Raw genomic sequence first — 50,128 nt, 5'->3', positions numbered from 1 at the left:
CCAAACCAGCTTGCGACTTACTAATGTTTCCAGGCGTTACCCCAGCACATGAGAGACTTACACTCTCTGGACTTTCTCTCAACAAGTTGTGAGAATTTCTTTATATTTACCATTCAAGGCACACACAGGACCTTAGCGTCAGTTTTTTTGAAGAAAAAAAACCGAACGCCAAGCTGCAAAACGTTAGAGTGCATTAAAACACACAATAACAAAGGGTATAATTAATGTTTAAAATTTGCCAACGCTTTTAGGCAGTTTTTACATTCAACATTATGTGTTTCTAACGAGCTATAACCGCCATCCCATTTCATTTCTTCCATTGTTCGGTTACATAATGTCGTTCCTCCGTCTTTAGATGCGTGAGAAACACCGCTTCTATATCCTGCCTTATACTTGTCAATCCAGTAAATAAATATTTCTTCCATCGCTATAAATTTTAAAAACTAATCATACCCTAAACGTTAGCGGTAATTAAATTAAACTATGAAAACTATCCTGATATTTCTTTTCTTTAATTTGACAACTCTTGCTTATGGAAAATATAGTTCAATACCTGACCTAGGAATGTTTGAAAAATTAGCTGAAAAATACGGTTGCGATGAAATACAAAAATCCAATTATGTAATTAAAAGAATAAAATACCCATTGACTTTCAAGACTGGACTTCAATCTGATAGTGAGGAAACAATGGACATTACCCTCTATAATATTAATGATTCAATAATTTTAAAAACATATTTACCACAAAAAAATAAAGAAAACGATTATATAAACATTATCTCTGATAAAAGATTTTCAAACATTTTTTTATTTCCAGATAGTACTTTAGGAATAGTAATTTACACTTATGATTCTGCTTTTAATGAAGGGGACTGCGGTGCCTGTTCAGAGCAACATTTCAAAATTTATCGGATTAGCCAGAATTCTTTAAATTTAGTTTTGGACTATTATTACTCGAATTATAATGGAAGTTTAGAATCTATTATGATTAATGGCATGACTGTTTATTCACCATGGACAACGGAAAAAAAATCTAAATCTTTTAACTTTTTAAAATGGGAATCAGAGACTATACCTGATGTTAAATTAACTTGGTTAGTTGTAGGAAATAAATTAAAATTAAATTTTTCTGATTTTCATTATAATTCGGCTAATATGACAATTGAGTTATTTAAGAAAAAAGACAATTATGTTTTTAAAGCGTATTAATAATTAAAGACAGAAAATAAACCGCTAACACAGCCTTTGACGGTCAGCCTGTGCAACCCTTCGATTTTTACATTTATGTATATCTAAATGTTTGTATCTTCGATAAAACATTTAGCAAATAGGCCGCCGCAAAGCCTCAAACGTTAGCGGGCATTAAAACGAACGATACTGCAAAAATGAAATTTTGATAAAATGAAAGGTTTTAAACTAAATCGTGATATATATTCTTCGATAGAATTTGAAGTTATTTTTGATAGTTTTTCCAATAGAGTTATATATTTATTTTTTCCATCTTGTTATTATTTTGACTCATAATTTTGCAACTAAATAAAGCTGTCATTATTATTATTAATGCATTTTTCATCATTTATCTTATTATAATAAACTTCCTTTGCCAATTACATAACAATTAGATTATGCTTAGTCCTTATCGTAAGAAACATTTTCTGAAATAAATTCTCCAGAATTTGCATCGATTTTTATAAACCTATATGAATTATTGGCTCCATCATGAATTGGATACCTAATAAAATAGTAAGGAGAATTATTTTCGTTATAATCTATCCCTATAGTTAACCGTTTATTTTTTTTATTTATATCTAAATGAAAATCATTTTTCATTTTGTCAATCAACTGAATTATTGAGAAAGGAAAAGAACCTTTAAGTTCCTTGTTTTTTATACTTTCTCCCTTGTCAGTATAATTGACATAATGTCCAATGGGAATACTTAGAAAGTATTGTTGTTCTCCAGTTAGAAGCAAACTATTCTTATCATATAGATAATGAGTTTTTAAATTTTCATCTATCTTAGACACGATTTTTATGTAATCATTGGGCGTTTTTATTAATAAAATATCGTATCCATTGTCTACATATTGATATTCATCTGAATTTATTTTGTTTTTCATAAATAATTCTACATCAAATTTATTTGTTCTCATATCTAATGTATTTGTATCTTTATGATTGTTTACTTGTGCTGTACTACTTATTGTTATACAACATATTACTATGGTAAATAATGATTTTTTCATTTATTTTAATTTTTTTAAAATAATGGGTATTTGCCAATTCCAAATAGTTTTTCTATTATCCCCACTATAACTCATATAATTATCTGTCGCTTTTCCTTTAACATAGCCGGGAAGATAGAAAAACAATTAGGTTTTATAATAAAGTCGATAAATTAATTGACACAAGTATATTGTAATCAGGCTTTACCGAGACGGGGCCAATTTCGAGATAAGAACGCTCGCTAACATAGCCTTTGACGGTCAGCCTATAAAAACCTTCGATTTTTACATTAATGTAAATCTAAAAGTTTGTATCTTCGATAAAACATTTAGCAAACAGGCCGCCGCAAAGGCGCAAACGCTAGTATTCAAAAAAAACCTAAATGATTAGAAACAATAAATATATACTACTTTCCTTGACTGTGTTTTTGTGTATTTCCTTTACAACTCTTAATTCACCCAAGGATTTCTTAGGGGTAGGTGAAAAAATAATTTTTAATAAAAAGGAGTATTCATTAGTTTGGAGTTCTAACCCTTCTAACAATTACTATAAACAAGAATATTTGCCAGATGGAAAAACACTGAAGGAGTATAATGATATGATAATTATCGAATCTTTAATTGGAGACTTAAGCGTTGAAGATGCAGTAAAATTTAAAATATCTGAACTAGACCAATTAAGGAATACAAATCCTGTTGTGAATTATAATGTTTATGACAGAGGGAATGAAAAAATAATTGATTTTGTCATTAGTGATGGGGCATATATTTTCGAGTGGAATCTATACAAATATAAAAATGAAAAAGGCAAAGCATTAGTATTATATGCCTATACATACAGAGATAGTTTAGTAAACAACGATGCTCTAAAACCTTTTTTCGGAAGAATAAGAGATAATCGAGATGAAATGATTAAGCAATTAGGAGAACTAAAACTTCCTAAAGTGAAAATAATGTAAATGCTAAGAACTTAGTATAAAAAAAAAATGCTGATTTTAGCCAATTTTAGTTAGGCCTCGCGGATTTTCTATTAGTGATTTAATTACTAACTTTAGTGCTTAAAACACGCAATTTTCCTTGTACAAAAACCTTACTCAGAATTGAAATCCACATTGATGTATATCGTAAAACCAATTATTTACACAGCATTGTACATCGTCTTTATCGAACTAATTGGTGTGTGGCTATTCATAGCTGATTATTTTGAGGCCGACTTTCTGATTTATGACTATTACGTTATCATCAACGGTTTATTAATGGCAATATCCTTAATCGGGTTTACCTTTTTGGTAAATGATGGTCGACTAAAAATACCTCAATCCACCGATGTAAAGTGGTATATTATTGCAATTTTTGCAGGTCTCTTATATGTTTTCATTCAAACCCCTCTGAATTGGGTGTATAACTTCATTTCTGGTGATAATTTTCACATCCTATTTGATTTTAATGGATGGGAGAATTTGAAAAATATCAACGTGATTTCAACCATATTACTGATTCCTATAGCCGAAGAACTCTTTTTTCGTGAATTTATACAAAAAAAACTTCAAAGCCAGACTACAAGTTTTGTTGCTATAGGGATTACTTCACTACTTTTTGCAGCATTACATTTACCATATATGGAGTGGTTTTCTAGTTATTCAACGGCAAGTATTCATCAAGCGTATATAGTTCTATTTGTAAGTTTAGTTTTAGGCTATCTCTATTTCAAATCAAAATCCATCGGGCCATCAATAGTTATGCATATACTCTTGAATTTTATGGTCGTAATAGTCTGAAAAGACTACTGCTAAAGGCCCTATTGACATTTATAAGGCTTGCATGAAAATCAGGGCCTGTGAATTATATCTAACGGTTCTACCACGAATTTAGTGGAATATCGCGTGCCATTGAGAATAAACCTTAAAGACTTTTCTAGTAATATACTTTTTTAAAATCCGCGATTATCCGAAAACACCATAGGTGAAAAAATCCGCGATCACCCGCGTTGCTAAAACGGTGACTGAGCATTCTAAGATATAACCTAAATATTTTGATGTAATTTTCATTCTTTTAAAAACGTTTTCCATTTGCCGCATTGCCTTCGACAAGCTCAGTCACCGCAGTCAACGGATTGCTATTCGGTGTCTTCGGTGACTGAGCTTGTCGAAGGCCCGTGTCATCCGCGTTCCATTACAGCGCAACCAAAAAGACCAATCAAAGCTCTTAGGTCTTCATTTTGCATAAAGCTTGTTATTTACAATAAACCATTAAAATCAGGGTAGAACCTATCTAACAAATAAGTTGAAAAAAGACAATTTAGAATATTAGAAAAATTTGTTAGCAAAACATTCTGCTTTAAAGTGTAATCTATACATATATCGCAACTTTTTTTATATTTATATACGGATTATGTATATATTTTGTATATTTGAATATGATGGTAACTAACATAGCTTCGGGCGAATCACATAGAATTGAAATCATTCCCGTTGTTGGAGAAGATTTTGGTTCCATCACAAAAGAAAGGTTTTGGTTCAATTGGAATGAAGAAAAGAATAATGAAATCTACAAAATCCAAATAAAAGGAAAAAAAGAAATATTAGGGCTTATGTCCTTCGAAATAATTAAAAGTGAATCTAGAATTTCAATAAGGCTTTTAGCAGTTTCAAAGGAAAATAGAGGTAAAAATAAAAAGTATGATAATATCGTCGGATGTTTAATTGCTTTCTCAGGAAAAGAATCGATTAAATTATTTGGAGAATGGGCTTGTATCTCGCTTATCCCAAAAACAAAATTAAAAGAGCATTACCAAACGAAATACTCAATGCTTAAAGCTGGTAAAAGTCTGTTTTTAGATGGTGAGGAATTAGTTGAATTAATTAGAAAATACGATTATGAATGATAAAACAGTAAATAAGGAATTGGATGATTTCAAATATTTGATTGATTCTCGTAATTTATCAAGTAAAGAAAAACTTTCAGAACGCGAGGCTATTATGCATGCGCGCGAATTAAGATTCAAGGATAGAAAAGAAAAGGATATAACTATTGCTAAATTATTGCAAATTAAGTATCAAATGGATGAGTACTTAGAAAATCCATTATGTAATAATCAGCCTTATTTTCCAAAGTTTCTAGAAAGTTATGTTGATTCTTTATACGATAAAAGGAAAAACTTCGCAATTGATATCGATATCGAACCAACGACTTTGAGTCACATTATAAATGGTCACAGGCAACCCAAAGACAGCTTTATTTACAGATTAATAGTGCATTCAGAAGCTGTTTTTGAGAATATAAGCAATTTTGATAAAGATTTATGGCCTAAAATTTTTTACCAAGATAAAGTTTGTGAGTTTCTTTCTTCATCTGAGGAATGGAAAAAAACCGAATCAAAGCATGTGAGAAATAAAGAATTTTTAAAGTAAGGCTACCTAAAAAAAAATAGCGGACAAGCTCATTTTATCATTAATGTTGGAACAATGAAGATAAATGATTAATTCATTAAAATTGAAAACATGAATTTTATAGACGTATTAATTCCATTGCTTGGGGGAATCTATTTATTAACTTTTGGAGACAGCTTAATAAAGAAAAACGGCTCTTCCCTTAAACGTAATAAGGGACTAATTAAATTTGCAGGTATCACATTAGTCGGGGTGTCTGTAATCTATTTAATTATTCAATTTTTTGGTGAGTAATAGATGGTAAGTATGGAGGTGATTGATATTGAAGAACCTATTTTAATCAATCCAAATAAATCCTATGTTTAGAAATATGAGGCATTTCATTATATGACTAAAAATGATACTGTAAAGGCATGTGAAAATTTAAATAAAGCTATAGAATATAGATATAGTAAAGTTTATGGAGATGAAGTAAATCAATTAATTATAAAGAACTGCAAATAATAGGGCTTCATACAGCATAGCCCTTGACGGTTAGCCATTAAAATCCTTCGATTTTCACATTAATGTATATCTAACTATTTGTATCTTCGATAAAATATTTAAAAAACAGGACCAACACAAAGCCCCGTCCATTAACCAAAACAATTGAACACTATGAAAAAAGCAATTTTACTCATCGCATTAGGGTTTTTCTCTTTGAAAGGGAATGCACAAGAACAATTGAGAAATTCAATTAGCGTTCCATTAATTAGACTAGAAGCAAACTCGCAGACGTTAAATGGTGACTTGAATCTAAAATTCATGACAGGAATTGAGTATCAAAGATTTATTAATAAATGGAGTTTTGGAGTAAAATACGAGCATGGATATAACAAGATTGAGGAAAATCCAACCAACTGTTATGATTGCTTTTATGGAACAGGGTTTATGAGAGAAGACAATGTTTATCTATCAGCTAACTATTCAATATTGGATTTTTTCAATTCGAAATTAAAGCTAAATACAGGTTTAGCAGTGTATTATTCAAACCTAAACTTTTCAGGAGACTATCAAGGTGGCTTTTCAGGTACTGGAAAAAGGGAAAACTCGACTTTTAATACTTTTGGTCTAGCTCCAAGTATTTCAATTATTTATTACCCAACAGAACGATTGTTTATTTCAGTTAATTCAAATATTAGATATGGTTGGAGTCAAGAATTTGACGCGAATTCAAATCAAGATCGTAAAACAAAAGAATATGTTTTGACAACTCCAGAATTAAAGGTTGGAGTGAGATTTTGAAAATGTAGTTCACTAGCAGTATAAAGACCCAAACGAAGCTCATTCAACAAAACGACAGCAGTTTCATAATCACTAAGAGAGTCAGAGAGGATTAACTGAGGACTGCGATAAAAAAATGAAAAAATTAAATCTTTACATTTTAGGTGGTTTCATTTCTGTAATAATTATCTTATTAACAAGGTGGATTGCTATCAACAGTAACATTTCTATTTTAAGTGAGATTTGTTTTTATTTTCATGCTATACCTTTCGTTATTGAATTTTCAGAAGGTATTACAATATTAGTAATTCTTTACTATTTCATCTTATGGGTAATCATGTCATTATTTCTGATTCTAATTATCAAATCCTATGAATCTGCTAAAAACAAAAAGATTATTTTGATCTCGACAATTTCTATATGTGCACTGATAATTTTATCTATATTCTGGATTGAATATAGCATAAATAAAGAAGTTTCTACCACGAATTTAATGAGTATATAAAAATTAGAATTGCATTTTTATTTAAAGAGAAGAAAAGCACTTCATGAAAGTTTATATTATTTAAAATCTGAATTTTTTAATAAATTATGATTTGACTTCGATCAACAACAAGATCCTCTAATCATCGAAAATTTCTTCACAATTTGTTGTGAAGAAATTCTTCGGAGGATCTCGTCAGTTGCAGGTATCATATTTATAGTATTGTGTGTAATCTATTTAATTATTCAATTGTCTGTTGAGTAACTATTTTCAATTTTAATATAGACAAAAAAGAAGTGTAAATAAAGTTCTCCTTGTGAATTGTGATCTCCTTATCCCTTCAATCCCCCTTAAATCCTACTCTGATAAGTGTACAATTCATAATATCTTCCTTCTTTTTCCAACAATTCCTTGTGTTTTCCTCTTTCAACGATATTACCATCTTCAATGACCAAGATTTGATCTGCTTGTTGAATTGTGCTTAATCTGTGTGCAATAACAAAAGTCGTTCTGTCTTTCATCAATTCATTTAAACTTTTCTGAATAAATGTTTCACTTTGCGTATCTAAGTTAGAAGTCGCTTCATCCAAAATAATGATTTTAGGATTCGCTAGTAATGCACGCGCAATTGAAATTCTTTGTCTTTGTCCACCAGATAATTTTACACCTCGTTCTCCAATTACAGTATCTAGACCTAGTTCAAATCTATCGGTAAATTCGTTCACATAAGCACCTACAACGGCTCTTTGTAACTCATCATCCGTGGCGTTAGGTCTTGGGAATAGAATGTTTTCTCTGATTGTTCCTTCATATAGAAAATCATCTTGCAACACAACTCCTAAATTTGAGCGGTAAGAAGATAAATTAACGGTTGACAAATCGATACCATCAATGGTCACTTTTCCGTCAGAAGGATTTAAAAAAGTAGCTACTAATCCAGCAATTGTAGATTTTCCAGAACCAGAAGATCCAACTAAAGCAGTAACTGAACCAGCAGGAGCTTCGAAATTTATAGAATGCAAAACTTCTTTTTCTTCTTCGTAACTAAAGCGAACATCCTTAAAAATAACGTCACCGACCAAGTTTTGCATGATGTGCGTTCGTTGTTCGTTGTCATCTTCTTCCTTCATTTTCATGAGCTCTTGTGTTCTGTCCAGACCCGCCATAGCATCTGTAAGTTGTGAACCGATATTGCTCATCTGTACAATTGGAGCGATCATAAATCCAAGAAATAAAGTAAACATGATGAAATCTCCAGCAGTCATATCTGCAAACATCATATAATAACCACTTAATCCAAGAATTCCAGCAGAAGCTAATCCCAATAAAAACGTTGAAGAGCTCGTTATAAATGAAGTAGTTGTTAAGCTTTTCTTTACATTTTGGAATAAACGCTCTACACCATTTTCAAAAACAACACTTTCTTGTTCTTCGGCATTAAATCCTTTGATCACGCGAACTCCGTTTAATGTTTCTGTTAATCGTCCCGTAACTTCTGCATTAATCTTTCCTCTAGCTCTAAAAATCGGTCTAATTTTCTTAAACGATTTTAACGCCACAATTCCGAAAATAGCAACAGGAACTATTGTGAATAAAGTCATCACCCAATTCATATTCAGAAGAATAACTAAAGACAGAATTGCGGTTAAGGAACCCCCAATAAGCTGAACCAAACCAGTTCCTACCAAGTTACGAACTCCTTCAACGTCATTCATAACACGAGAAACCAAAGCACCGGATTTATTATTATCAAAAAAACTTATAGGTAGTTTTAATAATTTACGTTGTACTTCAGCCCTCAAAATTGAAATTAAACGTTGTGCTTCTACGCTCAATAATAAGGTGAGTAAATAGGAGGTAACCGCTTGAACAAGAACTGCAGCAGAGACAATTCCAACCAAAATCATAAGATCTTGCATATTCTTGCTTGGCACGATATCATCCAAGAAAAACTTTGTTGAATAAGGCAAGACGATACCTGCTCCACTTTTGATCAGTATTAAAAATAAACCTAAGAAAATCAATTTCTTTCTTGGCCAAATATATTCCTTGAACGCCCATTTAAAAGAAACATTCTTGTTTTTCTCTTTTTTCTTGTCTTGACTTACCATTCCTTGCATGGCGCAAAGATAGGATTAACTTGAGTTAATTTACTATAGAAAATTGACTGTAATTGGATTTTATTGAAACCAATTAATAGACCTTTTAGTTTATTATATACCGCTAGACTTCAAGAACAAGATAATTCACTATTGCGGCTTCACGATGTTGGTTATTAAAAACAAAATTGTAAATTTGGCTATGAGGTTCAGTAAGATACAGTGTTTTTAGATTGTTGTATGGATTAATTACTAATTGTTACCATTTCTAAAAATATCAGACTATATATTTCATTCTGAACAGCTCCAAATATAAAATGCTTTTTCTAACTGTATTTACAATCATTGGTGATAAAGTGACAAAATAACACATAACCAAACAACAAATGATAATAAGCCATTTGAATTATTAAGTGAATTTTATTGAAATAATATTATGAAAAAAATTAACCGCTTAAATACACAACTGTTTAAAATTACATTACTTTTTATATTTTGTAGTAACTCATTTTTATATGGCCAGGATGAAATTTGGTATGATTCCTTTGAATCGAATGGTAAATATGGCATCGTTTCAAAATTAGAAGATTCACATTCAGTGATAGATACTATTATTCCTGCTTCTCACAATTATATAGAGAAAGTTTGGGGGTATACTGGCGGTGGCTTTTTAATAATTGATGAAAAAATTGATTTTTCACATTTTAAAGGGGTTACTTTTTTAGATTCTAATTTGAAACAAGTAAATTATTTCGATGAGATTTATGAAGTGGATTTTAAGAGTTCAATATTGAGAAATGGGGATAACCTTCAAATTTTCAATTTTTCAATTAATAAACCCATTTATGAAAACCTAGATTCTGCATTAATATTATCAATTTGTTTACTAACCAAAGACTCTTACTTTATGGGTGTTCCTTCAGAATGCAAGTCTACAGAAACTTATTTTTACATCGTTAAGAATGGTCAGCACACTATTTATACAAATGAAGGTTCAGTGTTGGTTGGTCCTAAAAACGTTCCAATAAAATGGAATAAAAAATGGAGTTTATTTCAATCAAATTCAGACTATTATTCAATTACCGGAGAAAAGTTCTCTACTGACACCAAAAGTATTTCTGGAAGAATAGATCATTCTAAGATTTCTAGTTATGGTCGAATACAAAGTGATTATCTAAAAGTAATTTCTAATAATGGAGAATGGGACTTATGGTCTAGTGAAGTTAGAAAGATAAAAAATAATGAGATTTTTTATTCTTTTGATAAGACACTTATTTTAGCTAATATTCCTAAAGATTATGTTTTTAGTAATGAGCAATATAGCGAATCAAAACTTGTCTTTGAAACTCCCTCAGGACTAGTCTTGATTGAAAAAGATGGAAATTGGAAGGGTGAAATAATATTTGAAGAGATTTTACCATTTTCTGAAGTTGAAGGTGCTTTGATTATTGGTAAAATTGACGGAAAATTTACAGCCTTTCATTTAAATGGGGAGATTGTTACTGACTTCAATTGGGATAATGTAATCTGTTTAAATATCAAAAATGCTCTTGACAATTATTACATTGTAAAGAAAATGGAATCTAATTTTTTATTAGATAGAGAAGGAAAAAAGGTAGTTGATTATCCAATAAGAGAAGTGTCGTTTCGAGATCAGGGATACACTAGTTACCTAATTATTGAAGACACTAATGGTCAATTTTCTTTTCAGGATATCGATGGCTCTTTTTCAAAATTAGGTGATAAAAATAGATTGCGGGAATATTCCACGATTTATGAAACGAGTAAAACAGAATATTTGTTGCAGTATAAGAGCATAATTGAACTGAAAGAGTATGAGGAAGATGTGTTGACTTATTATGAAAAGCACAATGGTGAATCAATTGAGTTCACCCATTACTACCAAGATGAAAAGATGAAAGAACATGGTTATAAAATTAAATTTCAAGATACCGAATCCCTTTATTCCGAGATGAATCATTATCTACCGATTGGAAAACATCTAAAATTTAATAAAAAAGCTGATACGATAAGTATTTATACCTATCCAGATACTCCCGAAATAGAGGTTTATAATAGATATGGTGAAATATTTCCTCTCCAATTAATAGACTTAACTTATGATAGTGAATCAAATAATTTAATAAAGAGAGAAGTAAGAGAAAGAATTAATCATCAGGACAACTTTGATGAAGAACCATACTTTATAGGATGGCAATATTATTATTATGGGACAGGAGAAAAAAAACGAGAGGTGTATTACGATTTTAAAAAAGGAAAACATCAAAATTTATATGCTGAAAATACTGGGCATCAAAATACTTTAACAATGCCAATAATCCAAAGATCATATTCATCTGAAGGCAAATTAAGTCATAAAAAAACAATAGATAAAAATAATATTTATGAAGTCCGATATTTTGAAAATGGAAAAATAGAATTTGAGGGCAATTCAAGCCTAAGTTACTTTAATAATAATGAAGAGTTCGAAAATTGGACTCAATATAACGAGAATGGAACTATTGAATCAGCAAGTTTAGATAATAAACGATAATGCTTGAGAACAAAAGGAGAACTGAGTAGTATTATCAAAATACTCAAGATTTTTTTAGAAAATAAATGTATATATTTGATAGCGCTAAAACAACACATTATGAAAAGGATCGATTTATCTAAAAGAATATCTCTAAATTTTAAGCCAAGATGTATTTTTAATTATATCATCAGCTTCAAGCTTTATTTTGCATTAACTGCCGTTTTCATTAGTGTGGCTTCAGTAAGTTTAGCTCAACTTCAATTGAATTTTGGAGGTAGTGGTTATGGTTACGCTTTAAATAAAGATGAACTTAATTATGATCCTTATGGTGAGTATGGAACTGAGTACCAAACTTCGCAGTATTTAAATTTAGGTGTTGGTTACATGCTCAACGAAAGAAACTATTTTGGAATAGAAGCTTCTGCACAACAATCCATTTTTGATGGATATTCAATTAACATGAGTGTTGGAATGGATCCTATGATTCCTCTTAGGCCAGAATATACAGCCTATAATTACAGCAGGAGATTTGGTTTACGATATACTCGAATCTTTTTACCTAATAAAAAAATTAGGCCAATTTTGAGTGTCTCTGTTCAACAATCGACAGAGTATAAATGGGTTGAAAAAGGAGATCAGATTACATATATTGAGACTGATAATGGAATAGAACTAAAAAGTGAACAATACAGTGAAGTGTACAAAATGAATTCCAATAACTTATACTTGGATTTTAGAATAGGAGCTGCTTATCATTTTAGTGATCACTTTTCACTTTCTTTAGCGTTAGAACTTTCTTCAGCTTCAACAATTGTTTGGAGAAACATGTCTAATCAAGGGGTTCAAAAGTATGAATTGGCGCTGCCGTTTACTGTACATTATCAATTTTAATTTGTTTCTGTTTTCTCACCATTTTTATTCTTATTCAAAGTTACTTTTGAGAGTTAGGAGAGATGGCTTGCTGTAATTTCAATGAACTTATGTTGCAAACCAATAATTGTTTCGGATTTACAACTATTTCTAATTCATAATTCTAAGACTTTATGTTTGTAACATTATTGACCATTCTCAACGTTTCTTGTTAAGAAAATAAAAAAGTAATTCAAGAATTCTTTTCTATTGTATATCTTTTCATTAAAAAAAAAATATGAGCGAGAAAAATTTGAATTTAAACGAATCAAGAAAGAAATTAAAGGAATTAGTTGAATCAATAGATTTTGCAATGTTTACTTCTAATTTAAGTAAACCACCATTTCACACTGTTCCTATGTCAACTAAAAAAGTAGATATTAATGGAAACTTATGGTTTTTAAGTGGTCGAACAAGTCAACACAACATCAACATTCAAATAGATGAAAAGGTATTATTAAACTATGCCAATAGTGGAGATTTTGAATTCTTAACTGTCTATGCAACTGCAAAAATCGTGAACGATAAAGCAATACTTGAAGATTTATACGGTAAGGCTGATGACGCATGGTTTGACGGAGTCGAAGACCCAAATCTTACTGCAATCTGCGTTGCACCAGAAGATGCACATTATTGGGAAGCAAAAAGTGGAAAATTAGTTTCCTTGTTAAAAATGGGAGTTGGTGCAATTACCGGAAAACAACCTGATATGGGAAAAGAAGGTGACTTAGCGTTGTAGTTTTTTGCTATGCATAATTGTATTAAGTTAGAGTAGTTGAGGTGGTTTATACTTCAATTACTCTAAACTTTCTAAAGTCCATAAACCATGCTATAGTTGCACTTCTGTGCATCTATTTCATTTGTGCCGATTTCATCTACATGTTTATCGCAGTTTCGCAGTGCAGCAGTGCTGCAGTTGGACTGCTGCACCTAAAAATCCTCTAAATCATCACCAAAAAACTGACCATTAAAATTCACCAAATACAATTTATCTGTTGCTCTGGTTAAAGCGGTGTATAACCACCTAAAATATGATTTGTCCAGCATTTCCTCTGTTAAAAACCCTTGATCGACAAAAACACATGCCCATTGTCCACCTTGAGATTTGTGACATGTAACGGCATAAGCATATTTCACTTGTAGCGCATTAAAATATTTGTCAACCATGATTAATTCATAGCGTTTTTTCTTATTGCGTTCAAATCCATATTCTCTTTCTACAGCAAAAAACAATTCCTTCATCTTGTTTCTTGGTAAGTTTGGACCTTCTTCATCCAAAACTTCCAGCATTATTTTTACTTCGAAAGTATCGGCCTCGGGATAATCAATCAGTTCAACAATGGCATCAGCAAAGTCAAATCCATAAATGGTTTCGCGATTCTTTATTCTAACCACTCTAATGGTTTCTCCATTGGCTATAAATCCTAGTGCTGAATTATCGCCCAACCAGAAATAGTTATTCCTTACGACCATTAATAAATCATTAGCAACGACTTTTTCTTCAAACCCAAAAATTCTAGATCTGATTTGTTGATTAAATAAATTGGCTCTTTTATTACTTCTCGTAATTACCAAAGTATCATTTACTCCATAATTTGAAATAGAAGAATCTAATTCATCTTCCAAATCTCCACCTTCTAAACGTATTAAATCATTTCGTCCGCTCAAATCAAATGAAGGATAAGTATTCTCTGGAGCTGAGCGTAAAGCTGTCGCATTTTTTAGAATATCAGAACCTTCTGCTTGACGTAAAACTTCTGAAAGTTGATAGGCAGAAATATCCAATTGAGAATAATTATTAGACATATATTCTAAGTTCAAAGCTGGACTAAAATCAGAGCCAACAGGAGGGAGCTGACCTTCATCACCAATAAGAATCAATTTGCAATTCTTGCCATTGTAAACAAAGTTGACCAAATCCTGTAAGAGATTTTGAGAACTAATTGCGCCGTCGTTACTTTGTGTGTAATCTCCAATCATTGAAGCTTCATCCACCAAAAACAAAGTATTTGTGTGAAGATTAGGGGCAACGGCAAGCACAATTCCACCACCAGCAACTTTTTCTCTGCGGTAAATCTTCTTGTGAATGGTAAAAGCAAGTTTATTGGAACGATGTGCAAAAACTTTAGCAGCTCTTCCAGTAGGAGCCAAGAGAACAGATTTACGTTTTAAATCTCCCAAAGCCTTTACAAAAGCGCTTAAAAGACTCGTTTTACCTGTTCCAGCATAACCTTTCAGTATAAAAAGCGATTGACTATTCGGCTGGACATAAAAATCACAAAGTTGTGTCAATAATTCATCTTGACTTGGTGATATCTCAAATTCGAAGTGGTTTAATGTTGATTTGTATAAATCTATGTGAACAGCCATGGTGCTAATTTAATGCTATTATTGATTTTATAGTTAAGGAAGTATTTTTTACATTTTAAATAGGTAGCTATCTTTGATAAAAACATTCAATATAAAGTGTTTACAATTCTACTCATCTTTTCTTATTAACTGAATCTACATTTAATATACTCGGTCTTTTGAATGATTTAGTGGTGGTTAAGCGAAGCCGAAAGCCCAATAAATCATTCAAAAAATGATGTTAACGCCAATCTGTTGATTAAACGGTGTAAAAAATCTACGTTTTAATTCAATGACATTTCAAAATTATTGTAGATTTGTAGAGATAGTAAATGAATTTAATTAAGATTGAATAATGAATAATCAGTTTTCTGTGTTTGTAAAGCGCTACTTAATTGCAGCTATAATTGCTGTTTTTGGAATAGTAATGGTAGTAGTTGGAATGAATTCCAACCAAGATTCTCTTTTTATGATGGCCGCTTTTAATTTATTAATAGGTGGAATTTTAGCAATTCTCTTTAGTGCTGGTATACTGGGTCGAAACATCGTACTCGGTATTGGTATAATTTGTATCGCTGCTTCAGTATTCTTTATATACAAGTCTGTGAAGTCGGTTGAGATTACTCAAAAGCATCAAATTGATTATGCTAAATCTGAAGCGTTAATGCGTTATACTCTAATTCAAATTAGAGATATCCAACGTGCTCATAGATCTAAAAATGGTACCTATGCTGCTGATTTTGCAGAATTAAAGAACTTTTTCGAAAATGATAAAATTCAAAAAATCGATGCTTTAGGTTCTGTACCATCTCGTAAGTTAACGGTCAAAGAGCGTGACGTTTTATATAACGACAAGCGTGCGATTGATAAAAACATGACTGAACGTGAGGCTGCACAATTAGCTATTTTAGGAAATCCTTCAAATGCTCAAGATTTAGCAGGTTTCAAACGTGATACTTTACAAGTTTACTATAAGGATGAATTCTTAGGTTCAAGATCTAGACAAAGAGATCGTGAGCATTTAGGTTTAGGGAAATTCAACATCGATGATTTGAAATACATTCCAATGACTGATCCTAAAGAAGAATGGACAATCGAAACACGTAAAAATGTACCTTATTTGAAAAACGATACAATTTCTACAATCCATGTTTATGGTAAAGAAGCTGTTTCAAGATTTGAAGAAGGGAGTAGAAATACAGTTGGATTTGGTAACCTGAAAACAAATTCGGACAAAGGAACATGGGAATAATATTAAATTAACGTGAGCAATACACAACTCGCCATACATATTTCAAGAACCTCAGTACATGTTGCTGAGGTTCTTCGTTCTAATCAAGAAATTATTCAACAACATGATTTCGAATTGCTTGAAAGCACACCCGATGCTTATAAAGATAAGTTGAAATCTTTTTTTAATTCGTTAACCACGCTAAAGGATGAATATCCTGAATATACAATGGCTTGGTCAACGCCAAAACAAACACTTGTTCCTTTGAGTGTGTACAATGAATCTTCATCAAAGTCAATATTTCATTTAATGTTTGGAGAGTCTATCGATGAAAAAATGATAGACTTTAATCGTTTGATGGAATTGAGTATGGTGAGTGTTTTTGAAATTCCAGATTGGGTAAAGTCCTTCTTTATCATTAAATATCCGCAAATTGTTTTCAAGCATGAACACGCAATGACGCTTCGTGCTTTATTTCAAATGGGAACTTTTAAAAGAAAAATTACGGTTAGCTTTAATGATGATTACGTCAATATTACCATCATTCACAAAAATGAATTGACCTTTTCAAATGGTTTTGAATACCAAACTGCAGAAGATGTTTTGTATAATCTCTTATTCGTATTGGAACAAGAAGGTTTAACGAATGAAGAAGGCAGTTTGAATTTCTATTTCATTGATAAAAAGACCGAAAATAAAGCAAAACAAACAATTGCCTTAATTGAGCAACTTAAGCCATTTAAGAGCATTAAAATAAGTACTATTGATTCAATACTTAAACTTCAGACACTGTGCGTATAATTAGCGGTACATTAAAAAAACAACGTTTTAGTCCACCCAAAGGATTTCCATCTCGTCCAACTACAGACTTCGCAAAGGAAGGATTGTTTAATATTTTGGACAATGAAATCACTTTTGAAGACTTAAAAATATTGGACCTTTTTGCAGGAACAGGAAATATTTCATTTGAGTTTGCCTCTCGAGAAGCTGGTCAAATAACTTCTGTAGATAAGAATTTTAGATGTACAAAGTTTATGAAAGACTTTTGCATTGAACACAAAATCGCCAACGCCATGAATATTGTGAAAGCGGATGTTTTTAAATTCGTTTCCAATAATCATCAGTCGTATGACTTAATTTTTGCTGATCCTCCTTTCGAAGATAAATTGCACCTTGATTTAATCAATGTCGTTATGAATGGAGAAATCCTTGCAGAAGATGGATTGTTTATTCTTGAGCACAGTAAACACAATAAGTTTGATGATCAAAAAGGTTTTCAACATTCCAGAAGATACGGACACGTTGTGTTTAGCTTTTTTAGACATAACGCATAATAGTGTACCATTAAATTTAAAGCTATGAAAAGAATTACAGTTTTTCCAGGTTCATTTGATCCATTTACAAAAGGACACGAATGTATTATTGAAAAAGCATTAAAGCTTTTTGATGAAGTAGTTATAGCGATTGGTCAAAATACATCGAAGAATTATTTATTTGATTTAGAACATAGAAAAAATCACATTAAATCAATTTTTGAAGGAAATAAGCGCGTAATAGTGCAAGAATTTAGTGGTTTAACAGTTGAATTCTGTAAATCAATTAATGCTGAATTTATTGTGCGTGGTTTACGTGACTCTAAAGACTTCGGATACGAAAGAAGTATAGCACAAATGAACTTCGAAATTTCTGGCATAGAAAGTGTTTTCTTCATGACCGATCCTGAGTTTACGCCAATTAATTCGACTATCGTAAGAGAAATTCATAAAAGCGGTGGAAGTATTGATTTGTTTGTAACCAATGCGGAAAAACTCGTTACATCAATCTAAAGCTTTTAGTGGTTTTAGAAGCTTGGGATCTCAAAATAATAATGGGGAATTTATATTTCCGCCATCATCTAATGATACATCCTATTTTAAAAGGAATTAATATTTAAAACTATGTTCAAGACATTAACTCTTTTATTTTTAATCTCTACAAGTCTATTCGTTACAGGGAAACAGTCCATCACAACGTTGTCAGGTTTTGCGAATGATAATATTGGGAAAGAAGTGAGGGTATTCTTTATTGATGACTATTTAAGTCAATTGAGAACCCAAGTGGCCAGTACAGTTGTTGAAGCAGATTCTTCGTTTAAAATGAGCTTCTATAATTCAGAAACAAGAAAAGTAAGAGTAGAAATAGAAGACAATTATTTCCAAATTTACCTTCAACCGGGTGGAGATTATAAGTTATTTGTAGAGGCAACATCACCTTATGTTAATGAAAAAGCAAAAGGAGTAGAGGTAGGGTTCTACTTCCTGGGGTTAGATTCTACCGACATCAATTATAAAATTTTGATGTTTGAAGATGCGCAATACAATTTTCTTCAAACTAATTATCAACCGAGATCAATAAAATCAACCATTTTTGTTCAGAAGTTGGACTCATTTAAGCTAAATATAACCAAAGAATATCAAAGTGATACTAGTCAATTTTTTAAAATTTATGTAAAGTTCTCAGTTGCCTCTTTGGACGATTTAGCATTTGTTGGACATAGAAATGAATACGAAAAGTTTGATTTTTACTTAAAACCAGAAACGGTTTGGTACCAGAACGATCGCTACATGGGATATATTCATCATTATTATAAAATGTATGAAAAACAACTCTCTAAAAATGTCAATGAGAAGTTTTATGAAGCTGTAATTCAAAGTAGTCCTAGTCTAGCGATGAATGCGCTGGGTGGAGATTATTCATTAAAGAATTTAAAATTGAGAGAGTTAATCATGCTGAAAATGCTTTCCGAAGTCTTTTTCACCAAAGATTATCCACAAACGAACATTTTAACAATGATGGACAGTGTTTCAAATCACGCCTTATTTAAAGAGAACAAAATTGTCTCAACAAATCTAAAGTACCGTTTACTAGATTTAGTTCCAGGCACAAAAATGCCAGATTTCATTTTAACAATTAGCGGAGAAAAGAAATACCAAAGTGATTATTACGGTAAACACACCTACATCCAATTCGTTAGTAAAGAAATGAAAAACTCGTTGAATGATTTAGAATTACTGTATAAATTGCAACAAAAATATTCAAAAAACACCCAATTTATTACAATTCTAGTCGCAGATAAAAACGACCCATTACTCAAAGATCCAATTCCTTTTATCAAGGAACATAAAATTGCTTGGGACTTTTCAGTTATAGAAAAAAATGATCCTATTTTGAAAAAAATGAATGTTTCAAACTATCCACATTATCTATTAATGGATGCGGAAGGTGTCGTAGTCGCTGCTCCAGCAATGTCTCCAAGACCAAATAACGATTATGAAACGATAGAATTAACATTAATTCAAATCAATAGAAAATACAGATCTTATGAAGAGGATGAGCGAAGGTGATTTCTAATCTTAAATATTATTAATCGTTTTAAAACGTTTTAAAATCTTTAACGGCATCTACCTTTTGTTATTAGCAGCGCTTCTAAATTACATTCCTTAAGCAGCGCTGCAGTTGCACTGCTGCGCCAACCTCTCGAAGCATCACACGCTTCGTTTAACTCTAATCTAGCTAATCTCCATTTCCTTAAGCAGCACTGCAGTTGCACTGCTGCGCCAACCTCTCGAAGCACCAAACGCTTCGTTTAACTCTATCTAGTCTAATCTCTATTTCCTTAAGCAGCGCTGCAGTTGCACTGCTGCGCCAACCTCTCGAAGCATCACACGCTTTGTTTAACTCTAATCTAGCTAATCTCCATTTCCTTAAGCAGCACTGCAGTTGCACTGCTGCGCCAACCTCTCGAAGCACCAAACGCTTCGTTTAACTCTATCTAGTCTAATCTCTATTTCCTTAAGCAGCGCTGCAGTTGCACTGCTGCGCCTACCTTTCGAAGCATCACACGCTTCGTTTGACTCTAATCTAGTCTAATCTCTATCTCCTTAAGCAGCGCTGCAGTTGCACTGCTGCGCCAACCTCTCGAAGCATCACACGCTTCGTTTAACCCTAATCTAGTCTAGTCTCTATTTCCTTAAGCAGCGCTGCAGTTGCACTGCTGCGCCAACCTTTCGAAGCACCACTCGCTTCGTTTAACCCTAATCTAATCTAGTCTAATCTCCATTTCAAAATAGCAATTCTTAAACAATCATTGCCTTTGCCTTTCTTTTCCATCCTTTAATCATCGAAGTAAATTATAGGTAAAAAAATATGGATGTTACAATATATTTAAAAACACTAATCACTTACCCTGCTCCTGAAAGCATTTCAGAATAAACTACTGCCCCAAAAAAAACACCTTCTCCTCAACCAACGGCATTGCACAATATCCCGGTCTAATCTTATGTCTTCTCTTCGCTACTTGATCATAAATCCAGTCCCTAATAAATCTCGGAACTATCATTCCGACATAATAAACAAATGGATAGATTTTTCCTAAATTTTTAGCAACCCTAATTGCAGCGGTAGATTTCTTATACAATTTCCCATTTTCCAACAAGTACAATGTATTCATCTTAATTTCTACATTGAATTTCGCCATTATTTGATGAGAAATTTCAGATTGTAACGGAATAAAATAGAAATCTACTTTTCGGTTTTTGAGTATCAATTGAACAGAGGTATTGCAGAATCCACAATCACCGTCATAGAAAACGATACGCTCTAGTTTTAAAATCTCTTCTAAATTCATTGTTCAATTCTGTATGAAAACAAATTTAATCCTTTATATTAGAAGTCTGTTGAATTTAAAGAAAGATCAAAATATTATAATATGAAAATTGGAGTTTTATTATCAGGATGTGGCGTATATGATGGAGCAGAAATTCATGAATCTGTCTTTACTTTATTGGCAATTGCAGAAGCTGGACATGAAGCAGTTTGTATTAGTGTGAATAAAAATCAACACCATGTTGTGAATCATTTGAATGGAGAAGAGCAAAAGGAAACCCGCAATATGATGGTGGAAGCTGCTCGTATTGCTCGTGGTGAGATTACAGAGATTAATAATATTACACCAGCAGATCTTGATATGATCGTTATTCCTGGCGGTTTTGGAAGTGCTAAAAACTTTACTTCTTGGGCATTTGACGGGCCTGAAGGAACTATTCTTCCAGAGGTTAAATTATTATTGGTTAACATGATGAATGTTGGAAAACCAATAGTTGCACTCTGCGTGAGTCCAATTGTAGTCGCAAAAGCATTTGAAGGTTCTGGTATTAAAACCTTTATGACAATTGGATCAGACAAAGCCGATTCAGATTATGATATCAACGAATTTGTAGATGGACTTTCAAAAACTGGAGTAGCTACAACAATGAAATTAGCCAACGAAATCAATGTAGATCGCGTAAATAAAGTGGTTACAGCTCCGTGTTATATGATGAAGTCCGATTTAGTAACACTGAGAAATAACATTGCCAATGCTGTTGAAGCAGGGATTGAAATGGTGGGGTAGTGACCACCTTCTTTTACGATAGATTTTGGGAAATTGTTCTTAGCCCTTTTCTCGCTTCAGATGCTTCAGTTTGCATTGCAGTAGTATAGAAACAATCAACATCAACATCAGTGAAAGATTTTATTAAGCCTATTATTTACTTTTCTCACGTTCTTTAGGGATGATATGATAATCTCAATTATATATTTTGGAATGATTCCTAATTCATCATCAAAATCTTTTGAATGTCCTTTTACATAACCACCATCTTCATATAACGAAGCTTCGATTGATGCTTGAGATGTCAGCTCTGTATTTATTTTGCCAAATTTCTTTCAGCGTTGTAAGGTGACTTAGTTACTACTTAATTAATTCTTAGTTGGTTGTTAATCCCAAGCTATTGATGATGAGTTATTTGGTTGTGTTGATTATCCACTTTCATTGTTTTTTATAGTCGATAGAATGTTTTTCCTAATTCAGCAATTATATATTTTTGATTTCTGTTCTTTAGGTTATCTTTAATCGTATAATCTAAATAATCACTATCAATCAAAGGCTGTAGGTGTCTTTTGAAGTTATCAGTATGATTCTTTAAACCTAAGAAAGAATTTCTTTTCTTGATTTTGGACTTGAGCAATAAGAGATTACCGATATTACTTGGTCGTTTACTTAGTCGTTATCATACACGTATTTTCCTTTACCCTTTTGATTAACAGTGGTTTTCTCATGGTCGCTAAACAAAGAATGTACTGGAATTTCTACAATGAAAGAAATGCGTTCTGGTTTATTTGTATCGAAGAATGAAAAGAATAGAGACGAGGTGGTTTGTTTTCTTAGAATAGAATTCTGTTCTATGAAACCAATCTACTTTTGGAATAAATGAAATAACAGATGCTATTAGATAGCAATCTGCGAAGCGACATATTCACTATACGTTTTCAGATTTGTGTAAAGCGACTTATCAATTTGAATTTCCTTCAAAATTGTTTTTGCTTCTTCAATTGCATCCCCGAATTTTTTATCCTTCGGTTCATTGATTACAAAATCAATTTTAATGTTTTTCAACGTAGACTTTTCCAATTGACGCAGCTGACCATTAAAAAGTATAGATTTATCAAGGATATTTTTTTCACTACTTAAATCAAAATTAATTGCCTTCGTATAATTTGTAATGACATTCTCCCAATAGAAATCTGATTTAAACTCAACATGTTTATTCGTGAGAATTCTGTTTTTATCTAACTTTAAAAACTCTTTAGCATTAGGGTTTATTTCTATAATTTTGGATTTTAATCTTCTAACAATTTTATCTTCTGTTAATATATGTGTTGTTCCATTAATTTCAGAATTGTAATTGCTTAAAATTAGATCAATATATCGTTCTCTAGTAATTTCAAAATCTGAATAATATATTGCTGTTCTGAAATCCTCGAATTGAAGCGCAGAAGCATCTTCAACAATAAAATTATCAGCAATTAAATCATTGTACCCAAATACATACTTTTCTAACTGATTGTTTAAGTTTTTAGACTTTTGTTCAAATGCCTTCAAATAATCCTTTATTAAGGATTCATTAAAATTATTATATAATCCTTTTAAACGGCTAATCTTTTTGGGATAATGGAATTCAACTAAGTTTTCATCAGGAAAAATCATTAGCACACCAACATTAAGCACCTCTCCTAGAAAGAGAGAATATCTGTATGTTAAAATGCTGTATGAAAACTTTTCACTCATTAATTTTAGTTTTTAAAAGGGTGACAAAGATAAGATAATTTTCTTTGAGCTTTTCTAAAGAATCTAGCCAGTCTATGCATTCATCTCTATTATATTCTTTCTAAATTAGAAAACTTTTAAATTGTTAAAAGCATACAATAGTTTGGTTTTGACATTCCAATTGTCTTATATTTGTTTTGCTCATTCTTCCACAATCGGAGTAAAGGAGTTTCGAAGCCCGATACATCAAGACATGTACCGGGCTTTGCTTTTTAATAGACTTCAACTAATTTCCTTTTAAATTTCTTATCTATTTGTTTCTTTCCACCGCGCTCATTCAAAGGGTAAGCAGTAAGCAAGTAATAATCCGCCGTATTTCTTAACGGCTCAAGTATAATTACATATTTTTGAGTTTTATTATAAATATAGGTTCGAATAACATCCTTTCCCTTAACTCTATCTTCATAACTAAAAACTTCAACAGTTTCCTTTGTACTTTCTTCAATATGGGATTTTATCCAATGTAATCGAATTGAACGCGCCATTTCAAAAGATCTACTTCCTAATTTGTTACCTTTCTCATCTTCATCACTTCTAGTTGTTAAATGATTAAAAAGAGTTTGCATAGGAGATTCACCTTCTATTTTGGTTGGTCTTATATGTTTTTCCCGAAAGAAAAATCTACTATTATCTGCAATATCCCTATTAAATATTCGCATTAAAGATTCTTTTCGTTGAAAAGGCGAGAACTGGTTTAGTTCCAATAATTCAGGATATTTTTTAATTACATTGAATGGCATATTACTTATTGTAAATCAATAAAAAACAAATTAAACTTATCTGCAGTTTTTGGAGTCGATTTGGTTATTGGAACTTTACTATGTTGTTCTATTTTTTCTATTAATTTATTTTTGGCAATTACTTTATTCAATCCTCTTAACTTATAATTTATAGCTCCCATAATTAAATCTGTGAGTTGCATGAATGAACTTTCATGAGATCTGATGAATTGACAATTCCGTATTGACGCATTATACTTAAGAATATCATTGAGTTTTTTCAACTTTTTATGGCTTCTTGTGTCTTTTATATCTAAATAGAGATTATACGTATATCCTTGATTAATTTTATGATGAATAAGTTGATAGTACATTCTAAAATATAAATCATCATAGGTAAACCCTTCTCTTGACTCATCAATCTTAGATTTATCCACAATAATTGATCTAAAATTTATATCAGTTGAAAAAAAGTAATCTATTAGTTCAGCATAAAACGGATAGGCTCCATGAGAAACATTACTCCATTTAATTTCGCCCTTGACTTTATGCCTGGCTCTAATACCTTTTATTGCTTCCTTATGTATATTTAATTGATTATATGCTACGCTGACATAGGCAATCATCATATAAGGCATTCCATCATTTTGAAGATGTGTACTTTCATCACAGTAGAAATTATATGTTTTACTCATCTTGGCTAATTATTAAATTTTTACTCTTCTTTAATTTCATTATTTTTTCTAGCTGGATTCAAGTTATAAATTCATTCATAATTCAAAATTCTTAAACAAGCCTTTCACAATACCTTTTATTTACAACCCTATCTCTCATCTTAGCTTTATCATTAAAATTTCTTGAAATATTTCTAATAACATCGCTGTAGTTATCTTGATTAGCATCTTGTTGATGATAAAATAACTTTATTGAAGCACAATTATCGTGTTCAAACATGGTATTAAGCATTGTTCTATCTGAAGTACCACAAGAATGTCCAAAAATAAAAACCTGGAAAGGAGCACTATTAATATATTCGAGAAGTTTTTTATAATTGTCGGTTTCTAAATAATTAATAGACTTTATATTTTCCAAATAAATATTATTATTCAATTTCTCAATTGACTTGTAATCATCATCTAATTCATCTCCGAATCCAAAAATTACTGGATTTCCGTCATTTTGTGTAATTGTTCCATGAATATGAATGGATTCAAATTCAGGTACTTTATACCTAAAGTGCCCTCTATACTCTAAAGCATATTGATACAATTTATCTGTCGAGGTATAATTAAAGTTTAAAAACAAGATGTTATCTGGAACTAAATCAAATAATTCATGAGCGTAGCTTTTGGACAGAAGATATTTTATTTCAGATTTTGGATTATTCTTTCCATGAACTTGAGTAATTAATCTTCGCTTACTTTCATCAACTTCATCCATTGTTATCAACGTATTCCCATCATCATCTTCAGTTAAACCTTCTAAATCTTTTTTAATTAATCGATATTCTATTTCAGCTTTAACATTAAAGGCATTCTCTGAAAAATCTCTCATTTCAAATGGGCGGAAAGTTTTATTACTTATTTGATCCTTTATTCTATCATAATCAGAACCCTTATCCTTATTATAAATTTCTTCTTGACCTTTAAGATATTCAATAAGCAAGTTCTTTATGCCTTCAAAATCTTTATTTAAAGTAAGAATTTGATATTCACTGTTTTCAGAACCAGTGCTTAACTCTTTCTTTAATAATGAGTAGTATTCGTTTTCAATATCAACCCAATTGATTTCTCCAGATTTTTTAGAAATTACCTCAAGAAATTGATTCTTAAAGATGAGTTTAGAAGAATACGATTTAAGCTCAGCCAATAAGTCTTTAAAGCCTTTTGACCGCATATTATCCACTGGTAGGTCCTTTATCTGAATAAAATCATCTTCAAAATCAACTACCCTCTTTGAATCGTTGCATTTATTGATACAAGTCTGCCAATAATCATCTATAAAATTTCTATAGCTAGTTTTTAAGCCATGAGCTAAGTCAAATCCATTTCCAATCAGTATTATTCTATTCATCCCTCCAAATATTCATCATTCATCACTCATAATTATTTTTCCACCCCTCCAAAAATTCATAATTCATAATTCATCACTCATAATTAGGAAGCCTCTACAATCCTAATCTCCTCCTCACTCAACCCATACAACGCATAAACCATCTCATCAATTTCCTTCTCCGTTTTTCCAATTTCCATTTGAAGTTCCTGCGCTTTTTTCTTGTTCTCTTCGAAAAGTTCCATCCATTCAAACTCATCTTTCTTGGTCAATTCAGGAATAACAGCCAAATCTTCTGCCGCTCGGGTTTTATTCGTGGATTTTATCGCTTTGTTGAGCTCCTTGATGAAATCTCCGAATTCGAGTTCGTGCCAGTTTTGGAGTTTTCCATTTACTTTTTCTATATAATATGTAAGACTGAAATAGTTAACAAAAGATTCTTCTGCTTTATGAATGCTGTCATTTAAATAGATCAATTTATCAGCTAAGCTACTTAGTTTTGAATCAAAGCTGTTTATGTTTCCAGAAATAGGAATATTCATAATCTTATCTCTCCTGAAATCATAGTACCCACCTTGCAGAGTTGTACAAACATTTTTTAAATAGAAATAAATTAATTTTGAGTTCAATAAAGCGAGTAAGGCTTTCGAATCAGTTGAAATGAAAAAGTTATTATCTAACAAGAATACCTCCCCTTTTTCATCAAAATAGAAATTTCCTCTATTATTTATTCTAGGATAAATGATTTTTGGCTGTTGCATTTCGTCATAATATGCACATGCTCGCAAGTTCCAATAATTTTCTCCCTGATCATATCTCTTAATTAATGCTTCTTTGTGAATGTCTAATTCTTGTTGAATATCAGGGTACTCATTTGGTATGTCATCACTATGACCTGTGAAAAGTAAATATTTATTCTGGAAATTGAAATAATTTCTTTTTACTTCTTTACCTGTTGCTAAAACTTTAATTCTTTCAGAGTTTTTTGCGTTTTTGGTGATTAATTCCTCTCTTTTTTCACCATCAATGATGAAAGCTTCATTCCTACCAGTGGTTATACCTCTATATATTTTTTTATCAACATAATCATCTAATCGCACTGAGTATTCCTCTAATTTAGTTAATAGTTGAAAAGATTTCAAATCAATAAAATTCCACATATCATCTTTTAAAGATTCAAAGGGAACCTCATGTTTTTTTACATCCAAAGCATTGATAGGATCAGAAGTATCGTCTCTTTTATTAATCTCTGAGTAAATAAAAGTTTCAGATTTACTTTCTGGGTTCTTATTTAAGACATAAATGATAGGATATGTTGTTGCATCAGGAAATACTGGATAATCATCAAAGTCGAAAAGTAGTTCTAAACTTGCGTTATCTTTTATTACTTTTCTAATGTCCTTTCCGTAGCTGGCTTTTAGAAACTTATTTGGTAAAATAAATGAAAACAGACCATTCTTATTCATTAAATGAATTCCTTTTTCAATGAAATAAGTGTAAAGGTCAGCCACACTATTGTAACATTCATAGTGTTTTTCTAAGTATGGTTTTATCTCTTTAAACAATTCCTGCCTCACATAAGGAGGATTCCCAATCACCACATCAAAACCACCTTTCTCAAAGACATCAGGAAATTCATTTTCCCATTTGAACGCTTTATTTCCAGCGACTTTTTTATCGTCTATTAAACTGTTTCCGCATTTTACATTACTGCTTAAGTCGTTCAGTTTTCTTCGGGGTTGTGCAGTTCTTAACCACAGCGAAAGTTTGGCAATTTCAACACTTTCTTCGTTGAGATCTACACCATAAATGTTGTTTTCTAGAATCGTATTTTCAATATCTGGGAACTGTAAACCACCACCCAACACACGCGCTTTCAACTCATCGATGTAACTGTGTTCTTTAATCAAGAAATCAAGTGCTTGGTTGAGGAATGCACCAGAACCACAGGCAGGATCACAAATCGTTAATTCCAATAACCAATCTCTGTATTCATCCAGAATATCTACCAAATTTTTAAGCGTGTCCTTATTTCTCTTCTTTCTGCTTTTGAAATATTGTTCTTCCTCAAAACCCAATTCTACTTTTTTCTCTAAACAGAGTTTTCCTACGGTATTTTCAACAATGTATTTTGTAATGTATTTCGGCGTATAAAAAACACCATCTTTCTTACGTTTACTGGTTTGTTTGTCAAAATCTCCACCTTCAATTTCTGCACTTACACTTTCAATCTCATTCAAAGAGTTTTCGAAAATGTGTCCTAGAATATTCACATCTACCTGACTTTCGAAGTCATAATTGGATAATGTTTTGGTGTATTTATAGAGTAAATTACTGTCAATTTCTAAGGCATCTAAAATTGCATCCGGCTTAAATAATCCACCGTTATATGCATAAATTTCAGCACGGTTTTGCGTTCCTTTTCTTCCTGTATCTAAGAAATTGAAATACTGTTTAAATAAATCATACAAAGGACGTTCATCCCCAAAATCCCAATCATTTTTCCACTTGTCAAGAATCTGTAAAGTAGAATTAGCAGGCAATAACATTCTGTCTTCGGCAAAAAACACAAACAGAAAACGGTCAATTAGTTTTTGCGACTTTTGGAACAGCGTCAATTTCACATTCTTCTCTAATCGCGCAATTTCAACTTGTTCGTCAACATCAATATTGGTACTTAATTTCTCTTTAACCGTTTTGGAATTATTTCGAACTAAATCTCTGTACAATTCACGTTTAAAAACCGAATAATCTTTATAAAATGCTTTGGTAATTTCTTCTTCTTCAGCAATGGAAGCCTCCTTGATACGGAGTGGAACATCGGTGAGTACTTTCTCGACGTGCAAACACAAATACAATAAATTAAAGCGATCACGAGAAAGGGTAAACAAATCAAATTCCTCAAATTCTGTAGCGTCATTGATATAAAAACGCAGCTTTTCAAAATTGGAAGTAATCACATACACACAACCTTTATGATTGGCTTTGTAATCAAAAGCTTGTTGACGAATACTTTCCAAATCCTTGGTGTTCATTCCCTTTAATTCAATCACACCCACTGCAAGTCCATCTTTCAGAATTGCGCCATCTGCTTTTCGGGCATTTTTCTGATTCTTAAACTCTGTCGTTAAATTCGGGTTTGGATTGGGAAATAGGGTATAGCCCAAAATATTCACAAACAACTCATTTAAGAAAGTCGCTTGAAATTGTTCTTCTTTTGCACTCTTGATATTTTCTTGTATCGTGGTGTTCCAGAAGTAAGTTTTGTATTTTTTATAAGCTTTCTCAACTGCCGCTTCATCCAGCATTGAGAGTTTTGATTTAAGTACCGAAGATTGAAATAGTGCCATATTGTATATTCTGTAAATGCAAATTGTTTGGACTAGGTTGCTATAACCACATCCGATTATAGAACAAGTTGAAAAAGGTACAGATTATATCTTAAATACAGATTGGATTCTTGGAGATTTTTAGATTTAAGGTTGATTTGAAATGTTTTGAAGAGATTTAAATCATTTTAATTTCATCTTGAGAATTTTATAAATGGGTTTCTATGCTAGATCACAAATAACAACTAGATTTTAGAAGTAGATTTTTTCTGTATTTAAAAAACCTAAAGTTTCGAATAAGGTTTTCCAATTATCTATATAAACTCAACATCCAAAGGTCTTTCCGAATAGAGCATAGCGCCGAGAAATCTCTTTTGAAGTGACTTTATAGTTCTTTCGAGACTAAATAAGTCGTATAAATCAAGTAGAAACTCAATAAAATAAATGCTTCCCATCTGTCGAGTTTTTTCTTTTTACCCGTAAACATGGCGATGATAAGAAAAACTGTTCCTCCAATTAAAATGGCAAATTCTTGATTGAAAATCTGATTGTATTCTATAGGTTTAATTAAAGAACTTATTCCCAAAATTAGAAGGACATTGAATATATTAGATCCAATCACGTTACCAATGGCTATGTCACTGTTCTTTTTGAAAGCCGCAACCAGAGAAGTTATTAATTCAGGAAGTGACGTTCCAGCCGCAATTATGGTTAGCCCAATTATTTTTTGACTAATCCCCAATTCTGTTGCTATTCCTATACTATTGTCAACCACTAATTTACCGCCAATAATTAATCCGCTAAACCCCAATATAATTAAACTCCAAATCTTAATATTCGATTTTTGGACATAAGGAATTGCCTCAATTACTTCCGTTTTCATTTGTTTAAAAATGTAGTACAGAAAACATAAAAACGAGAGCAATAAAATAATACCGTCAAGTCTCGATATTTCAGAGTTTGGATAAATGAAAAAGTCGTTTGCTAGACAGAATAAAAGAATTGTGATGATCAGCGATATTGGAATTTCCCTCCAAGCTGTTGACGATTGCACTGTAATTGGGTAAACTAATCCAGCTATTCCCAAAATTAGAAATAAGTTAAAGTTATTGCTCCCAATAATATTTGCCAAAACTATATCTGAAAGTCCATCAACTGAAGCTACAGAGTTAACGACTAATTCAGGCGCTGAAGTTCCAAAAGCGACAACAGTTAAACCAATCACCAAATCGGGAATGTTGTACTTTTTCGCCAAACCGGACGCTCCATTCACAAGCCAATTGGCTCCGAAAATTAAGCTGGCAAATCCTACTATAATTAAAATGGAAGACAGAATCATATTTTATTCACAATGATTGATTACTAAAAATTTAGGCTTACCGATAAATTTATCTTTACAGCTCATTAACTGTTTTCTTCTTTTTAAAAATTAATTTGACAATAACGGGCAAGGTTACGAGCAAAACTATTCCTAAAATAACATATTCCAAATTACTTTTTACCCAAGGATTGTCTCCCAGAATATATCCTAATGAAGTAAGAACACCTACCCAAATAACTGCGCCTACTACATTGAAAAAAACGAATTTTTTATAATCCATTTTAACTGTACCGGCTACAATAGGCGCAAAGGTTCTTACAATTGGCAGAAACCGTGCAATAGTAATAGCAAATCCACCTTTAGAAGCGTAGAATTCATTGCCAGCATCCATGTGTTTTCGTTTTAAAAACCAAGTGTCCTCTTTTCGATTAAATACATGTGAGAATTTGTTCCCTGTCCAATAACCCAAAAAGTAACCAGAAATAGTTGACCCCATAAATAAGAGCATCCAAAACAATAGATTTACAATTTCAGAACTAAATGGATAAGCTTCATCGGCAGTGGCAATAACCATCCCTGAAACAAATAACAATGGATCGCCTGGCAGAAAGAAGCCAAAAAATACACCTGTTTCAATAAATAAAATTAAAAGGACTAAATATAATCCACCGTTCTGCATTATCCAATCAGGATCCAAAAGGTGTTGAAACGATTCTAAAATTGCATCCATTTAAGTTTTCATTTTTATTAGTGCTACGTTGATTTTTAATTTCTGATATTAATGGGAAAGGTAGATGAATTTTTCAGCTTAATACTATGGTATGATTATAATTTGTGATATGTTGGATACCCGAACTCATTTATATTTTGAAGTCAATTTTGTAAGGTGAAATATTTTGAAATTTTCACGGGAGGATGAGTTATTAAAGGAAAACTTGTGTTTTATAATTAATGAAACGATGCTACCATTAGTCAATATTTGTCAAGTTGGCCAATTATTAATGGTCAAAAAATGAATAGCCATACTTAATAATACATTTAGTGTTTTTTCTTATTTTTGAGAAATAAGAACTCGCTTTTTGGAACTAAACTCACAGATTAAAATAGGGCAGTGGTTGGCCAATCGTTGTTATGATTGAGAGTTGTGAAAACTATTGGGAATCACAAGGATGCGCGCCATACTGTCTCCCGAAATTCATTTCAATTGAAGTTGCTAAATTACAGACATAAGGAAAATTTTAAACACAAATTATATACAATTATTTATGACAAATTTAAAAACGAAAACACCATTTTGGTACTGGATATTGGCCGTATTTTTTCTTTTATGGAACATTATGGGAGCGATTTCTTTCTATGTACACACTTTTATTTCAGAAGAATCATTTGCAGGATTGTCAGAGGCAGAAAGAGAACTCTATGGTGATTATCCTTTTTGGATTACCCTAGTTTTTGCAGTTGCTGTATTTTTCGGATTGCTCGGTTCAGTCGGATTGATTTTAAAAAGGAAATGGGCAAAGCTTGCTTTTATTATTTCCATTTGTGCTATTGTTCCACAAATGATTCATAATGTATTTTTTACAAATACCATAGCTGTTTATGGAATTGAACAAGCGATTACAATGCCGATAATGCTCGTGGCTATAGGTTTCATTCTAATAATCTTTTCGAACTATTCAATAAAAAAGAACTGGTTAAAATAATTTGTATTAATAAAACTAAACACCAAAAAATGAAAAACGTATTTAATCAGAATGATACAGCAGAATTCGTTAGTCGAATCGAAAAACTCACTGCAACATCAAAACCCAATTGGGGAAAAATGAGTGTTGAGCAAATGTTGGCGCATTGCAATGTAACTTATGAAAAGGTTTATGATTCCATTCATCCTCAACCAAAAGGCTTCAAAAAGATGCTGCTTAAACTCTTCGTGAAAAAAATGGTTGTCAATGAAAAACCTTATAGACACAATGGACAAACTGCACCTGAATTTATTATTAAAGACAGTAGAAAATTTGATGCTGAAAAGGAGCGTTTAGTGAGTTACATTAAAAAGACACAAGTACTGGGAGAAAATTATTTGGATGGAAAAGAATCTCATTCATTTGGAAAGTTGACAAAGCAAGAATGGAACAATATGTTTAGCAAACACCTTGACCATCATTTGATGCAGTTTGGCGTTTAGTGAAGATGAAACAAAAGTGAAATGGGGATTTAATTGAGAAATGGATTAACCAATGAATTTAATGTTGGTTTTCATGAACTTTGAAGAGATGATTGGAGACAATATTCAAGTAGGATTGGATAAATTAAAAACAATAATAGAAAGTAATTAAATTATGAAATTAGGAGCGTTTTCAATTAGTTTAGCCGTAAAAGATATACATAAGTCAAAAGAATTCTATGAAAAATTAGGCTTTAAATATAAAGGAGGGAATATCGATCAAAATTGGGTTGTGCTTAAAAATGATAACGCTGTGATTGGTCTTTTTCAAGGTATGTTTGAAGAGAACATAATTACATTTAATCCAGGCTGGGATGGTGATGCAGAAAATGTTGAAAACTTTGACGATGTGCGAGTGATTCAAGAACATTTGAAGAACCTAGGAATTAATCTGTCAAGAGCAGCAGATGAAAAAACAACAGGTCCAGAACATATCACCTTAACGGATCCTGATGGTAATAATATTTTAATTGATCAACACAGGTAAAATGGCGAAAAATAAAACGCAAGAAACTGAGCAAAGTGTAGAAGCTTTTATAGGGTCATTTGCAAATACAGAACAAAAGAAAAAGGACAGTTTTGAACTCATAAAATTGATGAAAGAAATGACAGGTTGCGAACCAAAAATGTGGGGACCAACAATCATTGGTTTTGGTTCTTACCATTACAAATATGCAAGTGGACATGAAGGAGACGCGCCATTACTTGGTTTTTCTCCGCGTAAATCTGAGATTTCCTTGTATGTATATTCTGGAGAAGAGAACGATGAACACTTGTTAGAAAATCTCGGAAAATTCAGAAAAGGAAAGTCCTGTATTTACATCAAAAAAATGGAGGATATTGATCAAGAAGAACTCAATAAAGTAATGAAAAAAACACTGATATTTTTAGACAAAACTTATGGCGCAAATTAAACTTTAAATAAAATGGGCGTTTATTTTTGTTGCATCAACTTTACTTTGGATGACCATAGAAAAGCTGGTGGGTTTGCACAGTGCACAAATAGATAAGCAGATGTACTTATCCAGTTTGATTATCATTCTCACAAGAATTGTCTATATCTAGCTTTGAAAAATAAAAAAAGAGAACTCAATGGTCAAATAACATTTATACAAGGTTTTTTATTGAGTATAATTGTAACCGTCTTTGTTCCGTTGAATCAATTGATTATTTAAACAATAATATCTCCGGTATTCTTTCCCAATATTATTTCACATTCACTTGAGAAAGGATACTATAACACCTTCAAAAATGCAGAAGCATATTTCAATCTTCAAAATTATATTGCTCAAAATAGGATGGGTAGTATTTTTTTTAATAGCAAAGCAATGCTGTCCGGTTAAAATAGTTCGTACAGAATATATTTAATTCAGGATTTTTGATCCAAAACAGGATAGGGAATAGAAATGAGCCATAAATATTTATCAAATCCAATCGATATTAAACTAAATACCTATCAAAAAAACGATTTATAGTCAAAATATCAGATCTTTAATCGCGCCATCGGACTCACAGATTGATCTGCAAAATTTCCATTCAAATAATGAAAACGTCCAGTAATTGCTATCATCGCAGCATTATCTGTACAATATTCAAATTTCGGAATGTAGGTTTTCCATTTTAATTTTTCGCCTTCTTCGGTAAGTCGTTTTCTGATTCCAGAATTGGCAGAAACTCCTCCAGCAATCGCTACTTCATTGATGTCGAAATGTTTTGTCGCTTTGATTAGTTTATCAAAAAGAATATCAATAATCGTTTTTTGAAGGCTCGCGCAAATGTCATTTAAGTTGTGCTGAACGAAATCTTTATCCTTCTTTGTTTCTCTTTGCAAAAATTGAAGCACATTAGACTTTAAACCACTAAAACTGTAATTAAAGTCAGGCATTTCTGGTTTTGTAAACTTGAAAGCATCAGGATTTCCCAGATTTGCATATTTATCAATTAACGGTCCTCCAGGATAAGGCAATCCCAATAATTTCGCAGTTTTATCAAAAGCTTCTCCAGCGGCATCATCTTTTGTTGTTCCCACAACTTCCATTTCAAGAAAATCTCTAACCAAAACAATTTGAGTATGTCCACCAGAAACAGTCAAGCAAATAAATGGAAAAGATGGTTTTTCTTTAATCTCCTCATTTTCAATTTCATCAATAAAGTGTGCCAAAACATGTCCATGCATGTGATTCACCTCAATTATTGGAATATTGAGTCCCAAAGCAAAAGATTTTGCAAATGATGTTCCAACGATTAAACTACCCAATAATCCTGGTCCGCGCGTAAAAGCGATGGCATCAATGTCTTCTTTGTTAATTTTAGCATTTTTTATTGCTGCGTCAACCACAGGAAGAATATTTTGTTGGTGAGCACGAGAGGCAAGCTCAGGAACTACACCACCATAGGCTTCATGCACTTTTTGACCCGCAATCTCATTGCTTAAAATGGTCTCATTTTTGATGATAGCAGCGGAGGTATCATCACATGATGACTCAATACCTAGAATGATAATATCTTTTTTTGACAACTTTGAATATCTTTGTTAATACGAATGACAAAATTACTGAAAATACTAGGGAATTTGACCCTTATACTGATTGAGATTTCACTAATCTTACTCATATCATTTGCATTCTTGATCAGAACCTCCTATTTTCAAACTTACTTGGCCAATCACGGAGCAAATTATCTATCAGAATTGCTGGATACCAAGGTTTCTATCGGTAAAGTCGATATCACATTTCTTGATCGCGTTTATTTTGATCATTTCTATGTCGAAGATCAGCACAACGATACTTTAATATACATTGATGAGTTTTTTGTCAATTTCAATCTCGCTGGAGCTATGTCCCTCAACTTTCATATTGATGAAGTAGGAGTGAAGGACGCCCGGTTCGCTTTAAAGACATACAAAGGAGAAGAAAATCTGAATTTACAATTTGTGCTTGATGCGTTTTCTTCAGATACTACATCCTCAGAATCACCAGACTTTAATATTAATATCTACGAAGCAAACATTGTAAATGCTCATTTTACTTTAGAAGATGAGAATTCTGAATTGGTTCCTTTTGGAGTGGATTACAATAATTTGAGTGGGAAACACATCAATATTAATGCTGAAAATATTTTAATTACCCCAGGTAGTTATGAAGCGCAGATAAACAACTTGGCTTTAATAGAACGCAGCGGTTTTGAATTGAAAAAATTATCAGCCAAAGCAAAATTCAACAACAACGGATTAGATTTAAGAGAAACATCCATCAAAACTGAATTTACGGATCTGGCTGTTGATAGCTTTTTATTGAAGACAAATAACCTTTCAGAATTTTCTGATTTCGTTGAAAAAGTGCAGATGGAGAGCTTTTTTGATACTTCTTATGTTTCCTTAAGAGATGTTTCTTATTTCGCTCCACAATTGAAAGGAATGAATAATGTTGTTTTGCTCACGGGTTCATCAAGAAAATCTGTTCAGGACTTGCAATTAGAAGGAATCTATATCAAATATGGAAAAGCCACAAGCATAAAAGGAGATTTCTCGCTTCCCGATTTTAATAGAATTTCGAAAGCCAATATTGATCAAGAATTAGATTTTCTTTCAATAAATATTGATGATGTTGAGCAATTTAGATTGCCTGAAAGTGCTTCAGCAAATTATTTGAAATGGCCGGAAGCTTTAAAAGCACTCACCACAATAAACGCAAGTAATTTAAAAGTTAAGGGTTCAATTACAGATATGAACATCAGTTTAGATGAACTTTCAACAAATATAGGGTCATTTGCTTTCAAAGATGATTTCCGGGTTTTATCAGATACGAATTTTAATGAAATTACAATCATTCCAAAAAATAGCGCAAAGGATCAAATCCAAATTACTGGGGTTGATTTAGGGAAAATTTTAAAAAGTGATAATTATGGTGAAATAAATGGACACATCGGAATGAGCTCTGCCACAATTAAAAACGGAAATTTTACTGCTACCGGTTTGTCTGGGGTTTTAGAAGAATCTTCATTGTTTGGTTACGCTTATGATTACATCATTTTAGACCGAGTATCTTATAAGATTAATAATCAAGGAGCTATTTCTCAGAATGAATTTAAAGGCAATCTCTATGTGAGAGATGACAACTTTGATATGACTTTTAAAGGTTATGCAAGTCTAGGAAATATCTTAAATATAAAAGCTGAAATTGCTTTAGAATGTGCTCATCTTGATCAATTGAATCCTGCTTTAGCAGATAGAGGAGAGCTAAATACTACAATTCACTTAGATTTGGTTGGGAGAAATTTTGATGATTTTAAAGGTAATTTAGTGATTGATTCTATTTATTATCAAGAAGGCGAAAATTCATTTCATACGACCAACTTCCTTGGTTTTATGGAAAGAAATAAAACCAAAGACAGTATTTCAATTAAATCTCAAATAGTAGATGCAAATCTTAATGGAGTAATTGATTATTCAAACGTTGCCCAAAACATCAGTTATCAATTGGCGCAAATCATTCCTGCTATCAATCCAAATTCGGATATGGATGTGAATGATGAGTTAACACACTTTGAATATGATATAAAATTTAAAGAAATCAACGACCTTTTATCCGTTTTCGTTCCATCATTGCAAATCGCAGATCAAGCCAGAATTGATGGTTATTATAATGGAAAAAAGAACAATCTGGGATTAAATATTAACGCTGATTATGTTTCTTATGATTCAATTCGAATAAACAACATCAGCGCTTTACAAGAAGTTTCTAATCGAGAACTTTTGGCTTTAATTGATGTCAGTACCGTTACCATTCGAGATTCATTGGCATTTAAAAACATTCACTTTACTGGATTAGCAGCAAACGGAACCATAGATTCTCAATTGCTATTTGAAGATCCAACAAGTTCTAGATCAAACGTTGAATGGTTTACAGAATTGCGTGATGATGGTAGTTTTGATATCAAAATTTTACCTTCCTATTTAAATCTAAATGAACACCAATGGAATTTACGTAAAACAGCAGAAATTAATTATTCAGACAGCTGTTTTAATATTCTTGGTTTAAAATTAGAACACGAAGATCAATATATATCAGCCAATGGACAACTTTCTAATTCAACATTTGACCGTTTGTATTTAGATGTAATGGATTTGAATCTTGATGAATTAGGGAACATATTAGGACCCGATGTGAAACTTTCTGGAATTGCTAATATTGCTGGATATATAACGACACCGATAACTAATCTTCAATTTTTTGGAGAAGCAATTATTGAAGAACTATTCATCAATAAAACGGAAGTTGGGAATGTTAGTTTTGGAGCTGATTATCAATCTGAAAAAGCAAGGATCAAAATGTTTGGAGATATCTTCTATCGCAACGAACAAACATTTGCATTTGACGGAAACTATCTGCTCGAAGAAGATGAAGACCTTGGTCGATTAGATTTCAATTTGAATTTTAAATCAACAGACATTTCTGTAGTTAATGAATTCCTAGATCCTGATGTTGTAAGCGATTTACAAGGGAAATTAGAGGGGAAACTAAGGCTGACAGGAACTTTTGCTGAACCAGAAGTAAAAGGTAAAATAGGTTTCCGTGAGGGAATGGTAAATATCGCATTACTAGGTTCTGATATGTTCTTTAGTGGAGAAATTGAGTCGGAAAAAGACGGTTTCTACATTAACCAGATGCCAGTCAAAGATGTTGAAGGCAATACAGGGTTCATTACAGGAACTTTATTCCATAATAATTTCTCCGATTTCATTTTTGAGATTATTGTCAATTTAGAAGAACATCCTACGAAACGTATGCCAACCGATCGATCTAGAGCCCTTCCTGTAGAACGTTTTAAGGTGATGAATACGAGATACGACATCAATAGCCTTTATTATGGAGATGCTTATGTAACGGGAATAGCTAATATTTCAGGAACGACAGACAATCTTTCAATTATAGTAAATGCGAAAACCAGAAAAGGAACGCGAATTGTTCTTCCTATGTACGGTCCAACTACAATCGAAGAAGATGGATTTATTTCATTTAAAAATGCTGGAGAATTAGAGGAAATAGAAAAGAAAGTCGATTTATCAGGCGTAGACTTGCAATTGAATTTTGATGTAACAGAAGATGCTGAAGTCAAACTGATTTTTGATGAGAAAATTGGAGATGAGATTTCAGCAAGAGGGAATGGAAACCTTAGTTTATCTGTGAATCAATTTAATGAATTGGCAATGGATGGTACTTTTAATGTTACCAGTGGAGTTTATAATTTTGCAATGGGACCTTATAAACAAAACTTTAACATTCAGGCTGGAAGTACTGTTCAGTGGGCTGGAGATCCATTAGAAGCTTTATTAGATATTGATGCATTTTATAAAACAACGGCAAACTTATCTGTTGTAATGCCAAATGTTGTTGAAAGTCAAAATTCTAATAATGAAGAAATATATTCTTATTTGACCATTAAAGGAGATATGATGAGTCCACAAATTACCTTTGATCTTGACGCTCCTAAAGCTTCTGAATCTGGAAGGGCCGTAATTGCAAGAATTCGAAGTGACCAAGATGAGTTAAATAAACAATTCTTTTCCATCTTAATTTCTAAATCTTTTATGCCTTTGCAAGGTGGGGCAAATGGAGGAAATGGTGGAGCATTCTTAGATTTAGCTTCTACACAGATCAACGCATTATTGAATAAAATTTCTGAAGGATATCAAATGAATGTTAACTTAGAAAGTGATGATTATTCTGGTCAGTTTTCTGGTGAATTTGGAGTTTCTAAAGGATTTCTAGACGATAGACTGCTAATTTCAGGTTCTTTTGGTGTAGGTACTCAAAAGACTGCAGATGCTAGTAGTGCTAGTAATTCGAGTCAAAACACATTAATTGGAGACGTGAAAGTTGAATATTTACTAAATGAACAAGGAACATTTAGAATGAATGTTTTCAATGAGTCAAATAATTATACTGTCCTACAAAATGAAGGGAGGGGACAATTTACTCAAGGAGTAGGGGTCAGTTATAAAGAAGAATTTCATACTTTAGACGACTTTAAACTCTTTCAGTTTTTTGCTAATATATTTAGGAAAAGAGAGAATTGGGTAGATTTACAAGAGAGTAAAGACAAAAGAATTCCTATACCAAAGGATTACAAAGACGATAACGCAATAAAAAACGAAGAATGAAGAAAGTATTAATTGCAAATAGAGGAGAGATTGCCAGAAGGGTTATACGCACTTTAAAGAAAATGAACATTAAATCTGTCGCTGTTTATTCAGAAGCAGACAAAAATGCGCCATTTGTTCACGAAGCAGATGAAGCAGTTCATATCGGACCAGCGCCATCTGCGGAAAGTTATCTCGTTCAAGATAAAATTATTCAAGTTGCTAAAGATTTAAACGTAGATGCAATTCATCCTGGCTATGGATTTTTATCTGAAAATGCAGATTTTGCTAAGCGTTTGAAAAAAGAAGGAATCATTTTAATTGGACCTTCAGCGGAAGCAATGCAATTGATGGGTGATAAATTAAGCGCTAAACAAGCTGTAAAAGCTTACGACGTTCCTCTAGTTCCTGGAATTGATAAAGCAGTTGTTGATTTTAACGAAGCCAGAGAAATTGCCATTCAAATTGGATTTCCTGTTCTAATTAAAGCTTCTGCCGGTGGTGGAGGTAAAGGAATGAGATTAGTTGAGAAAGCGGAGGATATGGAAGAACAAATGGGTCTTGCACAATCAGAAGCGCGTTCATCTTTTGGAAATGATGCCGTTTTCGTTGAGAAATTTGTTACTAAACCACGTCACATTGAAATTCAAATATTTGCAGATAACCACGGAAATGTAATTCACTTGCATGAACGTGAGTGCAGTATTCAACGTAGACATCAAAAAGTAATAGAAGAAGCTCCTAGTGCTGTTTTAACGCCAGAATTAAGAAAAGAAATGGGGGAAGCAGCTTGTGCAGTTGCTAAAGCTTGTAATTATTCTGGTGCAGGAACTGTTGAATTCTTATTGGATGGAGATTTGAAATTCTATTTCTTGGAAATGAATACACGTTTACAAGTAGAACATCCGGTGACAGAAGAAATCACAGGTTTAGATTTAGTTGAATTGCAAATTCGTGTTGCAGACAATGAAGTATTACCAATCAAACAAGAGGACGTTCAAATGAATGGTCACGCAATGGAAGTGCGTGTATATGCAGAAGATGCATTGAGTAATTTCATGCCAGACATCGGAACGTTAAATCGCTATAAAAAACCAGTTGCTGATTACATTAGAATTGATGATGCTTTTGAAGAAGGAATGGAAATTCCAATTTATTACGATCCAATGATTGCTAAATTAGTGACTTGGGGAGAAACAAGAGAAGAATCAATTGATAGAATGATTGAAGCAATTGATGGTTACGAAATTTCAGGATTAAGAACAACCCTTGACTTCGGGAAATACGTAATGAAACATCCAGCATTTAGAAGTGGAGACTTCGATACGAATTTCGTGAAGCATTATTTCTCCGACCCTCTAATAATGCATACGGCACAAGAAGAAGAGAAAAGAGCCTTAGAAGCATCTCTAGATACAATTTGGAAAGATGTAATCGCTACGAAAAACAAAGAAGTTATTTCTGAAAAGATGTAAACGAAAATGTTATTAAATTGTAGATGCGTATTGTATTGTATCGTATTGTAGAGGCGCACGGCCGTGCGCCTCTACAATACAATACAATACAATACAATAAATACGGATTAATCTTCGGTGATTGAGCATTCTATGATAGAACCTAATTTTTTCTTTCAATTGTTGCCATCGACAAACTAATCCACGGGAAAAACACTCGTAAAAGCGCAGACAACAAAAAAATCCCGCAACTTTCGCTACGGGATTCAATATATAAAACTTGTTTTCCTAATTCACAATATCATCATAATTGGCTTCCCATCTTTTATCTTCTTCAAAATAAGGTGCTCCAATATCCATCATTTCTTTAGCTTTATCAGGTTGTCTTAAATCTTTAAGTGCCTTAGCTGATTGATATAATCCAAGCATAAGTAATTTTTGATCTGCTTCAGACCAATCTCCAATTTTTTGATCTTTAACCAATGTGTTTGCTTCTTCCCATTTAATTCGTGCAGTAGATTGATCATTATTTCGACTTCTCAAAGCACCTTCTAAATATAAAGCAGGAACATAATCTCTCCCGAATTTATATAAACGCATTGTCCAACCAAAAGCACGGCGGTATTCTTCGTTGTCCGTTTCGTTTTGGATGATTTCTAAAAGAGATAGCTTTAATTCATTTATAAACTCGCTATATTTCTCTTGAACCTCACCTGTTTTGTCGTAACGCAACATTTTCCCAATAGCAGTAAAAGCATCTTTGTATGCTCCTTTATATTCGTCACCTCTTTCTGCTTGGAACGATATTTTATATAATCCGTAAGCTAAGAAGTAATAGGGTACAGGCTCTTTATCTGAAGAACTCTTATTGGTATATCTTTCTGAATGTTTGATCAACTTTTCCCAATCTGCATCAGCTTTAATGATAAGCAAATCCTCAAAAGTTTCCTGTGAAAAAACACTTAGAGAAATAAATAATACTGTTAACGCTGTAATTATATTTTTCATTTTCATTTTATATTTTAGTTATCTAAATTCAAGAACTGTGCCTAAATTTTAAATATATTTTATTTATCACATCAATAATTAAGTCATAATAATACATAATATTATAGACATTGCGAATTAGATTCACATCAAAATTATGTTTTTTTGTCCTCCATCAAATACTGCCATCGTTTTAGGTTCGGAGAATGTTCAACAATAACTTTAATGACTGCCAAAATCGGGACGGTTAGAATCATTCCTACTAAGCCAGAAATCGCTCCAAAAATCACCAAACTTAGGATAATAATAAGTGGATTTATATTGACGTTACTTCCCATTATTTTAGGAGTAATCACATTTCCTTCAAGGAATTGTACGAAAGCAAATACGGCTACAACTCCGAATATGTACCATGCTGTATCTTTTGTAAGCATCGCAATGATAATTGGAATAGTAGCACTTATTATTACACCAATATATGGAAGTGGCGTTAATAGTGCAGTTAAAATACCTAAGAATAAAGCATATTTAATTCCCAGTAGGAGCAGACCAACGTAAGTTAATGTTCCTACAACAAGCATAACGATCAACATTCCTTTGATGTATTGGTACAAACTGTGTTTCACATCATCAATTACTTCGTCGCTGTCTTTGTTACCGCTGCTTTTTCTTTGCGATTCTTTAATAAACCTGTAAACGTTATTTCTATACAATAGCATGAAGAAAATGTATACAGGACAAGTTATTAGGAACATCAACATGTTGGATAAACCTTTGTAGCCTCCTTCTAACATTGAAATCAATCCACCTTTTATAGCAGATAAATACTCTTGTAAAGATTCCGTTTTAATGGAAATCATGTCTCCTAGTTTTGAAGCTGTGAAGTCATCTGGATTGATGTGTAGAAAATTTTCATTTTCATTCATCATTTTTGGTAGCTCAACAACAATAGATTGACTTTGAAAAACAAGAACACTAACTATTCCTGAAGTAAAAATCAAAAGAATTAATACTGTTAAAGTAACAGATACTGATTTATTGATTCCAATTCTATCAAAGAATTTTACAATTGGTAATAGAATCAATGATACAATAGCTGAAAAAATAATCGGCATCAATACATTCGTAAAGAAGTAAAGGGCAAGTACTATAAATGCTACGATAAATAAGACCTTTGCTGTTTTATCATATTTGAAGCTTTTTGTCATATATGTTATTTAGTATGTAATGTTAGAAATGTTTATTTAGCGCTTTCAATTAATAAGTCTAGTATTTTAATTGCTGAAGTTGAGATTTTAGTTCCCGGACCAAATATTCCAAAAACACCAGCGTCATACAGATAATCATAATCTTGTTGTGGAATAACTCCTCCTGCAACTACCATTATATCACCTCTTCCTAATCGATCCAACTCTGCAATGATTTGTGGAACAAGTGTTTTGTGTCCAGCAGCTAAAGAGGAAACCCCAACAACATGCACATCATTTTCAACGGCTTGTTTGGCAGCTTCTTTTGGTGTTTGAAATAATGGACCAATATCCACATCAAATCCAATATCAGCGAATGATGTAGAAATTACTTTAGCGCCTCTGTCGTGACCATCTTGACCCATTTTGGCAACCATAATTCTAGGTCTACGTCCTTCTAATTTTGCAAATTCTTCTGCTTTATCTTTTGCAGTATTGAAATCGTTATCTGTCATAGATTCACTTGAATAAACTCCACTAATTGAACGAATGGTTGCCTGATATCTTCCAAACGATTTTTCCATTGAAGAAGATATTTCTCCTAAACTAGCGCGAGAACGTGCACATTCAACTGCTGCTTCAAGAATATTTCCTTCGCCAGTAGCTGCAATCTTCTCTAAAGCTCTCAAAGTGGCTTGCACTTCGTCTTCGTTTCTGTTCTTGCGTAATTCTTCTAGTCTAGCGATTTGAGAGAGACGAACTTTAGTATTGTCGACCTCTAAGATCTCCATTTCTTCCTCTTTATCCAGTTGGTATTTATTCACACCTACTAAAACATCTTTTCCTGAGTCTAAACGCGCTTGTTTCCTTGCCGCAGCTTCTTCAATTCTCATTTTTGGAACGCCAGTTTCAATAGCTTTTGCCATTCCACCTAATTCTTCAACTTCTTGAATTAATTCCCATGCTTTTTCTACCAGTTCGTCCGTTAATTTTTCAACGTAGTAACTTCCTCCCCAAGGATCAATGAATTCAGTGATTCCTGTTTCTTCTTGAAGATAAATTTGTGTATTTCTAGCTATTCTTGCAGAGAAGTCAGTTGGCAAAGCGATTGCCTCATCTAAAGCATTCGTGTGTAATGATTGTGTTCCTCCAAATACTGCTGCCATTGCTTCGATACAAGTTCTTCCAACGTTATTGAAAGGATCTTGTTCAGTTAAGCTCCAACCAGATGTTTGACAATGTGTTCTTAATGCCAATGATTTATCACTTATTGGATTAAATTGTTTAACGATTTTTGACCACAATAATCTTCCAGCACGCATTTTAGCGATTTCCATGAATTGATTCATCCCAATTCCCCAAAAGAAACTTAAGCGTGGAGCGAATTCATCAATTTTTAATCCTGCATTTATTCCAGCACGCAAATACTCTAATCCATCGGCTAAGGTATAGGCTAGCTCAATAGAAGCAGTTGCTCCAGCTTCTTGCATGTGATAACCAGAAATCGAAATCGAGTTAAACTTCGGCATTTTCTGAGATGTATATTCAAAAATATCCGAAATAATCTTCATTGAAGGAAGTGGCGGATAGATATAGGTATTTCTTACCATAAACTCTTTCAGAATGTCATTTTGAATGGTTCCTGAAAGTAAGCTTTTGTCAACACCTTGCTCTTCTGCTGCTACGATATAGAAAGCCATAATTGGAACAACAGCTCCGTTCATTGTCATCGATACAGACATTTTATCCAATGGAATTTCATCAAACAAAAGTTTCATGTCCATAATAGAATCAATAGCTACACCGGCTTTTCCAACATCTCCTTCAACACGCTCATGATCTGAATCGTATCCGCGGTGTGTGGCCAAATCAAATGCTACAGAAAGCCCTTTTTGACCTGCTTTTAGGTTTCTTTTATAGAACGCATTTGAATCTTCAGCTGTTGAAAATCCTGCGTACTGGCGAATTGTCCAAGGTCGTGCAGTGTACATTGTCGTATAAGGTCCTCTTAAATATGGAGGAATTCCAGATACAAAATGACGTTGTTTCAAAGTTGAAATGTCACTGAATTGATAAAATGATTTTAAATCAATCTTTTCTGCTGTATCATGTGATTTTACAGCTTCGTGAATTCCGTTTTCTTTAACCTCAATTGGAGATATGTTACTAAAATCTATTTTCTTCATAGCTGTACTTCAATTTGACAATCTTTCTCTAAAATAACGGGTGTTCCAAATGCTGTTTCTATTTCAACTTTCCAAGCTGTTTTGCTTGGTTCGTTATTAAAGTATTTGTTTATTCCGATATGCTTATTCTCCTGTTTTTCAGCTTTTTCAATTCTTGTTTTTGCTATTGAATTAATGGCTGATTTTAAAAAGTCAATTCCTTCTTTTTCCAGTTTTTGGAAAGTTGTCCATGACTTCTCTTTAATGGAATTCATCAAGTCATCTAGAATATATGCACCTCCAGCAGGATCAATAACCTTGTCTAAATAGGATTCTTCTTTTAATAATAAAGCAATATTTAATCCTAAACGCTGCGTTTTATCAAGATCTGTGTCTGTTGACCAAGCATTGTATGGTCTAATTGTTAATTCATTGACTCCTCCTAAAACTGCTGATAAAGCTTCGGTTGTCTGACGCAATAAATTGTTGTGCGGATCTTTTAAAGATTTATTCAAAAAACCTGTTTCTGCTTCTATGTAAGCAATAGTGGAACAACTGTGTTCTGGTTTGTAAGATTGAACAACAGTGTACCATAAAGCGCGGAATGCTTTGAATTTAGCTACTTCAAAGAAGAAATTACTTCCAATTCCCAACTTAAATTTGATTTGAGCAGCTGCATCATCAACTGACATTCCATCATTAATTAGCTTATAAAGTAGCGCATGTCCTTTGTGTAAAGCATATCCAATTTCTTGGTGAATATTTCCACCGGCATATTGAACATCTATTCCTTTAACAATGAAATTACGAATATTATGAATGAGTTCAAATTTTTGATTACCAGTATTTATAGCTGAGCCATTTAAACTTTGAGTTGAAGCTAATTTGTTTAGCCAATCATATTGTTCTTTCGTGGAATAATAGAATGTTGAAGCTATGTGTTCAAATCCAATTTCTTTGATAATTAAATCACATTGGTTGGCATCAAAATCATGTAAATCAAATGTTAGTCCAGTTGCTCCATTCATCAATTGCTTTAAAGCAAAAGCATTCATGTTTTTTGGAGAATCTTTAGGAACATAAACATTATTGATCCAATCGTTATTTTGTATTTTTCCACCTCTAGCATAATTTGCCTGACCTGGAATAGCATGAGATTGATTTTTGTCATTTGCAAAACCATAAGAAGAATAATTTATTTCTTCAATTGGATGAAATTTATGCAATGCTTCATCAATGCTTTTCCCTTTTAAGTCTATCTTGACTTTATCAAGCCATTCAGCCTCTGTGGATGTTGAAAATTCTTTATAGAAATCTGTCATTTTTGACCTTATTGATTTTTTATCAAAAATATAAAATTTTTAGCGTTAAAAAGATGTGAAGACGTGAATTATGATAAAAGATACTAAATTTCATTCTGACTTTGATTTCACTTCAATAGTTAAAAAATATAAAAGCTGGGATTGAATAAAATCTGCTGGAATTTCTAGAGAATTTCTAAGCATCATTTCGACTAACGAAAAGAAATGTTGTAGAAATTAGATATTTGATTAATAAACCTTTACCTTTCAAAGTAAAAAATCTAGTATTATGAAACTACATTATATTTCTCCGATCTTATTTTTTTTGTTTTTAAGTTGTGAAAATAAGACCAACAGTAAAGAAGAGAATACTTCAACTGTTGATGTACCAAAAATAGAAAGTGATAAATCAGTTAATATTGAAGAAGATAAGGCTGATGGAAGCAGGAGTGTCAAAAATTTAAGCGATAAAAGTTATGATCTAAGCTATTTTTCTGGAAAAGCAGAAGTTGCAACTTATAAACTTACAAAGGCCAGATATAAAGACAAACATCCAGGTGAGGCAGTCTTGATTTTTGTTACCGAACCATTTCTGATAAATAAGCAAGTAAAAGCCGATCAACCCACATCAGAAAATAGTGTAAAGGTTTTGAAAATGAACAGAATAGATAGATTCAGTACCGGGATTTATGATTATTCTCAATTTACTTCAGTTTTTACACCAATTGAAAAGTATGATGTGCATTATCCTTTAAAAATGACTTTGGGAAGTCAGGATTGGTGCGGTCAATCTTTTACACAAATCAACAATAATGATGGGTTTGAATACGAACACAAATCTTATTTTGAATCTGATGGTGATACATCTTATCATATTGATTATGTATTAACGGAAGATAATATTTTTAATCTAGCTCGTTTATCGATTGATTTATTGCCCGTTGGTGAGTTTGAAATCTTCCCGAGTCTAACTTATTTAAGAAATTCACATTTAGAAGTAAAGAACTATACTGCAGTTGGAACATTGGATTATACGGAAACAGGATTCTTCTATGTTTATGAAATCCCTGAATTACGCAGAAGTGTTCGTTTCTTCTTGTCATCGGAAAATCAAAACAGAATTTTGAGTTGGGAGGAGTCATATCCAACAGTTACTGATAATGTAATGCGCACCTCAACTTATGAATTAAAAGGAGTCAAGGTTTTACCTTATTGGGAGTTGAATAAAAAAGAGAATGCAGGATTAAGAAAAGAATTAAAAATGATGTATTGAATATAATGTATTGATTTTTAGAAGTGTGTTCGGATAACATCGAAACTTTTTTGCAACTAAATTACATTATTACAAATAAATATTTGGTTTTATTATTTTAGTTCTCTATCTTAGTCAAAATCGAGATATCTCGGAATTTTTTTAATCATTAAGATAAATATTTATTATGGGTAGACCGCCAACAAGACCAGCGAAACTAAAAGATGGTTTTTATATTGAAGTAAGAAACGAAGGATCGAAAGCAAATGGTATCAAAATTAGACGTGATACTAAAGAAGAAATGTTGATGGCGATCGAAGACTACAACAGAATTAAAGATGTTACAGTTTTAGGTGAACTCAAAAATGATAAATGGTTGAACAAAAAAGACACTAAAGCTGTGAAGAAAAAATAATTTTCTTCTAGACAAATTTATAAAGCTTTCCATGATGGGAAGCTTTTTTTTGTGGCTAATTTTATTTGATTTATCACCGCTGCACCGCACCGAACTGCTGCAGTTGCACTGCTGCGGTTTCATTACCGCTGCACTTTGACTGCTGCGGCACCCTTCACTCCAAAATATCCTTTGCTCGTTTTATAGACTCTTCTATATTAAGCCTCAAGTTTTCTTCTGGAAGAACACTGTAAATCATTCCTTTTTCTAAATCCGATTTTACTGATGGAACAGCTCCAGAGATGATAACTTGAACTTTCTGATTGTTGAAGTGTCTAATTAATTCCTTTAATCGGTGAACTCCAGTGGCATCAATAAATGGTACGTATCTAACACGCAGAATTAGAACTTTAGGATTGCGATCGATTTGACTTATGGTATCTTGGAATTTCTGTGCAGCACCAAAGAATAGAGCTCCACTTATTTCATAGCTCAACACACCTTCAGGAAGTTCAATTTGTTCTTCTTCATATTTGAATTTACCTGTCGAACGAGGTGTGTAAGAATCCAATTCTTTTCGAACTTGCATGGATTCACTCATGCGTTTCATTAGAATAAAGCTCGATAAAACGATTCCAATTTGAATAGCTAACACTAAATCGAAAACAACTGTTAAGAAGAAGGTAACGAGCAAAACGAGAATGTCATATTTATTTCCTTTTAACAAGGATTTAAACTGTCGCCATTCACTCATGTGGTAGGAAACCACAATTAATATTCCTGCTAAACTTGCCATTGGAATAAGCTTTGCCAAAGGAGCAAATAGCAACATAATGAGTAGGAGTACAATCGCATGAACTATTCCTGCAATCGGAGTTCGTCCACCATTGTTGACATTCGTAGCGGTTCTTGCAATTGCACCAGTAGCAGGGA

At 32.4% G+C, this 50,128-nt stretch carries 42 protein-coding genes (1 of these 42 running past the window's edge); 24 read left to right on the top strand and 18 right to left on the bottom strand.

What is annotated here, in order from left to right; genetic code table 11:
- Positions 1–221 precede the first annotated feature (221 nt).
- Positions 222–425 (bottom strand): hypothetical protein, encoded by a 204-nt coding sequence (locus ERX46_RS17395; protein ID WP_130095149.1) that lies wholly within the window; start codon positions 423–425, stop codon positions 222–224.
- A gap of 58 nt (positions 426–483) precedes the next feature.
- Here ERX46_RS17395 and ERX46_RS17390 point away from each other — a divergent pair, with 58 nt between their 5' ends.
- Entirely contained in the window at positions 484–1,209 is a 726-nt protein-coding gene (locus ERX46_RS17390; RefSeq protein WP_130095148.1) for a hypothetical protein, read from the top strand.
- A gap of 420 nt (positions 1,210–1,629) precedes the next feature.
- Here the strand turns inward: ERX46_RS17390 and ERX46_RS17385 are convergent, their stop codons facing one another.
- Positions 1,630–2,244 (bottom strand): hypothetical protein, encoded by a 615-nt coding sequence (locus ERX46_RS17385; protein WP_130095147.1) that lies wholly within the window; start codon positions 2,242–2,244, stop codon positions 1,630–1,632.
- Positions 2,245–2,606: 362 nt separating this feature from the next.
- Here ERX46_RS17385 and ERX46_RS17380 point away from each other — a divergent pair, with 362 nt between their 5' ends.
- The 6 genes from ERX46_RS17380 (at position 2,607) to ERX46_RS17355 (ending at position 6,896) form a co-directional block, all read left to right on the top strand.
- Positions 2,607–3,182, top strand: coding sequence for a hypothetical protein (locus ERX46_RS17380; protein WP_130095146.1), 576 nt, complete (start codon positions 2,607–2,609; stop codon positions 3,180–3,182).
- Positions 3,183–3,338: 156 nt separating this feature from the next.
- Positions 3,339–4,001, top strand: a complete 663-nt coding sequence (locus tag ERX46_RS17375) for a CPBP family intramembrane glutamic endopeptidase (protein ID WP_130095145.1) — start codon at positions 3,339–3,341, stop codon at positions 3,999–4,001.
- 638 nt (positions 4,002–4,639) lie between these two features.
- Positions 4,640–5,107, top strand: coding sequence for an N-acetyltransferase (locus ERX46_RS17370; RefSeq protein ID WP_130095144.1), 468 nt, complete (start codon positions 4,640–4,642; stop codon positions 5,105–5,107).
- The gene (locus ERX46_RS17365) at positions 5,100–5,633 is read left to right on the top strand and encodes a hypothetical protein (RefSeq protein ID WP_130095143.1); all 534 of its coding nucleotides are present in this window, start codon (positions 5,100–5,102) and stop codon (positions 5,631–5,633) included. The genes ERX46_RS17370 and ERX46_RS17365 overlap by 8 nt, the downstream gene beginning before the upstream one ends.
- Positions 5,634–5,723: 90 nt before the next feature.
- On the top strand, positions 5,724–5,906 hold the full coding sequence (locus tag ERX46_RS17360; RefSeq protein ID WP_130095142.1) for a hypothetical protein: 183 nt from the start codon (positions 5,724–5,726) through the stop codon (positions 5,904–5,906).
- Between the two features lie 363 nt (positions 5,907–6,269).
- Positions 6,270–6,896, top strand: coding sequence for a TonB-dependent receptor (locus ERX46_RS17355; RefSeq protein ID WP_130095141.1), 627 nt, complete (start codon positions 6,270–6,272; stop codon positions 6,894–6,896).
- A gap of 813 nt (positions 6,897–7,709) precedes the next feature.
- Here the strand turns inward: ERX46_RS17355 and ERX46_RS17350 are convergent.
- A complete protein-coding gene (locus ERX46_RS17350; protein WP_130095140.1) occupies positions 7,710–9,479 on the bottom strand; it encodes an ABC transporter ATP-binding protein in 1,770 nt (589 codons plus the stop codon).
- A 415-nt stretch (positions 9,480–9,894) separates the two neighbouring features.
- On the opposite strand from ERX46_RS17350, the gene ERX46_RS17345 reads away from it, so the two are divergent.
- The 3 genes from ERX46_RS17345 to ERX46_RS17335 all read left to right on the top strand — a co-directional run bounded on the left by ERX46_RS17345 (position 9,895) and on the right by ERX46_RS17335 (position 13,642).
- A complete protein-coding gene (locus ERX46_RS17345) occupies positions 9,895–12,012 on the top strand; it encodes a hypothetical protein (protein WP_130095139.1) in 2,118 nt (705 codons plus the stop codon).
- A gap of 99 nt (positions 12,013–12,111) precedes the next feature.
- Positions 12,112–12,885, top strand: coding sequence for an outer membrane beta-barrel protein (locus ERX46_RS17340; protein WP_130095138.1), 774 nt, complete (start codon positions 12,112–12,114; stop codon positions 12,883–12,885).
- Positions 12,886–13,141: 256 nt separating this feature from the next.
- Positions 13,142–13,642, top strand: coding sequence for a pyridoxamine 5'-phosphate oxidase family protein (locus ERX46_RS17335; protein WP_130095137.1), 501 nt, complete (start codon positions 13,142–13,144; stop codon positions 13,640–13,642).
- Positions 13,643–13,833: 191 nt separating this feature from the next.
- Here the strand turns inward: ERX46_RS17335 and ERX46_RS17330 are convergent, their stop codons facing one another.
- A complete protein-coding gene (locus ERX46_RS17330; RefSeq protein WP_130095136.1) occupies positions 13,834–15,273 on the bottom strand; it encodes an ATP-dependent DNA helicase in 1,440 nt (479 codons plus the stop codon).
- Positions 15,274–15,607: 334 nt separating this feature from the next.
- Here ERX46_RS17330 and ERX46_RS17325 point away from each other — a divergent pair, with 334 nt between their 5' ends.
- The 5 genes from ERX46_RS17325 to ERX46_RS17305 all read left to right on the top strand — a co-directional run bounded on the left by ERX46_RS17325 (position 15,608) and on the right by ERX46_RS17305 (position 19,866).
- Positions 15,608–16,504, top strand: coding sequence for an MFS transporter (locus ERX46_RS17325; protein WP_130095135.1), 897 nt, complete (start codon positions 15,608–15,610; stop codon positions 16,502–16,504).
- 12 nt (positions 16,505–16,516) lie between these two features.
- Positions 16,517–17,284 (top strand): DUF3822 family protein, encoded by a 768-nt coding sequence (locus tag ERX46_RS17320; RefSeq protein ID WP_165366270.1) that lies wholly within the window; start codon positions 16,517–16,519, stop codon positions 17,282–17,284.
- A complete protein-coding gene (locus tag ERX46_RS17315) occupies positions 17,275–17,817 on the top strand; it encodes an RsmD family RNA methyltransferase (protein ID WP_130095133.1) in 543 nt (180 codons plus the stop codon). The genes ERX46_RS17320 and ERX46_RS17315 overlap by 10 nt, the downstream gene beginning before the upstream one ends.
- Before the next feature lie 24 nt (positions 17,818–17,841).
- Positions 17,842–18,309, top strand: coding sequence for a pantetheine-phosphate adenylyltransferase (coaD, locus tag ERX46_RS17310; protein ID WP_130095132.1), 468 nt, complete (start codon positions 17,842–17,844; stop codon positions 18,307–18,309).
- A 111-nt stretch (positions 18,310–18,420) separates the two neighbouring features.
- Positions 18,421–19,866 (top strand): TlpA family protein disulfide reductase, encoded by a 1,446-nt coding sequence (locus ERX46_RS17305; protein WP_130095131.1) that lies wholly within the window; start codon positions 18,421–18,423, stop codon positions 19,864–19,866.
- 869 nt (positions 19,867–20,735) lie between these two features.
- Here the strand turns inward: ERX46_RS17305 and ERX46_RS17300 are convergent.
- Positions 20,736–21,149, bottom strand: coding sequence for a thiol-disulfide oxidoreductase DCC family protein (locus tag ERX46_RS17300; protein WP_130095130.1), 414 nt, complete (start codon positions 21,147–21,149; stop codon positions 20,736–20,738).
- An 81-nt stretch (positions 21,150–21,230) separates the two neighbouring features.
- Here ERX46_RS17300 and elbB point away from each other — a divergent pair, with 81 nt between their 5' ends.
- Positions 21,231–21,914, top strand: coding sequence for an isoprenoid biosynthesis glyoxalase ElbB (gene elbB, locus ERX46_RS17295; protein WP_130095129.1), 684 nt, complete (start codon positions 21,231–21,233; stop codon positions 21,912–21,914).
- 876 nt (positions 21,915–22,790) lie between these two features.
- Here the strand turns inward: elbB and ERX46_RS17290 are convergent.
- The 7 genes from ERX46_RS17290 to ERX46_RS17260 all read right to left on the bottom strand — a co-directional run bounded on the left by ERX46_RS17290 (position 22,791) and on the right by ERX46_RS17260 (position 31,820).
- Complete coding sequence (locus tag ERX46_RS17290; protein WP_130095128.1) at positions 22,791–23,630, bottom strand: DUF3037 domain-containing protein; 840 nt, start codon at positions 23,628–23,630, stop codon at positions 22,791–22,793.
- A 251-nt stretch (positions 23,631–23,881) separates the two neighbouring features.
- A complete protein-coding gene (locus ERX46_RS17285) occupies positions 23,882–24,409 on the bottom strand; it encodes a hypothetical protein (protein WP_130095127.1) in 528 nt (175 codons plus the stop codon).
- Between the two features lie 5 nt (positions 24,410–24,414).
- The gene (locus ERX46_RS17280; protein ID WP_130095126.1) at positions 24,415–25,083 is read right to left on the bottom strand and encodes a DUF3800 domain-containing protein; all 669 of its coding nucleotides are present in this window, start codon (positions 25,081–25,083) and stop codon (positions 24,415–24,417) included.
- 91 nt (positions 25,084–25,174) lie between these two features.
- Positions 25,175–26,461, bottom strand: coding sequence for an AbiH family protein (locus ERX46_RS17275; protein WP_130095125.1), 1,287 nt, complete (start codon positions 26,459–26,461; stop codon positions 25,175–25,177).
- Positions 26,462–26,544: 83 nt separating this feature from the next.
- The gene (locus ERX46_RS17270) at positions 26,545–29,790 is read right to left on the bottom strand and encodes an Eco57I restriction-modification methylase domain-containing protein (protein ID WP_130095124.1); all 3,246 of its coding nucleotides are present in this window, start codon (positions 29,788–29,790) and stop codon (positions 26,545–26,547) included.
- A 364-nt stretch (positions 29,791–30,154) separates the two neighbouring features.
- Positions 30,155–31,108 carry a calcium/sodium antiporter gene (locus ERX46_RS17265; RefSeq protein WP_130095123.1) on the bottom strand — a complete coding sequence of 318 codons (954 nt, stop codon included), beginning with the start codon at positions 31,106–31,108 and terminating at the stop codon, positions 30,155–30,157.
- Positions 31,109–31,163: 55 nt separating this feature from the next.
- Positions 31,164–31,820 (bottom strand): DedA family protein, encoded by a 657-nt coding sequence (locus ERX46_RS17260; RefSeq protein ID WP_130095122.1) that lies wholly within the window; start codon positions 31,818–31,820, stop codon positions 31,164–31,166.
- A 535-nt stretch (positions 31,821–32,355) separates the two neighbouring features.
- Here ERX46_RS17260 and ERX46_RS17255 point away from each other — a divergent pair.
- From ERX46_RS17255 to ERX46_RS17240, 4 genes are all read left to right on the top strand, one after another.
- Positions 32,356–32,793 carry a hypothetical protein gene (locus ERX46_RS17255; protein ID WP_130095121.1) on the top strand — a complete coding sequence of 146 codons (438 nt, stop codon included), beginning with the start codon at positions 32,356–32,358 and terminating at the stop codon, positions 32,791–32,793.
- Between the two features lie 29 nt (positions 32,794–32,822).
- Entirely contained in the window at positions 32,823–33,275 is a 453-nt protein-coding gene (locus ERX46_RS17250; RefSeq protein WP_130095120.1) for a DUF1569 domain-containing protein, read from the top strand.
- Between the two features lie 154 nt (positions 33,276–33,429).
- On the top strand, positions 33,430–33,801 hold the full coding sequence (locus ERX46_RS17245) for a VOC family protein (RefSeq protein ID WP_130095119.1): 372 nt from the start codon (positions 33,430–33,432) through the stop codon (positions 33,799–33,801).
- Position 33,802: 1 nt separating this feature from the next.
- Positions 33,803–34,228, top strand: coding sequence for a DUF1801 domain-containing protein (locus ERX46_RS17240; protein WP_130095118.1), 426 nt, complete (start codon positions 33,803–33,805; stop codon positions 34,226–34,228).
- A gap of 569 nt (positions 34,229–34,797) precedes the next feature.
- On the opposite strand, the gene tsaD is transcribed toward ERX46_RS17240, so the two are convergent.
- The gene (tsaD, locus tag ERX46_RS17235) at positions 34,798–35,832 is read right to left on the bottom strand and encodes a tRNA (adenosine(37)-N6)-threonylcarbamoyltransferase complex transferase subunit TsaD (protein ID WP_130095117.1); all 1,035 of its coding nucleotides are present in this window, start codon (positions 35,830–35,832) and stop codon (positions 34,798–34,800) included.
- 24 nt (positions 35,833–35,856) lie between these two features.
- Here tsaD and ERX46_RS17230 point away from each other — a divergent pair, with 24 nt between their 5' ends.
- Both ERX46_RS17230 and ERX46_RS17225 read left to right on the top strand, forming a co-directional pair.
- Positions 35,857–40,476, top strand: a complete 4,620-nt coding sequence (locus ERX46_RS17230) for a translocation/assembly module TamB domain-containing protein (protein WP_130095116.1) — start codon at positions 35,857–35,859, stop codon at positions 40,474–40,476.
- On the top strand, positions 40,473–41,930 hold the full coding sequence (locus ERX46_RS17225) for an acetyl-CoA carboxylase biotin carboxylase subunit (RefSeq protein ID WP_130095115.1): 1,458 nt from the start codon (positions 40,473–40,475) through the stop codon (positions 41,928–41,930). Before ERX46_RS17230 ends, ERX46_RS17225 begins: the two co-directional genes overlap by 4 nt.
- A 267-nt stretch (positions 41,931–42,197) precedes the next feature.
- Here the strand turns inward: ERX46_RS17225 and ERX46_RS17220 are convergent, their stop codons facing one another.
- From ERX46_RS17220 to ERX46_RS17205, 4 genes are all read right to left on the bottom strand, one after another.
- On the bottom strand, positions 42,198–42,917 hold the full coding sequence (locus ERX46_RS17220; RefSeq protein ID WP_130095114.1) for a hypothetical protein: 720 nt from the start codon (positions 42,915–42,917) through the stop codon (positions 42,198–42,200).
- Between the two features lie 134 nt (positions 42,918–43,051).
- Entirely contained in the window at positions 43,052–44,104 is a 1,053-nt protein-coding gene (locus tag ERX46_RS17215; protein ID WP_130095113.1) for an AI-2E family transporter, read from the bottom strand.
- Between the two features lie 32 nt (positions 44,105–44,136).
- Positions 44,137–46,269, bottom strand: coding sequence for a methylmalonyl-CoA mutase (gene scpA / locus ERX46_RS17210; protein ID WP_130095112.1), 2,133 nt, complete (start codon positions 46,267–46,269; stop codon positions 44,137–44,139).
- Positions 46,266–47,570 carry a methylmalonyl-CoA mutase family protein gene (locus ERX46_RS17205; RefSeq protein ID WP_130095111.1) on the bottom strand — a complete coding sequence of 435 codons (1,305 nt, stop codon included), beginning with the start codon at positions 47,568–47,570 and terminating at the stop codon, positions 46,266–46,268. Before ERX46_RS17205 ends, scpA begins: the two co-directional genes overlap by 4 nt.
- Before the next feature lie 268 nt (positions 47,571–47,838).
- Here ERX46_RS17205 and ERX46_RS17200 point away from each other — a divergent pair, with 268 nt between their 5' ends.
- Together ERX46_RS17200 and ERX46_RS17195 are read left to right on the top strand one after the other, a co-directional pair.
- Positions 47,839–48,822, top strand: a complete 984-nt coding sequence (locus ERX46_RS17200; protein ID WP_130095110.1) for a hypothetical protein — start codon at positions 47,839–47,841, stop codon at positions 48,820–48,822.
- A 166-nt stretch (positions 48,823–48,988) separates the two neighbouring features.
- On the top strand, positions 48,989–49,216 hold the full coding sequence (locus ERX46_RS17195; protein ID WP_130095109.1) for a hypothetical protein: 228 nt from the start codon (positions 48,989–48,991) through the stop codon (positions 49,214–49,216).
- 154 nt (positions 49,217–49,370) lie between these two features.
- Here ERX46_RS17195 and ERX46_RS17190 read toward each other — a convergent pair whose 3' ends face one another.
- On the bottom strand, positions 49,371–50,128 hold the end of the coding sequence (locus ERX46_RS17190) for a SulP family inorganic anion transporter (protein WP_130095108.1). It continues 907 nt past the right edge of the window; the window shows 758 of its 1,665 coding nt (coding positions 908–1,665); its start codon lies off the right edge, out of view; it ends in the stop codon at positions 49,371–49,373.

Source organism: Brumimicrobium glaciale, from assembly GCF_004152935.1.
Taxonomy (GTDB): Bacteria; Bacteroidota; Bacteroidia; order Flavobacteriales_D; family Crocinitomicaceae; genus Brumimicrobium; species Brumimicrobium glaciale.
This window is presented reverse-complemented; position numbering and strand designations above follow the sequence as displayed.

What these genes read in the sequence shown, in the direction of transcription:
- ERX46_RS17395 (WP_130095149.1), bottom strand. Translation starts at nt 425, where the DNA reads ATGGAAGAAATATTTATTTACTGGATTGACAAGTATAAGGCAGGATAT.
- ERX46_RS17390 (WP_130095148.1), top strand. Translation starts at nt 484, where the DNA reads ATGAAAACTATCCTGATATTTCTTTTCTTTAATTTGACAACTCTTGCT.
- ERX46_RS17385 (WP_130095147.1), bottom strand. Translation starts at nt 2,244, where the DNA reads ATGAAAAAATCATTATTTACCATAGTAATATGTTGTATAACAATAAGT.
- ERX46_RS17380 (WP_130095146.1), top strand. Translation starts at nt 2,607, where the DNA reads ATGATTAGAAACAATAAATATATACTACTTTCCTTGACTGTGTTTTTG.
- ERX46_RS17375 (WP_130095145.1), top strand. Translation starts at nt 3,339, where the DNA reads ATGTATATCGTAAAACCAATTATTTACACAGCATTGTACATCGTCTTT.
- ERX46_RS17370 (WP_130095144.1), top strand. Translation starts at nt 4,640, where the DNA reads ATGATGGTAACTAACATAGCTTCGGGCGAATCACATAGAATTGAAATC.
- ERX46_RS17365 (WP_130095143.1), top strand. Translation starts at nt 5,100, where the DNA reads ATGAATGATAAAACAGTAAATAAGGAATTGGATGATTTCAAATATTTG.
- ERX46_RS17360 (WP_130095142.1), top strand. Translation starts at nt 5,724, where the DNA reads ATGAATTTTATAGACGTATTAATTCCATTGCTTGGGGGAATCTATTTA.
- ERX46_RS17355 (WP_130095141.1), top strand. Translation starts at nt 6,270, where the DNA reads ATGAAAAAAGCAATTTTACTCATCGCATTAGGGTTTTTCTCTTTGAAA.
- ERX46_RS17350 (WP_130095140.1), bottom strand. Translation starts at nt 9,479, where the DNA reads ATGCAAGGAATGGTAAGTCAAGACAAGAAAAAAGAGAAAAACAAGAAT.
- ERX46_RS17345 (WP_130095139.1), top strand. Translation starts at nt 9,895, where the DNA reads ATGAAAAAAATTAACCGCTTAAATACACAACTGTTTAAAATTACATTA.
- ERX46_RS17340 (WP_130095138.1), top strand. Translation starts at nt 12,112, where the DNA reads ATGAAAAGGATCGATTTATCTAAAAGAATATCTCTAAATTTTAAGCCA.
- ERX46_RS17335 (WP_130095137.1), top strand. Translation starts at nt 13,142, where the DNA reads ATGAGCGAGAAAAATTTGAATTTAAACGAATCAAGAAAGAAATTAAAG.
- ERX46_RS17330 (WP_130095136.1), bottom strand. Translation starts at nt 15,273, where the DNA reads ATGGCTGTTCACATAGATTTATACAAATCAACATTAAACCACTTCGAA.
- ERX46_RS17325 (WP_130095135.1), top strand. Translation starts at nt 15,608, where the DNA reads ATGAATAATCAGTTTTCTGTGTTTGTAAAGCGCTACTTAATTGCAGCT.
- coaD (WP_130095132.1), top strand. Translation starts at nt 17,842, where the DNA reads ATGAAAAGAATTACAGTTTTTCCAGGTTCATTTGATCCATTTACAAAA.
- ERX46_RS17305 (WP_130095131.1), top strand. Translation starts at nt 18,421, where the DNA reads ATGTTCAAGACATTAACTCTTTTATTTTTAATCTCTACAAGTCTATTC.
- ERX46_RS17300 (WP_130095130.1), bottom strand. Translation starts at nt 21,149, where the DNA reads ATGAATTTAGAAGAGATTTTAAAACTAGAGCGTATCGTTTTCTATGAC.
- elbB (WP_130095129.1), top strand. Translation starts at nt 21,231, where the DNA reads ATGAAAATTGGAGTTTTATTATCAGGATGTGGCGTATATGATGGAGCA.
- ERX46_RS17290 (WP_130095128.1), bottom strand. Translation starts at nt 23,630, where the DNA reads ATGAGTGAAAAGTTTTCATACAGCATTTTAACATACAGATATTCTCTC.
- ERX46_RS17285 (WP_130095127.1), bottom strand. Translation starts at nt 24,409, where the DNA reads ATGCCATTCAATGTAATTAAAAAATATCCTGAATTATTGGAACTAAAC.
- ERX46_RS17280 (WP_130095126.1), bottom strand. Translation starts at nt 25,083, where the DNA reads ATGAGTAAAACATATAATTTCTACTGTGATGAAAGTACACATCTTCAA.
- ERX46_RS17275 (WP_130095125.1), bottom strand. Translation starts at nt 26,461, where the DNA reads ATGAATAGAATAATACTGATTGGAAATGGATTTGACTTAGCTCATGGC.
- ERX46_RS17270 (WP_130095124.1), bottom strand. Translation starts at nt 29,790, where the DNA reads ATGGCACTATTTCAATCTTCGGTACTTAAATCAAAACTCTCAATGCTG.
- ERX46_RS17265 (WP_130095123.1), bottom strand. Translation starts at nt 31,108, where the DNA reads ATGATTCTGTCTTCCATTTTAATTATAGTAGGATTTGCCAGCTTAATT.
- ERX46_RS17260 (WP_130095122.1), bottom strand. Translation starts at nt 31,820, where the DNA reads ATGGATGCAATTTTAGAATCGTTTCAACACCTTTTGGATCCTGATTGG.
- ERX46_RS17255 (WP_130095121.1), top strand. Translation starts at nt 32,356, where the DNA reads ATGACAAATTTAAAAACGAAAACACCATTTTGGTACTGGATATTGGCC.
- ERX46_RS17250 (WP_130095120.1), top strand. Translation starts at nt 32,823, where the DNA reads ATGAAAAACGTATTTAATCAGAATGATACAGCAGAATTCGTTAGTCGA.
- ERX46_RS17245 (WP_130095119.1), top strand. Translation starts at nt 33,430, where the DNA reads ATGAAATTAGGAGCGTTTTCAATTAGTTTAGCCGTAAAAGATATACAT.
- ERX46_RS17240 (WP_130095118.1), top strand. Translation starts at nt 33,803, where the DNA reads ATGGCGAAAAATAAAACGCAAGAAACTGAGCAAAGTGTAGAAGCTTTT.
- ERX46_RS17230 (WP_130095116.1), top strand. Translation starts at nt 35,857, where the DNA reads ATGACAAAATTACTGAAAATACTAGGGAATTTGACCCTTATACTGATT.
- ERX46_RS17225 (WP_130095115.1), top strand. Translation starts at nt 40,473, where the DNA reads ATGAAGAAAGTATTAATTGCAAATAGAGGAGAGATTGCCAGAAGGGTT.
- ERX46_RS17220 (WP_130095114.1), bottom strand. Translation starts at nt 42,917, where the DNA reads ATGAAAAATATAATTACAGCGTTAACAGTATTATTTATTTCTCTAAGT.
- ERX46_RS17215 (WP_130095113.1), bottom strand. Translation starts at nt 44,104, where the DNA reads ATGACAAAAAGCTTCAAATATGATAAAACAGCAAAGGTCTTATTTATC.
- scpA (WP_130095112.1), bottom strand. Translation starts at nt 46,269, where the DNA reads ATGAAGAAAATAGATTTTAGTAACATATCTCCAATTGAGGTTAAAGAA.
- ERX46_RS17205 (WP_130095111.1), bottom strand. Translation starts at nt 47,570, where the DNA reads ATGACAGATTTCTATAAAGAATTTTCAACATCCACAGAGGCTGAATGG.
- ERX46_RS17200 (WP_130095110.1), top strand. Translation starts at nt 47,839, where the DNA reads ATGAAACTACATTATATTTCTCCGATCTTATTTTTTTTGTTTTTAAGT.
- ERX46_RS17195 (WP_130095109.1), top strand. Translation starts at nt 48,989, where the DNA reads ATGGGTAGACCGCCAACAAGACCAGCGAAACTAAAAGATGGTTTTTAT.